The 57,671-nt window shown below is 39.2% G+C and carries 54 protein-coding genes (2 of these 54 cut by a window edge); 28 read left to right on the plus strand and 26 right to left on the minus strand.

What is annotated here, in order from left to right; translation table 11 throughout:
- The 8 genes from pgi to uvrC form a co-directional block, all read right to left on the minus strand.
- Window positions 1-188: the 5' end (the start) of a glucose-6-phosphate isomerase gene (gene pgi, locus WAO84_RS12810; RefSeq protein WP_340066254.1), read on the minus strand. 1,459 nt of this gene lie to the left of the window's left edge; only the first 188 of its 1,647 coding nucleotides appear in the window; its start codon is at window positions 186-188; its stop codon lies off the left edge, out of view.
- Between the two features lie 11 nt (window positions 189-199).
- On the minus strand, window positions 200-1,468 hold the full coding sequence (locus WAO84_RS12815; RefSeq protein ID WP_340066255.1) for a M23 family metallopeptidase: 1,269 nt from the start codon (window positions 1,466-1,468) through the stop codon (window positions 200-202).
- Window positions 1,468-2,436 carry a tryptophan 2,3-dioxygenase family protein gene (locus WAO84_RS12820; RefSeq protein WP_340066256.1) on the minus strand — a complete coding sequence of 323 codons (969 nt, stop codon included), beginning with the start codon at window positions 2,434-2,436 and terminating at the stop codon, window positions 1,468-1,470. Before WAO84_RS12820 ends, WAO84_RS12815 begins: the two co-directional genes overlap by 1 nt.
- 9 nt (window positions 2,437-2,445) lie before the next feature.
- Window positions 2,446-3,228 (minus strand): DUF3108 domain-containing protein, encoded by a 783-nt coding sequence (locus WAO84_RS12825; protein WP_422614489.1) that lies wholly within the window; start codon window positions 3,226-3,228, stop codon window positions 2,446-2,448.
- A 298-nt stretch (window positions 3,229-3,526) separates the two neighbouring features.
- Entirely contained in the window at window positions 3,527-4,666 is a 1,140-nt protein-coding gene (hppD, locus tag WAO84_RS12830) for a 4-hydroxyphenylpyruvate dioxygenase (protein ID WP_340066258.1), read from the minus strand.
- 40 nt (window positions 4,667-4,706) lie between these two features.
- The gene (locus WAO84_RS12835) at window positions 4,707-5,864 is read right to left on the minus strand and encodes a homogentisate 1,2-dioxygenase (protein WP_340066259.1); all 1,158 of its coding nucleotides are present in this window, start codon (window positions 5,862-5,864) and stop codon (window positions 4,707-4,709) included.
- Between the two features lie 187 nt (window positions 5,865-6,051).
- Window positions 6,052-8,295, minus strand: a complete 2,244-nt coding sequence (locus tag WAO84_RS12840) for a patatin-like phospholipase family protein (protein ID WP_340066261.1) — start codon at window positions 8,293-8,295, stop codon at window positions 6,052-6,054.
- Window positions 8,285-10,078: an excinuclease ABC subunit UvrC gene (uvrC, locus tag WAO84_RS12845; RefSeq protein WP_340066263.1), complete on the minus strand. Its 1,794-nt coding sequence runs from the start codon at window positions 10,076-10,078 to the stop codon at window positions 8,285-8,287. The genes WAO84_RS12840 and uvrC overlap by 11 nt, the downstream gene beginning before the upstream one ends.
- Before the next feature lie 128 nt (window positions 10,079-10,206).
- Here uvrC and WAO84_RS12850 point away from each other — a divergent pair, with 128 nt between their 5' ends.
- The 3 genes from WAO84_RS12850 to WAO84_RS12860 all read left to right on the plus strand — a co-directional run bounded on the left by WAO84_RS12850 (window position 10,207) and on the right by WAO84_RS12860 (window position 12,665).
- Window positions 10,207-11,316: a sensor histidine kinase gene (locus tag WAO84_RS12850; RefSeq protein WP_340066265.1), complete on the plus strand. Its 1,110-nt coding sequence runs from the start codon at window positions 10,207-10,209 to the stop codon at window positions 11,314-11,316.
- Window positions 11,303-11,716 carry a response regulator gene (locus tag WAO84_RS12855; RefSeq protein WP_340066266.1) on the plus strand — a complete coding sequence of 138 codons (414 nt, stop codon included), beginning with the start codon at window positions 11,303-11,305 and terminating at the stop codon, window positions 11,714-11,716. Before WAO84_RS12850 ends, WAO84_RS12855 begins: the two co-directional genes overlap by 14 nt.
- A 385-nt stretch (window positions 11,717-12,101) precedes the next feature.
- Window positions 12,102-12,665 (plus strand): 5-formyltetrahydrofolate cyclo-ligase, encoded by a 564-nt coding sequence (locus WAO84_RS12860; RefSeq protein WP_340066268.1) that lies wholly within the window; start codon window positions 12,102-12,104, stop codon window positions 12,663-12,665.
- Between the two features lie 65 nt (window positions 12,666-12,730).
- On the opposite strand, the gene WAO84_RS12865 is transcribed toward WAO84_RS12860, so the two are convergent.
- Entirely contained in the window at window positions 12,731-14,374 is a 1,644-nt protein-coding gene (locus WAO84_RS12865; protein WP_340066270.1) for a S8 family peptidase, read from the minus strand.
- 331 nt (window positions 14,375-14,705) lie between these two features.
- On the opposite strand from WAO84_RS12865, the gene WAO84_RS12870 reads away from it, so the two are divergent.
- Both WAO84_RS12870 and WAO84_RS12875 read left to right on the plus strand, forming a co-directional pair.
- The gene (locus WAO84_RS12870) at window positions 14,706-16,154 is read left to right on the plus strand and encodes an ATP-binding protein (RefSeq protein WP_340066271.1); all 1,449 of its coding nucleotides are present in this window, start codon (window positions 14,706-14,708) and stop codon (window positions 16,152-16,154) included.
- A 12-nt stretch (window positions 16,155-16,166) separates the two neighbouring features.
- Window positions 16,167-16,586 carry a response regulator gene (locus tag WAO84_RS12875; protein ID WP_340066272.1) on the plus strand — a complete coding sequence of 140 codons (420 nt, stop codon included), beginning with the start codon at window positions 16,167-16,169 and terminating at the stop codon, window positions 16,584-16,586.
- Here the strand turns inward: WAO84_RS12875 and WAO84_RS12880 are convergent.
- The 7 genes from WAO84_RS12880 to gdhA all read right to left on the minus strand — a co-directional run bounded on the left by WAO84_RS12880 (window position 16,567) and on the right by gdhA (window position 26,680).
- Window positions 16,567-17,211 (minus strand): lipoprotein signal peptidase, encoded by a 645-nt coding sequence (locus WAO84_RS12880; protein ID WP_340066274.1) that lies wholly within the window; start codon window positions 17,209-17,211, stop codon window positions 16,567-16,569. The genes WAO84_RS12875 and WAO84_RS12880 overlap by 20 nt on opposite strands.
- A 68-nt stretch (window positions 17,212-17,279) precedes the next feature.
- Window positions 17,280-17,873, minus strand: a complete 594-nt coding sequence (locus WAO84_RS12885) for a hypothetical protein (protein ID WP_340066276.1) — start codon at window positions 17,871-17,873, stop codon at window positions 17,280-17,282.
- An 82-nt stretch (window positions 17,874-17,955) separates the two neighbouring features.
- Window positions 17,956-18,339, minus strand: a complete 384-nt coding sequence (locus WAO84_RS12890) for a TraR/DksA family transcriptional regulator (protein ID WP_340066277.1) — start codon at window positions 18,337-18,339, stop codon at window positions 17,956-17,958.
- Window positions 18,340-18,343: 4 nt separating this feature from the next.
- Entirely contained in the window at window positions 18,344-21,769 is a 3,426-nt protein-coding gene (gene ileS / locus WAO84_RS12895; protein ID WP_340066279.1) for an isoleucine--tRNA ligase, read from the minus strand.
- Between the two features lie 235 nt (window positions 21,770-22,004).
- Window positions 22,005-24,419 (minus strand): TonB-dependent receptor, encoded by a 2,415-nt coding sequence (locus WAO84_RS12900; protein WP_340066281.1) that lies wholly within the window; start codon window positions 24,417-24,419, stop codon window positions 22,005-22,007.
- A 1-nt stretch (window position 24,420) separates the two neighbouring features.
- Window positions 24,421-25,137: a DNA repair protein RecO gene (gene recO, locus WAO84_RS12905; RefSeq protein ID WP_340066282.1), complete on the minus strand. Its 717-nt coding sequence runs from the start codon at window positions 25,135-25,137 to the stop codon at window positions 24,421-24,423.
- 202 nt (window positions 25,138-25,339) lie between these two features.
- The gene (gdhA, locus tag WAO84_RS12910; protein ID WP_340066283.1) at window positions 25,340-26,680 is read right to left on the minus strand and encodes an NADP-specific glutamate dehydrogenase; all 1,341 of its coding nucleotides are present in this window, start codon (window positions 26,678-26,680) and stop codon (window positions 25,340-25,342) included.
- 237 nt (window positions 26,681-26,917) lie between these two features.
- On the opposite strand from gdhA, the gene WAO84_RS12915 reads away from it, so the two are divergent.
- Complete coding sequence (locus tag WAO84_RS12915; protein ID WP_340066284.1) at window positions 26,918-27,700, plus strand: THC0290_0291 family protein; 783 nt, start codon at window positions 26,918-26,920, stop codon at window positions 27,698-27,700.
- Between the two features lie 51 nt (window positions 27,701-27,751).
- On the opposite strand, the gene WAO84_RS12920 is transcribed toward WAO84_RS12915, so the two are convergent.
- Window positions 27,752-28,891 (minus strand): cystathionine gamma-synthase, encoded by a 1,140-nt coding sequence (locus WAO84_RS12920; protein WP_340066286.1) that lies wholly within the window; start codon window positions 28,889-28,891, stop codon window positions 27,752-27,754.
- Window positions 28,892-28,991: 100 nt separating this feature from the next.
- On the opposite strand from WAO84_RS12920, the gene WAO84_RS12925 reads away from it, so the two are divergent.
- Entirely contained in the window at window positions 28,992-29,723 is a 732-nt protein-coding gene (locus WAO84_RS12925) for a DUF3298 and DUF4163 domain-containing protein (RefSeq protein ID WP_340066287.1), read from the plus strand.
- Here the strand turns inward: WAO84_RS12925 and WAO84_RS12930 are convergent.
- Window positions 29,707-30,171: a DinB family protein gene (locus WAO84_RS12930; protein WP_340066288.1), complete on the minus strand. Its 465-nt coding sequence runs from the start codon at window positions 30,169-30,171 to the stop codon at window positions 29,707-29,709. The genes WAO84_RS12925 and WAO84_RS12930 overlap by 17 nt on opposite strands.
- Before the next feature lie 135 nt (window positions 30,172-30,306).
- Here WAO84_RS12930 and WAO84_RS12935 point away from each other — a divergent pair, with 135 nt between their 5' ends.
- Window positions 30,307-30,660, plus strand: a complete 354-nt coding sequence (locus WAO84_RS12935; RefSeq protein WP_340066290.1) for an arsenate reductase family protein — start codon at window positions 30,307-30,309, stop codon at window positions 30,658-30,660.
- Window positions 30,653-31,546 carry a DMT family transporter gene (locus tag WAO84_RS12940; protein ID WP_340066292.1) on the plus strand — a complete coding sequence of 298 codons (894 nt, stop codon included), beginning with the start codon at window positions 30,653-30,655 and terminating at the stop codon, window positions 31,544-31,546. The genes WAO84_RS12935 and WAO84_RS12940 overlap by 8 nt, the downstream gene beginning before the upstream one ends.
- 88 nt (window positions 31,547-31,634) lie before the next feature.
- On the opposite strand, the gene WAO84_RS12945 is transcribed toward WAO84_RS12940, so the two are convergent.
- Entirely contained in the window at window positions 31,635-32,126 is a 492-nt protein-coding gene (locus tag WAO84_RS12945; RefSeq protein ID WP_340066293.1) for an acyl-CoA thioesterase, read from the minus strand.
- A 101-nt stretch (window positions 32,127-32,227) separates the two neighbouring features.
- A complete protein-coding gene (locus tag WAO84_RS12950) occupies window positions 32,228-32,455 on the minus strand; it encodes a hypothetical protein (protein WP_340066295.1) in 228 nt (75 codons plus the stop codon).
- A gap of 224 nt (window positions 32,456-32,679) precedes the next feature.
- Here WAO84_RS12950 and WAO84_RS12955 point away from each other — a divergent pair, with 224 nt between their 5' ends.
- Genes WAO84_RS12955 through WAO84_RS12965 form a run of 3 tightly spaced genes read left to right on the plus strand, consistent with a single transcriptional unit; the run spans window position 32,680 to window position 34,762 of the window.
- A complete protein-coding gene (locus tag WAO84_RS12955) occupies window positions 32,680-33,225 on the plus strand; it encodes a DUF1543 domain-containing protein (RefSeq protein ID WP_340066297.1) in 546 nt (181 codons plus the stop codon).
- A gap of 51 nt (window positions 33,226-33,276) precedes the next feature.
- Window positions 33,277-34,242 carry a YheT family hydrolase gene (locus WAO84_RS12960; protein ID WP_340066299.1) on the plus strand — a complete coding sequence of 322 codons (966 nt, stop codon included), beginning with the start codon at window positions 33,277-33,279 and terminating at the stop codon, window positions 34,240-34,242.
- Between the two features lie 37 nt (window positions 34,243-34,279).
- Window positions 34,280-34,762, plus strand: coding sequence for a c-type cytochrome (locus WAO84_RS12965; RefSeq protein ID WP_340066300.1), 483 nt, complete (start codon window positions 34,280-34,282; stop codon window positions 34,760-34,762).
- Between the two features lie 275 nt (window positions 34,763-35,037).
- Here WAO84_RS12965 and WAO84_RS12970 read toward each other — a convergent pair whose 3' ends face one another.
- Window positions 35,038-35,685: a gluconate 2-dehydrogenase subunit 3 family protein gene (locus WAO84_RS12970; protein ID WP_340066301.1), complete on the minus strand. Its 648-nt coding sequence runs from the start codon at window positions 35,683-35,685 to the stop codon at window positions 35,038-35,040.
- 11 nt (window positions 35,686-35,696) lie between these two features.
- Window positions 35,697-37,406: a GMC oxidoreductase gene (locus WAO84_RS12975; protein WP_340066303.1), complete on the minus strand. Its 1,710-nt coding sequence runs from the start codon at window positions 37,404-37,406 to the stop codon at window positions 35,697-35,699.
- Window positions 37,407-37,554: 148 nt separating this feature from the next.
- On the opposite strand from WAO84_RS12975, the gene WAO84_RS12980 reads away from it, so the two are divergent.
- The 10 genes from WAO84_RS12980 (at window position 37,555) to WAO84_RS13025 (ending at window position 47,066) form a co-directional block, all read left to right on the plus strand.
- Window positions 37,555-38,556 (plus strand): sugar phosphate isomerase/epimerase family protein, encoded by a 1,002-nt coding sequence (locus WAO84_RS12980; protein WP_340066305.1) that lies wholly within the window; start codon window positions 37,555-37,557, stop codon window positions 38,554-38,556.
- Between the two features lie 30 nt (window positions 38,557-38,586).
- Window positions 38,587-39,030, plus strand: a complete 444-nt coding sequence (locus WAO84_RS12985) for a DinB family protein (RefSeq protein WP_340066306.1) — start codon at window positions 38,587-38,589, stop codon at window positions 39,028-39,030.
- A 14-nt stretch (window positions 39,031-39,044) separates the two neighbouring features.
- Window positions 39,045-40,277 (plus strand): nucleoside permease, encoded by a 1,233-nt coding sequence (locus WAO84_RS12990; RefSeq protein ID WP_340066307.1) that lies wholly within the window; start codon window positions 39,045-39,047, stop codon window positions 40,275-40,277.
- Between the two features lies 1 nt (window position 40,278).
- Window positions 40,279-41,421 (plus strand): Gfo/Idh/MocA family protein, encoded by a 1,143-nt coding sequence (locus WAO84_RS12995; RefSeq protein WP_340066309.1) that lies wholly within the window; start codon window positions 40,279-40,281, stop codon window positions 41,419-41,421.
- 84 nt (window positions 41,422-41,505) lie between these two features.
- Window positions 41,506-42,558, plus strand: a complete 1,053-nt coding sequence (locus WAO84_RS13000) for a sugar phosphate isomerase/epimerase family protein (RefSeq protein WP_340066311.1) — start codon at window positions 41,506-41,508, stop codon at window positions 42,556-42,558.
- A 48-nt stretch (window positions 42,559-42,606) separates the two neighbouring features.
- Window positions 42,607-43,404 carry a 3-keto-disaccharide hydrolase gene (locus tag WAO84_RS13005; RefSeq protein ID WP_340066313.1) on the plus strand — a complete coding sequence of 266 codons (798 nt, stop codon included), beginning with the start codon at window positions 42,607-42,609 and terminating at the stop codon, window positions 43,402-43,404.
- Between the two features lie 325 nt (window positions 43,405-43,729).
- Window positions 43,730-44,587 carry a YicC/YloC family endoribonuclease gene (locus tag WAO84_RS13010; RefSeq protein WP_340066314.1) on the plus strand — a complete coding sequence of 286 codons (858 nt, stop codon included), beginning with the start codon at window positions 43,730-43,732 and terminating at the stop codon, window positions 44,585-44,587.
- A gap of 22 nt (window positions 44,588-44,609) precedes the next feature.
- Complete coding sequence (gmk, locus tag WAO84_RS13015; RefSeq protein ID WP_340066315.1) at window positions 44,610-45,212, plus strand: guanylate kinase; 603 nt, start codon at window positions 44,610-44,612, stop codon at window positions 45,210-45,212.
- Between the two features lie 7 nt (window positions 45,213-45,219).
- Window positions 45,220-45,807, plus strand: coding sequence for a nicotinate (nicotinamide) nucleotide adenylyltransferase (gene nadD, locus WAO84_RS13020; protein ID WP_340066316.1), 588 nt, complete (start codon window positions 45,220-45,222; stop codon window positions 45,805-45,807).
- Between the two features lie 98 nt (window positions 45,808-45,905).
- Window positions 45,906-47,066 carry an iron-containing alcohol dehydrogenase gene (locus WAO84_RS13025; protein ID WP_340066317.1) on the plus strand — a complete coding sequence of 387 codons (1,161 nt, stop codon included), beginning with the start codon at window positions 45,906-45,908 and terminating at the stop codon, window positions 47,064-47,066.
- A gap of 128 nt (window positions 47,067-47,194) precedes the next feature.
- On the opposite strand, the gene WAO84_RS13030 is transcribed toward WAO84_RS13025, so the two are convergent.
- Window positions 47,195-48,139, minus strand: coding sequence for a nicotinic acid mononucleotide adenyltransferase (locus WAO84_RS13030; protein WP_340066318.1), 945 nt, complete (start codon window positions 48,137-48,139; stop codon window positions 47,195-47,197).
- A 126-nt stretch (window positions 48,140-48,265) separates the two neighbouring features.
- On the opposite strand from WAO84_RS13030, the gene WAO84_RS13035 reads away from it, so the two are divergent.
- A complete protein-coding gene (locus WAO84_RS13035) occupies window positions 48,266-49,267 on the plus strand; it encodes an NAD(P)H-dependent glycerol-3-phosphate dehydrogenase (RefSeq protein WP_340066319.1) in 1,002 nt (333 codons plus the stop codon).
- A gap of 5 nt (window positions 49,268-49,272) precedes the next feature.
- On the opposite strand, the gene WAO84_RS13040 is transcribed toward WAO84_RS13035, so the two are convergent.
- Entirely contained in the window at window positions 49,273-50,409 is a 1,137-nt protein-coding gene (locus tag WAO84_RS13040; protein ID WP_340066320.1) for an ATP-binding protein, read from the minus strand.
- A gap of 179 nt (window positions 50,410-50,588) precedes the next feature.
- On the opposite strand from WAO84_RS13040, the gene recJ reads away from it, so the two are divergent.
- Entirely contained in the window at window positions 50,589-52,283 is a 1,695-nt protein-coding gene (recJ, locus tag WAO84_RS13045) for a single-stranded-DNA-specific exonuclease RecJ (protein WP_340066321.1), read from the plus strand.
- A gap of 96 nt (window positions 52,284-52,379) precedes the next feature.
- The gene (locus WAO84_RS13050; protein ID WP_340066322.1) at window positions 52,380-52,739 is read left to right on the plus strand and encodes a hypothetical protein; all 360 of its coding nucleotides are present in this window, start codon (window positions 52,380-52,382) and stop codon (window positions 52,737-52,739) included.
- Window positions 52,740-52,753: 14 nt separating this feature from the next.
- On the opposite strand, the gene WAO84_RS13055 is transcribed toward WAO84_RS13050, so the two are convergent.
- Entirely contained in the window at window positions 52,754-53,512 is a 759-nt protein-coding gene (locus WAO84_RS13055) for a UDP-2,3-diacylglucosamine diphosphatase (protein WP_340066323.1), read from the minus strand.
- 75 nt (window positions 53,513-53,587) lie between these two features.
- Entirely contained in the window at window positions 53,588-54,916 is a 1,329-nt protein-coding gene (locus WAO84_RS13060; RefSeq protein WP_340066324.1) for an MATE family efflux transporter, read from the minus strand.
- 178 nt (window positions 54,917-55,094) lie between these two features.
- Here WAO84_RS13060 and WAO84_RS13065 point away from each other — a divergent pair, with 178 nt between their 5' ends.
- From WAO84_RS13065 to WAO84_RS13075, 3 genes are all read left to right on the plus strand, one after another.
- Window positions 55,095-55,409, plus strand: a complete 315-nt coding sequence (locus tag WAO84_RS13065; protein ID WP_340066326.1) for an antibiotic biosynthesis monooxygenase family protein — start codon at window positions 55,095-55,097, stop codon at window positions 55,407-55,409.
- A gap of 106 nt (window positions 55,410-55,515) precedes the next feature.
- Entirely contained in the window at window positions 55,516-57,003 is a 1,488-nt protein-coding gene (gene glpK, locus WAO84_RS13070; protein WP_340066328.1) for a glycerol kinase GlpK, read from the plus strand.
- A protein-coding gene (locus WAO84_RS13075) for a glycerol-3-phosphate dehydrogenase/oxidase (protein WP_340066329.1) crosses the window boundary here: on the plus strand, window positions 56,993-57,671 show its beginning. Its footprint extends 986 nt past the window's final position; the window shows 679 of its 1,665 coding nt (coding positions 1-679); the start codon lies at window positions 56,993-56,995; its stop codon lies off the right edge, out of view. Before glpK ends, WAO84_RS13075 begins: the two co-directional genes overlap by 11 nt.

A 57,671-nucleotide genomic window follows, 5' to 3' on the forward strand; every position in this document is an offset into this window, starting at 1 on the left:
GTTTTGTCTGTAACACGGTTTTTGGAGTAATCTACCAGAAAATCATTCCAGCCAGTGGTAAGGCGATGGGCTCTTTCGGGATCTTTAGCAAACGTTTCTTTAATTGAAAGGTTCTTAATTTCTTCAAAATGAGCACAAAGCTCTTGCCAGACCTGAGTATCTGTAGGATTCACATTACGTAGAGCCATGGAGGTTGGGTTTAGTTTAGTTCGGTTAGAAATTCTTCCTGCTCTTCATAAATAGGAATGCAATCTAGTTGATCAAGTAAAGGCTGAATAAATTCTAAATACTTTTGCTTTAATTCCGGTTTTATAGGCTCTGCAGAAGGGAGATCTTGCTTGTAAGGATCAACCTGACGACCGTTTTTCCAAAACCGATAGCAAACATGAGGGCCACTGGCTAAGCCGGTACTTCCCACGTACCCAATAACATCTCCCTGCTTTACAAATTGCCCTACTTTGGCGGCACGTTTTGACATATGCAGGTATTGGGTTTCATAGGTGCCGTTATGTCTAATTTTTACATAATTCCCATTTCCTGCGGTATATCCTGATTTGGTTATATAACCGTTGGCGGTAGCCATGATAGGCGTACCCCGGGGTGCTGCATAATCTGTACCTTTATGGGCTTTCCATCGTTTTTGTACCGGATGAAATCTGCGGGGTGAATACCGCGATGAAATACGGCTAAATTTTAACGGAGCTCTTAAAAAAGCCCTTCGCAATGTGTTCGCTTCATCATCATAGTAATCAGAGATCCCTTTTATGGAGTCTGTTTGAAAATTAAAAGCATAAAAAGGTTTTCCATTATGCTCAAAATAGGCCGATTTAATGCGTCCGGCTCCTGCATAAATACTGTCGTCTATATAGAGCTCATCATAAATCACTTTAAAACGGTCTCCGGACTGAAGCCTGAAAAAATCGACCGTCCATGCATAAATACTGGAAAGCTCATTAATTACATTATAATCTATTCCCTGCTCTAAAATAGCCTCAGAAAGTGTGCTGGTTATCACACCGGAAGCTTCTCTTTCTAAAAATTTCACAGGTTTTTGGTGTTTGTATGCCTGGATCACAGAGTCTCTGAAATCTACCACCGTAAAATTAACCTTATCATGCTGGTAGATAAAAACCTGTGCCTGTGCCGAGGTGTCTTTTGATTTGAGTATGGTATAGGGTTTTCCGGCACGTATTCTCCTAACATCAAAAGTATCCTGAACGGTAGAGGTGATCTGTGCTATTTTTGGATAATCTACTTTATGGTTCAACAGAATTTTACCAAAGCTGTCTCCTGATTTAATGGTATCTTTTTCAACCTGATAGTTGTTGAGATTAAAACCGAATTCAACAATTTCCTGTACTGCCTTTTTCACTACCTTTACCGGAGGTGCTTTTTCTATTTCATGCTCTTTTTTGCAAGCGGTAACGGCCAGCAATGCACACCATAAAACTAATCCCTTTCTGATCATTAAAAATTCGTTTTTTCAGGGTTAAATTGATGATCTACCCATTGTTTCCCCCATTCTTCTTTTTCTTTATAAGTCCAAATTTCAGGAAAAAAGATGATTTTTTGAAAACTTGGAGGCAAATATTCTTTCCAGTTGGTGCCTCCGGTAGCCTCTAGCTTTCCTTTTTCTTTCCTCAAATATCTGTATGCAGAACCCATATGCATTAGAGGCCAGAGTATGTTGGCACTTACATCAAATTTCCTTAACGCTTTGATAAGCTCTGCAGATCGTTTTTCTTTTTCGGGAAGTTGAAGGTATTTATGATAAATAGTAGATAACTTAACTTCTTTCGCAATCCGCATAAACCGTGGCGTATATCTATATTCAAACTGTTTAAGGGTTAACGTTTTTTCACCTGTTTTCGTATTGGTAGCCCCTTTTTTCCAATAAATATTTTCATAGAGCTCTTCGAGCGAGTTTTTTTCTGAAAATGTATCCCTGGCAGCGGGATGTAGCAAATTCTGCATAGGGGTTGCATAAAACTCGATCATACGATATTGAGCAGACTGAAAACCACTGGCCGGAAGCAAAGACATACGGTATAGCAAAAACTGTTCCTTCTCCATGCCATTGATCATGATCTCAAAAGAAGAAATAAGTGCTTTGTAGTAATTATTTATACGACTGATGCGGCTTTCAAAAAAGGAAGCGTCCTGAAGTTTATCATCTATGATCTGTTTTTGTTCATGAATAATAAGCTTGAAATACAACTCCGTGATCTGATGATACATTATAAAGATCTCCTCATCAGGGAAATAGGTTCTGGGTATTTGAAGACTTAACAGGGTATCGAGGTGTATATAATCCCAATACGTAAGATACCTTTGATGCAACAGGCCTTCCAGATAAGAACCCAGATCCTGACCTGAGTTCTTATATTTATCAGCAAGTTTATTTATTTTTTGGGCAATGCCTGGATCTATATCCATTTTACAGGGTTACATTTTTATTCTAAACTGGTGTTTGAGCCCTTTAAAGGCATCCAGATCTGCCTTAAGGGAACCAATCGCGAGGTCTGCTTTAACTCTTATGGGAATAAGGTTCATATCGTCTGAAACCCAAAGCGTAAGGCTTTCCTGTTCCTTAAAAACTCTTCCAGATTGTACATAGGGCCTAAATTTAAGACATTTTACTTTACCAAACTTTGAACGAACGGTTTCTCTGCCTATAAATTTAAGCTTGAATACAAATGTTTCATCATCATCATACAACATATTCAGGCTAACCGATTCTCCTACTTTAAGATCTCTGGGGCTGTAATAGTTTCTAAGATAGTAAAATGCAGAAAGGAGATCCTGCACATCTTCGGGAGTTGAAAGTGTGGTTACTTTATTTTTTTTACGATCAAAAACCACTGCTTTTCGTTCTTCGTGATTAAAATTGATCTCCAGGTCTTTTGTATATCCGCCTTCGTCAATCTGCCTTATAAATTTATAGGGTTTTCCATCCTGTTTATCAAAGTAGCTTTCGTAGTTATCATCTACTTTAAAAAAGAGTCTCGCGAGCCCTGTGGTTTTTCCTTGTCCTATAACATGGTAAATAGGTTTTCCGTTCAAGTAATCCTCCCTAAGCTCCAGGGTAGCATAGCTTGCATTCAATATCCCGTAATGCACTCTGAATTTAAACCATTCGCCAGCCTGAAAACGAGAGGTACTGCCTGCATTGTAAGTAGTAAAGGCCGTACTAAATAAAAACGCGATTATGGCCAGTATCTTTTTCATCATTCGTCATAATTGGTGTAAAAATAAGAAAATCAAATACATTATTCTTTGAGAATTTGTTAAAGGGATATTATTAAAATGAAAAAAGCCCGGATTTTACACCGGGCTTTATTAACCAACCAAAACTTTAAATTATGAAAACTTTACTTAAAACTAAAGGGCACCACCCCTTTAGTTGATACAAATTTACTTCACAAACCTATAATTTCCATAGGTTTTCACACACTTTAACACAAAGGGGTCTGAGTTCTTAATAAGAAGGCTCATTTTTTAACATCCTTTAGTATTTCCATAAGTTTTACAGGGTTCCACGCAATTGTTGTTCCCTTTCAATAGCCTCAAAAAGGGCCTTAAAATTGCCCTTTCCAAAGGACTGCGCTCCCTTTCTTTGAATAATCTCAAAAAACATGGTAGGACGATCAAGTACAGGTTTGGTAAAAAGTTGAAGCAGGTAGCCTTCATCATCTCTGTCAATCAATATACCGAGTTCTTTAAGTGGCTCGAGGTCTTCATCTATTTCTCCCACCCGATCCAGCACAGTTTCATAATAATTATCAGGCACATATAAAAACTCTACACCTCGTGCTTTTAATTGGGAAACGGTTTCAATAATGTTATCGGTGGCCAGCGCTATATGCTGAACTCCGGCACCATTGTAAAACTCTATATACTCCTCGATCTGGGATTTTTTACGCCCCTCTGCAGGTTCATTTATAGGGAATTTAATGCGTCCGTTCCCATTGCTCATCACTTTACTCATGAGCGCTGTATATTCGGTTGAAATATCTTTATCATCAAATGAAACCAACTGTGCAAAACCCATTACGTTTGCATAGAATTCGCACCATTTGTTCATTTCATCCCAACCTACGTTACCTACCATATGGTCTATGTATTTTAAACCAACTTCAGCAGGTTTGTATTCGGGGTTCCAGGGTTTATAGCCCGGCATAAAAACACCTTTATAATTTTTACGTTCTACAAAGATATGAATGGTCTCTCCATAGGTATGAATACCAGATAATACTACTTCACCATTCTCATCTTCAAGCCGTTTTGGTTCCATATAGCCAACGGCACCGCGTTTTGTGGTTTCTTCATAGCTTTTGGCAGCGTCATCTACCCAGAGAGCTATAAACTTCACACCATCTCCATGTGCTTCTATATGCCGGTTGATATCTCCCCCCGATTGCAATGGCGATGTAAGTATGAGTCGTATTTTATCTTGTTGTAATACATACGATACCCTATCTTTCCGGCCGGTTTCCATACCGGCATAAGCAAGGGGCTGAAACCCCCATGCGGTTTGGTAATAATGGGCCGCCTGTTTAGCGTTCCCCACGTAAAGCTCTACATAATCTGTTCCCAGTAAAGGAAGGAAATCTTCTGCCTGAGGGACTATTTTTTCAAGATGTAAAGAGGTTTTATCAGTTTCCATGTTGTTTTATTTTTTAAATCTTACTCTATGAATTTTTTGTTTATTCCAGCCACGATTTGTGGTACGTTTCATCTGCTATTTTCATAGCTTCTTCGGTAACCATAAGTGGTTTAAAAGTATCTACCATAACAGCAAGTTCATCTGTTTTGGTCTGGCCAATACTTCTTTCTACGGCACCGGGGTGTGGCCCGTGTGGTATTCCTGCCGGGTGTAAGGAAATATGTCCTGCAGCGATATCATTTCTACTCATGAAGTCGCCATCTACATAATACAATACTTCATCACTGTCTATATTACTGTGGTTATAAGGTGCCGGAATACTTTCGGGGTGGTAATCATACAACCTCGGCACAAAGCTACATACTACAAAAGCGTCTGTTTCAAAAGTTTGATGCACCGGTGGCGGCTGATGTATGCGCCCGGTAATAGGCTCAAAATTATGAATGGAAAAAGCATAAGGATAATTATAGCCATCGTACCCTACCACATCAAAAGGATGAGTGGCATATACCATGTCAAAAATCGTATCCTGCTTTTTTACTTTCATCAAAAAGTCTCCTTTCTCATCATGTGACTCCAACTCATTGGGTTTACGGATATCGCGCTCACAAAAGGGAGAATGCTCCAGTAGCTGTCCAAACCAGTTTCTATAGCGTTTAGGAGTATAAATAGGGCGTCTGGATTCTACTATAAACAAACGGTTATCTTCCGTATCAAAGTCTATTTGGTAAATGACACCTCTGGGTACAAGCAGATAATCTCCGTATGAAAAATCAAGATTTCCCAGATGTGTTCTCAGCTTTCCGGAACCTTTGTGAATGAATATGAGTTCATCGGCATCGGCATTCTTGTAAAAATAATCAGTTATTGATTTTTTGGGTGAAGCCAGAATAATGGTACAATCTGCATTTGTGAGTACCGGTTTTCTGCTTTCCAGATAGTCATTTTCGGCAGGTACTTTAAACCCGTGAAATCTATAGGATTTCATATTGTTTATTATGGCTACGGAAGGTGCTGCGTTATACGAACCTTTTATTTCCTTAACCTGTGTGGGCCTGTGTTCATGATACAGATTTGAATACATCCCGTCAAAACCAATGGTACCAAATAATTGTTCATAGTACAAACTTCCATCTGGTTTTCGAAATATGGTATGCCGCTTCTGCGGAATTTTTCCTAGTTGATGATAAAAAGGCATTACAAAGAGTTTATGTTTAACGTATTTGTATAATATGATATGAAAGCGTATGCATTACAATGCATATCGGGTTTACTCATTCAGGATTTCTCTTAATGAGATAATGTAAGTGTTCCAGCAATGATGCCCAAAAGAGTGTCATATCACAAATATCGTAAATATTTACGTTTTTTTTGTAAAAGAAGCCTTAAAACCAGAAACCTACATTAAAAAACCATCGGGCTCTGTTCTCCGGAGACCAGGTATATTTAATCTCCACAGGGCCTAAAAAGGTTTCCAGACTGTACCCTATGGCATAGCCTGTATAGTCTGGTGTGGTAAACCATTCTCCGCTTTTAAAAAGGTCGTCCTGAGCATTGGCAAAATTGGCCGAAAAATTAAGGTGGTTCTTTCGAATGAACTCATAGTCTATTGTAGCGGTGGCTTTTACATAACTATCACCACCAAAACTTATAAAGTCGTATCCGTAAAAAGGAATAAAATTATTTATAAGGTCATTGCCATACCCTCCCAGAAGAAAATCGAGTGAATTATATTCTGTACCACCCAGCGTAAACCCGCCTTCTGTACTAAAGTTTAGTGCTACTTTTCTAAAAGGGGTAGTAGCTACTCCAAACTTGGCTTTCCCTATGGAAAACTGATCAAAATTTCCGGGAAAATCGGTAGAATAAAGATACAAGTGAAAATCCCCATCAATAAAAACTCCTTTTTTGGGAAAGTACCGGTTGTCATACGTATCCAGTTTCAAAAAACCAAAAGCACTGTAAATATCGCTATCTTCAAAAACGGCAGGCCCCGAACCTTCACTAATGGTCTCAGACTCATATCGCAAATGTTTATGCTCCAGGCCCATACCAAACGCAAATTGTTGTTTGATTACGGTTTGCACATAGATTTGATTAGTAAAATCACTCACTTCCACATTAATACGGTTTACCTCGGCATCTGGCAACCCTGCTTCCTGTTGGATCAATCGAAAATCCAGGCTTTTTTCAAAACCGTTATACCGGGAGCTAACTCCAAAGCTCCAATAAAAACCTTTATCAATATAATATTCAAAATTATACCTTACATTATCTCCCAGAATAACATCTAAAGAGGCAACATCATCATTGAAAAAAAGTCGTTTCTTGGTAACATTGATCAATGCACCGCTTTTATAAAGATCATCATAGTGTACCCCCATTTTCAAAAAAGTAGTTGATGTATTCTCTCTTAGGCTCATTTCCAGGTGTTTTCCACCTTCAAAAGGTGTTAACTGGTACCGTATGGCATAAAAATTGTTGGTGGCGGAAAGGTTATTTATACCCTGATCAAACTTTTCATAACTTATATACTCATCAAGTTTTAATCGCAACTTTCCTTTAATGTAAGCCCTGGTATAATCATCATTCCCTTGCATCGTTATTTTCTTAATAAGAATACTATCTGCTTTTTCAAATGCGGGTGCAACTCTGTAAGGTTTTGTTTTTTGTTTCCCGGCAAGCGCTACCAGGTCATCCCATTTTTGAAGGGCCCCTTCTTCGCCGGATTTGATAATTTGTTCACCTTCTTCAAATGAAATTACGGTAAATGCACTTATATCAGGCTTAATGTACACATCTGTTTTTCCTGATTTTAGTTTCATATCATTTACCGTTCTGTAATTGTTTATTTGAAGTAGAATGTTAGTAGCCGATGTAAGTGTTTCTCTTTTGGCAAGTGCATCCTGAACATCAACCCCTACGATCACATCGGCTCCCATGGCTTTTACTTCATCTATGGGATAATTGTTTACCACTCCTCCATCAATTAGCAGTTTATTGTCCAGCTCTACCGGTTCAAACAGGGAAGGGAAAGCGCCACTGGCACTTATGGCCTCTGGTAAATACCCTTTGTTAAGTAACACCGCCTCTCCGGTCTCAATGTTTGTAGCTACGCAGAAAAAAGGAATGGGAAGTTCATTAAAATCCTTCACATGGCTTACATGTTGAAGCAATCTGGAAAGGAGATTATACACATTTTGCCCTCGTGATATGGCAGAAGGGAACTTTACTTTAAACCCGGTAAAGGGAAGGGTAAGTGCATAGCGTTCCTGATCATCCCGCTCGTAAAAGGTTTTGACGTTTCTGGGAAGCTGATCCTGGATAAGTTTTTCAAATTCTACCTGTCTGAAAATAGAATCTAATTGTTTGGCAGAATATCCGGAAGCATACAATGCTCCTATAATGGCACCCATACTGGTGCCACCAATATAATCAATACGAATACCGGCTTCTTCAATTACTTTTAAAGCCCCAATATGGGCAAACCCTTTGGCACCACCCCCACTTAATACCAAACCTACTTTTACATCTTCACTTTGGGTTTGCTGCCCATACAGTGGAAGAAGATTTCCCAGCACCAAAATCCACAACAGTTTTTTCATTACCTGAAAATAGTTATTTTTCATGTAAGCTTTCATAAATTTTATGGGCTTTTGAGGGGCCTATTACTATTGACAGTTTATCTATAGAAGCTTCTTTTATTCTCTTTACCGATCCAAACTGTCTAAGCAGTTTATTGGCAGTTTTTTGGCCTATTCCTTCTATCTCTTCCAATTCAGAATCGAGAGCAGCTTTGCTTCGCTTATTGCGATGAAAAGTTATCCCGAAACGATGTGCTTCATTACGAAGATACTGTATTACTTTCAGGGTTTCCGACTTTTTATCCAGGTACAGGGGTAATGAATCACCCGGATAATAGATTTCCTCCAGTTTTTTCGCGATCCCAATAATAGCTATACGCCCCCTGAGATCAAGTTTTTCAAGGCTTTTTAAGGCAGATGACAATTGTCCTTTTCCGCCATCAATAACAATGAGCTGAGGCAACGGCTCATCTTCTTCTACCATTCTTTTATAACGTCTGTACACTACTTCTTCCATCGATGCAAAATCATCCGGACCCGTTACGGTTTTAATATTAAAATGGCGATACTCTTTTTTACTGGGTTTTCCATCCCTAAATACTACACAGGCTGCTACGGGATTGCTTCCCTGAATATTGGAATTATCGAAACATTCTATATGGTAGGGTTCTGAAGACAGTCTCAGATCTTTTTTCATTTGTGTCATTATTCTTTTCACATGTCGGTCCGGGTCTATCACTTTTGCCTGCTTAAAACGTTCCTGCCTGAAATGCCTGGCATTACGTTCTGATAATTCTACGATACGCTTTTTATCTCCCAGTTTAGGAATTGTTATTTTTGCGTTACCTGCTACATGTACTTCAAATGGGAGAAATATCTCATCAGATTGTGAATGGAATCTTTGCCTTAACTCAGTAATGGCCAGTTCCAGTAACTCCTTATCGGTCTCATCCAGTTTTTTCTTTAACTCTACGGTATGTGACCTTATAATAGCACCATAAGAAAGCTGCAAAAAGTTTACATAAGCATAGGTTTCATCAGACACTATGGAAAAAACATCTACATTGTTAATACCCGGATTAACAATGGTAGATTTTACCTGATAGTTTTCGAGTATTTCTATTTTTTCTTTTACTTTCTGAGCTTCTTCATACGCCATGTTGGCTGCCAGTTCTTTCATTTGATCACGAAATGATGCCAATGAACCTTTGAAATCTCCTTTAATTATTTTTCGTATCTCAGAGACTTGAGCTTCATACGCATCTGCAGTCTGCAGGCCTTCACAGGGACCTTTACAATTCCCCAGGTGGTACTCAAGACAAACTTTGTACCTACCGGCCTCAATTTTTTCCTGAGAGAGGTCATAGTTACAGGTTCTAAGCGGGTAGAGCCCCCGTATAAGGTCAAGCAGGGTGCGTACTGTTTTCATGCTGGTATATGGCCCGTAATATTCCGAACCGTCTTTAATAAGTTTTCGGGTGGGAAAAACGCGCGGGAACCTTTCTTTTTTAATACATATCCAGGGATATGATTTATCATCTTTCAATAAAACATTATATCGAGGCCTGTATTTTTTTATGAGATTATTTTCAAGTAAAAGGGCATCTGTTTCTGTTTGCACCACAATATGTTTTACTGTTGTGATCTTACTTACCAGTACCCGGGTTTTTCCGGTATTGTGATTTTTTTGAAAGTATGAGGCAACCCTCTTCTTAAGGCTTTTAGCCTTTCCTACATAAATAATTTTATCATTTTTATCATAGAATTCATATACTCCCGGGCTGTCGGGAAGGGTTTGAATTTGTATTTGAACCGGAATCTTTGCCATGGCTTTCAAATATGAGTCTAAAGATATAAATGATAATAATTTTCAAACCTGTTTTAGTAAATTATATTTTTTTAATACCTTGCAGATACTTGTTGTACTGTTGCCCCTCTTTTTTCGAATCTTACAGCATGAACGAAATGTCAATACTTCCGCATAAAATCTTGAATGAAGAGTTTTTCTACAGGGAGACAGCAGAGATGACCCGTACAGGTGGCTGGTACGTTGATGCAAATACTATGATAGCCTATTGGGATGATATGGTAAGGGAAATTCATGAAGTTGAACCAGGATACGATCCTAATGTTAATAAGGGTATAAGCTTTTACATTGATGGAGATCGTGAAATCATCACAAAAACTTTTTTCAAATGTGTTAAGGAAGGAGAGGAATTCGATATGCAGTTGCGCATTAAAACCGCAAAAAACAACGTTATCTGGATACGAACCAAAGGGAAAGCAGTAAAGAAAAATGGTAAGATCATTGGTGTACGCGGTATTTTTCAGGATATTGACCTTCAAAAAAGGAAAGAGCTAAAACTGCAAAAAACACTTACCGTTATACAATCTCAAACAGAAAAACTACAGAGTTTTGCGCATATAGTATCTCATAACCTTCGTTCTCATTCCGGAAATCTTGAACTTATGTTTACGCTACTTGATGAGCTTAAAGATGAAAATGAAAAGAAGCATTATATCAAACAGTCCAGGCAAATATGTAATAGCTTGAATGAAACTATTGAGCAACTTAACGAAATTCTCATCACAAGAAAATGGAATGAAGAGCTTGTTGACGTAAACCTTAAAGATAGCCTGTACAGAGCAAAAAAGTTGTTATCAAAAAGCATTAAAGAGCAACAGGCCACCATTATAGAAAAGTTTGATGCTTTTGAGACTATAAAACATTTACATATATCAATAGACAGCATTTTGTTTAACCTATTATCAAACGCTTTAAAATTCAGCCATCCGGAAAGGCCTCCTGTAATTGAAATATCCACTCAAATAGAAAAAGGAGAGAAAATACTCATTTTTGCAGATAATGGTTTGGGTATTGATATGAAAAAGTACGGACATAAAATTTTTGGCTTGTATAAAACTTTTCACGACCATAAAGAGGCTCGTGGCCTGGGTCTTTTTACTGTTAAATATCATGTTGAGCAGCTAAACGGACAAATAGAAATTGACAGCCAGGTGAACCTGGGAACTCGTTTTACAATTATATTTAATGAAACCTGTTGATATCACTTGCATCATTGATGATGACCCTTTTTATACTGAAATGTTAAAAAGAATTATTGGTATTAAAAGATTCTCAGAGCAGGTACTGGTTTTTGAGAATGGGAAAGAAGCGCTTGACTTTTTTCAGGATACTATTCATGAAAAAGATGAAAGTAAACTACCAAAGCTTTTATTGCTGGATATAAATATGCCTGAAATGGACGGATGGGAGTTTTTAAACGCTTTTGAAACTTTTAAAGACAAATACCAAAAAGAGATCATCATTTATCTGGTTAGCTCTTCTATTAATCCCAAAGATATTATGAGAGCCAAAGAAATAGCACTGGTAACAGACTATTTTGTAAAGCCTATTTCCATAAGTCAGTTAGAGCATATTTTTAAGAGCGTATCCTGTAAGTAGTAAATTATGTTTACTAATTAAACTAATTCAAAAACGCGTTACGTACGAAAATTCGGTTTCTATATATCCAAAATTTGCAGGAAATCGTATTTTTTTCTTAATAAATAACCAATATGGTGTGTATTTTGTCGAAATTATATGCTTTTTATCGATTCCTTAACAAACGTTTTATTATATTAGCATAACCTAAAAAAAAGGTTATGGAAATGTATATTTTAGCCCTTGTTGTGTATCTTTCGTTATTTGTAACTGCTATTTTCGTTACGAGGTTCTTTAAGTCGAGAACCGTAGTTGCGCGGCAAAACTTTTCTGATAAGGTTAATGACCACGTTCGGGAAGGCTTTCTTACAGGGCCTGACATGATTACTTCGATTGATTAATTCCTATGGAAAAAAATGCTTTGCGTGAAAAATACCGTACCCTACGCAAAAGTATTGACACTAAGTCCCGAATTTCCCAAAGTATTGCAATTGCCAACCAGGCTTTAAAGCTTCCTGTCTGGAGTTTTCGTGTTTATCATGTTTTCTTGACTATAGAAGAACAAAAAGAAGTAGATACCAGTTTTCTTATTACCATACTTCAAGGCAAAGACAAAGAGATAGCCATATCAAGGTCGTGTTTTGAGAGCATGCAGATGCAACACTTTTTGCTTACCGATGGTACCCTCCTAAAAAAAAGCAAATATCATATTCCCGAACCGGTGTCAGGTATAGAAATCCCGGTTTCCAGTATAGATGTCGTTTATGTACCGCTGCTTGCCTATGATGTAAAGGGAAATCGTATAGGGTATGGAAAAGGTTTTTATGATCGTTTTCTTTCTTCCTGTAAAGCTTCAGTAATTAAAGTGGGGCTCTCTTTTTTTGAGCCGGAACCATCTATTACAGACGTAACTGATACTGATATGCGCTTAGACTACTGCGTGACTCCACATAAAATATACACCTTTTAAAGAAAAAAGAAAGTGCCCGGTATATTACCGGGCACCTGAAAAAGAGAAGTAATTCTGAGAATGGATTAATTAGACATTACATTCCATGCTGCTTGAGCATTAGCTTTTCCGTGCCCGAAAATAGGATTACTTCGGGATGGAAAGTCACTCGTAGCTTTTAATGCAGATACTACGTCTGCTCTGGGCCGGGTAGATGTCTTACCCCAAACTATGGCAGCTATGCCAGCCATGGTTGCAGTTGCTACCGAGGATCCTCCAATTGTGGTAGGCCAGTTGCTGGTCCTGGCCATAGCTAAAGGAGTAGTACCATTAGATTGTTGCATCACTACCGCAAAATCTACAGTGGGCCCCTGAACACAATCTACACATCTTTCATAAGTTGTTGTAATTCCGGTTACGCCCATTACTACTTCACCTCCGTATTCTGTCATATTTGCAGGGAATACTATGTTACTTAGATTGGCAAACGGCACAGAGAACCATGAAGCGTAAGCAGCTGTACCAGCCGCTGCAAAATTAAGTTTTCCTCTTTCGTACGCATACACAATGGCATCTGCTACTTCAGTAATACGCACAACATTACCCATGCTTAGGCTGGTAATACGAATGTTGGCAGTATTACCAGATACATAGTAAGCATCTGTTACTGCTCTAATAGCAGCACTTCCAAAAATAAGTACACCTTCAGCCACTTTGTAGCTATAAAGGTTACTTCCATAAGCAACCCCCACCATAGTACCTATACCTCTTCTGGGAGCTGCAATAGTACCGGCCAGAGCCGTACCATGCCCACAAAAATCATCTACTGACTGTGACCGGTCAAGTAAATTCCAGGTACTCAGGGTTCGCCCGGTAACATAACCCGCATTCAAACCACTGGTAGAAGACAGGCTTCCCTGGCTAAGCCCTAAGCCGGTATCAAGAATAGCCACACCAATACCTTTACCGGTACCTCTGCCGGAAACGCCTCCGGTCTCCCAGGCTTCTTTGATTTTGTGATAACGATAATTCCACGATATTTTCGCATCGGGTGCAATGGTAGCATAGTCAAAATTAGGTCGTAAACTAAAATTAGGTCCATAAGTACCACAACCTACGGTGTAAAGACCGCTTCCTTCCGGAGTGGTCTGCTCATAATTTTTAGTGATCTCTTCTACAAACGGATGATATGTAGGCTCTACATATCGTACATTTTCAGATTGACGTAAGGCTTTTAGCGTTTCAATACTGTTTATTTTAAGGTACAGGCTAAGAAACTTATCGTTCTCATATACGATCATCTCCGAACGATCGGTCTGGCCGCTCTCTGCCTCTTTCTCAGAAGCTATTTGTAAAAGCTCGCTTTTAATCTTCAGGATCTCTCCAGACAACCCTCTTTTTTCAATATCGTTATCCAACATGAACTGTCTGGATTGTTCTGTACTCCATCCAGAAACTTTGTAGCCCACTATAGCAATCTGTTCAGACAGTAACATGGCACTCCAAACTACATTATCAGGAGCAGAACTCCAGTCAAAAGAAGTACCGGTGCGATTAATAGTTTCTACAATGTAATCATCGAGTTGATTTTTACTCAAGATACCGGTCTGCTCTTCAGCTACCGCCGTGGGTTCTTCCACAGTAAACTCCTCATCCCTGCTACAGGACACGGCCAGTAACATAGCTGAAACACCTAATGTTACCAGTACTTTTCTAATCATTTTTTTCATAGTTAATAGATTAAGTAGTTAATAAACTTATGAGCAAAAATAATCATATATATTATTATTCCCAATTCTTTTGTAAGAATTTTACTATATTTAATGTTTTGCCAGAAAAGTCGGTTTTTTTGTAAAAAAACATCCAAATATTTTTCAAATAGTTAAAAATTACTATACTTTTATTTTATGGCAATTGTTAACTTACGTAATAACACTTAGTTAAAAACCTTTCAGCACCTTGTTAATTCACAATTATACATGTAGGAATTAGATATTTTTTTCTATATTAGTTACCTTATAAACGTATGATTTGTCCCATAAATCTCAAGGCATTTAGAAAATGTTTAAGGAGCTTACCTTAAAATCGCTTTCTGAAGTACTCGATTTCCATTACTGGACCCTGGATAAGTCTGATCTCCAGGAGTCATGGTCGGAAGGTTTTTTCAGTGTTTTCGGGTATGAAGAAATGAACCTGTCTTTAACAGATTTTGCCAAGAATTTTGTCCATGAGAATGATGTACAAATTATTTTGGAAAACTTTCGGGATTATATAAAATACGATCTTCCCTTTCAACTGGAGATACGGGTAAAAACTTTTAATAATCAATATCACTGGCTGCTCTGTAAAACAGATACTTCTACAGAACAATTGATCAATTCAGACTCTTTTTTCATTGTTTTTCAGGATATAAACGATAAAAAGAAGTACCAGATACGGTATGAAGAAAATAAGTTTTTTTATCAGGAAAGTGCTGAAATGACCAGAACAGGGGGTTGGTTCATAGACTTTGTTCATCAAAAAACATATTGGGACCGGGGTGTTCGTAAAATTCTTGAGTTAAAAAAAAGTACACCGCCTACCGTTAAAAAAGGTCTGGAACATATAACTAAAAACTATTACTTCTATACGTTGCGCCATTTTATCGCGTGCACTCTTGGCCATGCTTTCAGGATACAGATACGCATGAGCACTTCAAAAAACAGGCATTTCTGGGCGGTTATTATAGGAAAACCTGTTTTTAATGAGAAACAGCATCTTATTGGTATTAGAGGAGTTATACAGGATATTGACACTTTAAAGCTGAAAGAACTGCATTTACAGGACTCTATGGATATTATCGCCACTCAAAACGCACGGCTTTTTAATTTTGCCCATATTGTTTCTCATAACCTGAGGTCACATTCAAGTAACCTCCAACTGGTAACCGAGCTTATTAATCAAGCAACTGATGAAAAAGAAAAAAATGAACTCTTACATACGGTGACACAAATATCAAACAGTCTTAATATTACTATTGAACACCTTAACGAAGTTGCCGCTATACATACACAAATTAACAAAAAACCAAAAAAGATAAGTTTTGAAAAAACTTTACAAGTAGTAACTGCTTCCATAAACCAGATCATTACACAGGAAAAAGCAACTATTGAAGCTGATTTTTCCGAGGCGCGTACTATAAATTACATCCCTGCTTATCTTGAAAGTATATTGTTAAACCTGATCACCAATGCTATTAAATACAAACACCCTAAAAGAGATCCTATTATAAAAATACAAACCCGTAAAACAAAAGACAGAGTATCAATGACTATAACCGATAATGGTATAGGTATTGACCTTAAATTATTCGGGACAAAAATATTTGGAATGTACAAAACATTTCACAGTAAAAAAGACGCTGTTGGTATAGGTCTTTTTATCACTAAAAACCAAATTGAATCACTTAACGGTACTATTGAAGTTACCAGTGAGGTAAACCAGGGGTCCTGTTTTAAAATCAACTTTTAGTACAGATTATTAATGAATGACAACAAACCTATAGAGCTTGCCTGCATTATTGATGACGACAAAATATATGTAAGTCTGGTAAAGCGCATCATAGAATCAAAGAATCTTAGCCGGGAACTTTTAATTTTTAGCAACGGAAAAGAAGCACTTGACTATTTTGAAAAAGTTTTTAACGGGCCCAGGAATATCAGGGTTCCTAATATCATACTGCTGGATCTCAATATGCCGGTCATGGACGGGTGGCAGTTTCTTGAACACTTTATGAAGATAGAAAAACGACATCAAAAAGTTATTACCCTGTATATTGTAAGTTCATCTATTGACCCTAATGATGTAGCAAAAGCCCATGACCTGTCATCAGTTTCCGGCTATATCATTAAACCGGTAATGCCTAAGGAACTAGAAACCCTTTTTAAGCAGGAGGTTGATTAGTGGTTTCGGCAGGAGGAAATGCTTTTTTGTTAAAAACCAGCAGAATACCCACTCCTGTACTTATGGCTGTGTCTGCCAGATTAAAAACAGGTTCAAAAAAACGAAAGCTTTCACCTCCTAACCAGGGTACCCAGTCTGGCCAGGTAGTATCAACCATAGGAAAGTACAACATATCTACTACTTTTCCATGAAAAAGGGTTCCATAGGGATCCTTTGCAAATAAAGTAGCCGTTTTACCATAGCTTTCATCAAAAATGAGTCCGTAAAAAACAGAGTCTATAATATTTCCCAAAGCCCCTGCAAAAATAAGTGAAATGGAAAAAATCAGGATAGAAGGTCCTTTTCTTAAGATTGTTTTATAGAGCCAGTACCCAATTCCCACTATGGCAAAAAGCCTGAAAATAGTTAAAAACAATTTGGCAGAACGATCTGAAATGGGAACTATATCGCTTATTCGGGTACCCCAGGCGGCCCCTTCGTTTTCTATTAATAATATTTTGAACCAGTTGGTTACATGTATCATTCCCTCACTTCCATAAACGAAATGAGTTTTAATATAGATTTTTACAATCTGATCCAGTAATAATACAATGGCTATTACCAGAGTAGCTTTCTTCAATGACATAACAATAAAATAACGGGCAAAAAAGGATCATTTCCTTTTTTTTTCAACAAAGGCCAAAAATAAGAATATTATTCGGGTTTATTTATGTAAACGTTTCCTCGTTTTGACGTTGCATGAATATAGGTCTTATACGTTTTTTTTGCTTTGCCTTCTACCCTGCCATACAGAGAAGTAGCTTGCACATTGGCTTCGGGGCTAAGAATATGAATATTGCCTTTATTCACAGTAACTTCCAAAAATCCGGTAACTTCTTCCAGATAACAATGTGCATCATCGAGCTTTATCGCTATTTTCTCGTATTTGCCTTTAATTATGGAAAAAGCATCTCCTCCTTTTATACTAACTATCCTGCTTTCAGGAATACGCACTTCCAGCGAAACAGAAATCACTTTATGCGCACTCAGTTTATCATCTGGTAATGTGAATGCCGGGTTCCAAACCAATCTGATACTGAGTTCTCCCGGAGTGGGTTTTTGAATTACCGGAAATATCTCTTCTGTAAATTCGCCTTCTGTTTTGAGTGTAACGGTTATTTGTTGAGATGTATGGGTGGTTACTTTGAGTGCAGAAGCCATGCGGCTGTCTATTTGAATACGTGTTATCTTACTGCCGGAGATCTCTCTGGTAACCTGATGTTGTGCGTACGAAATACGCACTAACAAAAAAACAACAGTAAAAAAAGGAATACATTTCACAAATAAAAAGAAAGCGCCCCTGAAGGCGCTTTTTATAAAACTTTATACATTATTTCTGCATATTTTTTGCTTCTATGCTTAAGGTTGCATGCGGCACTAGTTTGAGGCGTTCCTTATTAATAAGTTTTCCGGTTACCCGGCAAATCCCATAAGTTTTATTCTCAATTCTTGCTAATGCATTTTTAAGATCGCGAATAAACTTTTCCTGACGAATAGCCAGTGCCGTATTCGCTTCTTTACTCATAGTCTCAGAACCTTCTTCAAAAGCTTTAAACGTGGGGGACGTATCATCTGTACCATTATTTCCATCATTCATATAAGAGCTTTTCAAGAGTTCCATATCTTGTTTGGCTTTTTCTATTTTGGCTTCTATTAAAGCCTTAAATTCTTCCAAATCTTTGTCTGAATACCTAACTTTAACATCTTCACTCATAATCTTAATGTTTTTGAATAAACAATCTGGTTTGTATATCGTCAAATACTACTTCTGTGCCATTTTCCATATGGTCTTCAAAATCTAACTCTGCGGTGAGGGTTTCTGCCTTGATGTAATCTAAATTACTTCGTACAGCTTGTTCAACGAGTCCGTTTTTCTGAAGTCTCACATGTATCCTGTCTGTTACTTCAAAGCCTGAATCTTTCCTGAGGTTTTGAATGCGGTTTACCAATTCTCTAGCTACCCCTTCTTCTCTGAGATCATCAGTAATGGTAACATCTAAGGCTACAGTAAGCGCACCTGAGTTGGCCACTAACCATCCTTCAATATCCTGAGATGAAATCTCTACTTCATCTAATTCTAAATTAATCTTTTTTCCGTTAATGTCAAGGGGTAAAATCCCTGATTGTTCCAGTTTTTGTATTTCAACAGTATTTATTTGCTGTATAGCACTGGAAATCAACTTCATGTCTTTCCCATATTTGGGTCCTAACACCTTAAAGTTAGGTTTTATATGTTTTACTAAAATGCCCGAAGCATCATCAAGCAACTCTATTTCCTTTACATTTACTTCAGCTTTTATAAGTGCTGATACTGCTTCTATCTCTTCCCGTTGCTCCTCATTGAGTACTGGTATCATAATACGTTGCAGTGGTTGACGCACACGTATCATTTCTTTTCTTCTAAGGGAAAGTACTAAAGACGAAATGGTTTGCGCCTTTTCCATCTTACTTTCCAGTTTTCGGTCAATGATCGCTTCGTTAAACGAAGGAAAATCAGCCAAATGTACACTTTCAAAGTTTTCTTTTTGTGTAGCTCCCGTTAAATCTCTATAAAGTCTGTCCATATAAAAAGGGGCAATAGGGGCTCCTAATTTAGCAATAGTAACCAGACAGGCATATAACGTTTGATATGCCGAAATCTTATCTTCTTCCTGCCCGTTCATACCATTTTTTATGTTCTGGGCGGGTTTCCAAAACCTTCTTCTGCTAAGTCTTACAAACCAGTTACTAAGATTTTCCTGCACAAACTCTGAAATGGCCCTTGCAGCTTTGGTAGGCTCATAATCTGTATAAAAAGTATCTACTTTTTTGATAAGCGAATGCAACTCGGAAAGAATCCAACGGTCTATTTCGGGACGTTTTTCTATAGGAACATCGGGTTCTTTATATTGAAATCTGTCAATATTGGCATAAAGACTGAAAAAGGAATATGTATTATAAAGGGTCCCAAAAAATTTACGCCGTACTTCGGCAATGCCCTCCAGGTCAAATTTTAGATTATCCCAGGGGTTGGCATTACTTATCATGTACCAGCGGGTAGCATCCGGCCCATACGCTTTAAGTGTTTCAAAGGGGTCTATGGCATTGCCTAAACGCTTAGACATTTTTTGTCCGTTTTTATCGAGCACTAATCCATTAGATACTACATTTTTATAGGCAACCGAATCAAAAACCATGGTAGCAATGGCATGCAATGTATAAAACCATCCCCGCGTTTGATCTACCCCTTCAGCTATATAATCAGCCGGGAAGGAGGTTTTTTCATCAATTTTTTCTCTGTTTTCAAAAGGATAATGCCATTGAGCATAGGGCATAGCACCCGAATCAAACCAAACATCAATAAGATCTGATTCTCTTCTCATAGGTTTCCCTGAAGGCGATGCCAAGACAATCTTGTCAACCACATTTTTATGAAGATCTACCTTTTCATAATTCTCTTCACTCATATCACCTGCCACAAAATCTTCAAAGATATCGTTTGACATAAATCCTGCGGTAACGGCTTTCTGCATTTCCGTTTTCAATTCTGCTACAGAGCCAATAACTATTTCCTCTTTTCCGTCTTCAGTGCGCCATACCGGTAAGGGTATTCCCCAAAAACGAGAACGGGAAAGGTTCCAGTCATTAGCATTGGCTAGCCAATTGCCAAAACGCCCTTCTCCTGTGGCCTGAGGTTTCCAGTTAATGGTCTGGTTAAGTGCAAACATACGGTCTTTAACCTCGGTTACTTTTATAAACCAGGAATCAAGCGGATAATAGAGTATGGGTTTATCAGTTCTCCAACAATTGGGATAACTGTGAATATATTTTTCTACCTTAAATGCCCTGTTGGCCTCTTTTAGAGCGATCGCGATCTCTACATCTACTGATCTTTCAGGGGCTTCACCTTCGTCATAGTATTCGTTTTTAACATATTTGCCTCCCAGATCTCCCAGTTCAGGGCGAAAACGACCCTGAAGATCTACCAGGGGTACGGGTACGTCATTTTCATCAAGCACCAGCATTGGAGGTACTTCGGGCACCGCTTCGCGGGCAACTTTTGCATCATCGGCACCAAAAGTAGGAGAGGTGTGCACAATCCCGGTACCGTCTTCGGTTGTCACAAAATCTCCGGTAATTACTCTAAAAGCATTTTCAGCATTACGATAGGGTAATGTATATGGTAAAAGCTGTTCATACCGTATCCCTTCCATTTCCTTTCCGGTAAACTCCTTAACCACCATATAAGGTATCTTCTTGGCTTTGCCTGTATAGGCAGCAAGATCTTCTTCTGTAGCTGCAGGTTGAAACTTTTCGCTAAACTGCTTTCCTACCAGCGATTTGGCAAGGATAACATTTACGGGCTGATGGGTGTATTGGTTATACGTTTTAACCAGTACATACTCTATAGCCGGCCCTACGGTAAGGGCTGTATTTGAAGGTAAGGTCCAGGGAGTAGTGGTCCAGGCTAGTATGTAAATATCTCCATAATGCCTTAAAAAATCAGGAAGGGTCTCTTCCTTTGTTTTAAATTGAGCCACTACTGTAGTATCGGTAACATCCTGATAGGTTCCCGGCTGATTGAGCTCATGTGAGCTGAGGCCTGTACCTGCTTTAGGAGAGTAGGGTTGTATAGTGTACCCTTTATACAGAAGTCCTTTATCGTAAATTTGCTTAAGCAGCCACCATACGGTCTCCATATACTTGGACTTATAGGTGATATAAGGATCCTGCATATCTACCCAATATCCTATTTTACGGGTCATGTCATTCCAGACATCTGTATATTTCATAACCGCTTCTCTACAGGCAGCATTATACTGCTCAACAGATATCTTTTTACCTATATCTTCTTTCGTTATTCCCAGGGCTTTTTCTACGCCCAACTCTACGGGTAAGCCATGTGTATCCCATCCTGCTTTTCGTTTTACCTGATATCCTTTTTGAGTTTTATACCGACAAAAAATATCTTTAATGGCCCGGGCCATAACATGATGAATACCCGGAAGCCCATTGGCCGAAGGAGGCCCTTCAAAAAACACAAAAGGCTCTTTGCCTTCACGGGTAGAAATACTTTTTTCAAAAATATCATGCGCTTCCCAGTAATTCAGTATTTCCTGAGCTACCTGAGGAAGGTCGAGTTCATTATATTCTGCAAACTTCATTATAAGACAGGTTCCATTGCTAAATTAGGTCTGCGAAATTACTAAATTTCAATGAATTGAACCTTTAAGAAACCGCAAAATGTATAGAATTTTCGCATCCTTAAGGCATTAATGAAAAGCTAACCCGTCTTCCCGGGTACCCATGAAAATAATTTCAAAAAATAAAACCGGGGGCGGCTCGGTAATTTTAGAAAAAGGCATACAATCAGTTAGAACTGACTTCTTGAACTGTTCTCTAAAACAAATATCGTACACTCATAATGAGATTACGCCCGGGTGCAGCAATTCCGGAAGAGTACATACGGTATCGCTGGTCTGTTATATTTTCCAATGCTATATTGGTTTCCAGTCTGGAAGATATTTTATATTGCGTACGCAGATTAAGGGTGTACCATGATGGAGAAAACGGGTTTCCATTCTCATCTATGGCATAAATAAAAGGTTTGTTCTGCTCAGAAGGTGCAAGGTCTTCAAAAGCGATCTCTCCATTAAAGTTGGCAAAAAGGCTTATTTTAAATTTCTGTCCGGTCCAGATAAGGTGTGCATCACCAAACAAGGGTGCCGCATGCCTCAAAGCAGCCGTTTCCCCATTTTCCAACTCTTCTTCTCCCCTGGTAAGTGTGACATGAGAAACAAAGGAGAGTGCCTGGGTTATATAGGCATCAAGGCCCAGTTCAAAACCATATGACCTTGCTTTGGCTGCATTTTGTATGGCCTGCACATTACTGGGCTCACCCTGATAATCTATAACCGACTCACCATTTAAGGAAAAATCACGCCTTACCAGTGCATCATCAAGAAGTGTGTAAAAGGCGGCTACTCCAATAATTAAACGATCATTAAAGTTTTTACGAATACCTAATTCTGCATTATATGCGTATTCAGGGTCCAGATTGGGGTTTGGTACAATAACCGAACCGGGCTCTGAGTCAAAAACCTTCCCGATATCGTCAATATTCGGCGCTCGAAAAGCTGTGGTTCCATTAAGGGTTATCTGCCAGCTTTCAGTGGGTAGCCAGCTTAATCCCAAACTACCGGTAAACGCCCCGGTATTGATATTGGCTTCTTCAAAAGGAAAATCAAAAAAACGATTGTTTTTGCTAAAAGAAGCATCCAGTAAAACCTGATTGTACCTAACTCCGGATAATAAGGTGAGCTTTGGATCTATCTTATATTCAACATTTGTGTACGCCGCAATAGATTGCCAGGTAGAACCATCCGGATATCTGGAAGGTGCTTCATTTCTTTCTCCCGTTTGAATATTAAATGTGTTTCCCCTGGAGTTTATAGCATTAAATACATATTCTAATCCGTAAAAAACCCCTAAACGTTCATGTACTCTTTTTTCAAAATCCAGATTCATTGAATAGGCATCTACATTTTCACGAGTAGTATTCCGTATGTCTGACTGGAAATTACGGTCATTACGGCTTTCCTGAAAGTTTTGATAGGCCAGAGTAGCCCTCACATTATCATAAAAATGACCATTACCTTTCTTCGACACTCTAAAATTGGTCATTAACCAGCGTTGAGGGCCATAAAACCATTCTGCTGACCGGGGCTGGCCATTTCTGGTACGTAAAAGACGGTCATATCTCGCATAATCTGAAGTAGAGGAGTAATACACACCCAAATCAAAGTTCCAGGTTTCATTAGGTTGAAATGCTATTTTTTGCATTAAGTTGATCTGATCGTATCCGGTAAACACCTGCTCTTTCGGGTTACTGTTAGTAATTATTTGGTCTTCGCCCTCCACACGTTTTACAAAACTGGGCCGTAAATACTCTTCAGGCCCGTGATTTCCCATTCTGAGATCATCAAAATCTGTATAGCTTACACTGCTGAGAAAACCCCACTTCCCTGCTGAAAGGTTAAGGTCTGCATGCACCGTACGCTCATTGTTAGCTGTAGAATAGCGTGTAAGAGCAGAACCTCTGACTTCAAATTCTTCATTTGCTGATAAACCGGGAGCTTTGGTATAAAAATTCATAACGCCGCCTACGGCATCACTCCCGTAAATTACCGAACCTGCTCCAAATATAATCTCTGTACGATCTACAGAAAACGGATCTATAGAGATCACATTTTGTACATTCCCTCCTCTAAAGATCGCTGTATTCATTCTTACGCCATCTACGGTTAGTAATAAACGATTGGTAGCAAAACCCCTTATCATGGGACTCCCTCCTCCCAACTGGCTTTTCTGAACAAAAACCTGCCCGCTGTTTTGAAGGAAATCTGCCGCTGTTTGTGGATTGGTAAATGTGACTACCTCAGACCTCAGTGTACTTATTTTTTGAGGAATATCTCTTCGTTGTTGTTCCCATTTTGAGATAGAAACTACAATTTCATCTAACAATTCAGATTTGGGATACATATAAACCACACCTCTGCCCATTACCGTCTTTTTAACCAGCCTTTCTTCATTGTACCCGTAAAGCCTGAAAAATATTTTTTCATTACGTTCAAAGACACTGATATCTACCTCACCTTTCTCATTGGTTAGGGCTGTTTTTGTTTTATCCTGATTGTACACCGCAACGTTAAAAAGAGGCTCTGAGGTTTCACGGTCAATTACACGAATGGTCTGACTGAATAAAAAACCTGAAAACAATAAAAAGAAAAGAGATACGTAAAAGTGTCTGTACATATTAGTTAAAGATTTCATTTAAAACAGTAATTGATCTTGGCTTTTTAAAGCCGTGTATGTGTAACTGGTAAAAGGTGAGTAACGTTTTTAACAGTGCAGAACGTTCTGCCTTACGAAGCGGTATTTGTACACCTTTGTCATAACTGGTTGCCAGAAACTGTTTAAAAACAACCAGCTCATTATCCCCAATACCCGTAGAGGTGGCCCTTCTGGTAAAAGCGCCTTCCTGTAAATCAAAAAAGGGCAGAGAACTCTCTGAATTATCAGGATAAAAACCCAGGTACCTGGTTAATTGAATTAAAAATATCATATGAAAATTTGCTGTCTCATCATGAGTGTCCAGCCATTGGAGAGATGTTTCTACAAATTGATACATAATTTTATTCGCTTCTTCTTCATGAATAGCATTGGCAAGGACTTCTGCAATAAAAAAAGCAATTGCTCCTTTCTTAATATCTGCGTACACACTCGTATAGGTATAGTACACCCGTGCTTCCCTTAAATGCTGGAGACTCGCCTTATTATTATGAGACGCTACGATTTCCAACTGGGTAAGTGGTTGAAAATACGCTGCCTTTAGTTTTCCTTTTTTGGATTTCAAAACCCCTTTAAGCAGGTATGAATGGATTCCTGAGGAAGCGGTCAAACATTTAACGATTAGACTGGTATCTCCATACTTAATGGCAGATAACACTATGGCCTTGGTAGAAACAATCATGCCTTTTAGCCCGTCAAAAACTCTGACAGCAATTTTACTATTCTTTTTTTACAAGTGGAAACTTTTATACGTTTTCTATACACATTTAACACTTATTCGCGTATTTTCCAATCATTCTTATTGTGCTTATGTAATGCAAAGCCTCTCATGTGTTACCATGAGAGGCTTTCTTAAAAACACTTGGAATATAAATAATTATTTTTTATACAACACCCTGTGCAAGCATGGCATCTGCCACTTTAACAAAACCGGCAATGTTAGCTCCTTTTACATAATTGGTAAAACCATTGGAGTGACCATATTGTAAACAGGATTTATGAATGTTATTCATAATTCCTTTAAGTCTTTCATCTACTTCTTCTCGTGTCCAGCTATAACGAAGGGAGTTTTGCGCCATTTCCAAACCGGAGACAGCTACCCCACCTGCATTAGATGCTTTTCCGGGTGCAAACAGAATCTGGGCTTCATGAAAAGCCTCAACAGCTTCAGGAGTGCAGGGCATATTAGCACCTTCGCTCACACAAATACATCCGTTTTTAATAAGTTGTTTGGCATCATCCCCATTTAACTCGTTCTGCGTTGCACAGGGCAAAGCTACGTCACAGGGTACTTCCCAGGGAGTTTTTCCTTCAAAGAACTCGGCAGACGGGTATTTTTCAACATATTCAGATATACGCCCCCGTTTCTCATTCTTAAGTTCCATGACAAAGTTAAGTTTTTCTTCATCTATACCGTCTTTGTCATAAATATACCCTCCGGAATCAGAAAGCGTGAGTACTTTTCCTTCCAAATGTAAGACTTTCTCAGCTGCATACTGTGCCACATTTCCCGAACCTGAAATTACCACATTTTTACCTTTTAGCCCATTTTCTTTGGTGCCTAACATATTGGCTGCGAAATATACATTTCCGTAACCAGTGGCTTCAGGCCTTATGAGAGAACCACCCCAGGAAATACCTTTACCGGTAAGCACCCCGGTGAATTCGTTTCTAAGACGTTTGTACTGCCCAAACATATAGCCAATTTCACGACTTCCTACGCCTATGTCTCCTGCGGGAATATCTGTGTTGGGGCCTATATGGCGAAAAAGCTCTGACATAAAGCTCTGGCAAAAACGCATTACCTCTTCATTGGATCTCCCTTTTGGATCAAAATCTGACCCCCCTTTACCGCCTCCCATAGGAAGAGTAGTAAGACTGTTTTTAAACACCTGTTCAAAAGCCAGGAACTTAAGAATACTCAGATTCACAGAAGGATGAAACCTAAGCCCTCCTTTATAAGGGCCAATGGCCGAGTTCATTTCAATACGGTACCCGCGATTTACCTTGATCTCACCTGAATCATCTACCCAGGGAACACGAAACATAATTACCCTTTCGGGCTCTACCATTCGCAATAGCACATTATTGCCATGATACATGTCACTTTCTACTATGTAAGGGATTACTGTTTCTGCTACTTCCCTTACCGCCTGAAGAAATTCGGGTTCATGATGATTTCTTATCATCACTAATTCCAGGAACTCATTTATTTTTTCTTCCATAAGGTATTCTAAATAAAGAATTGAAAAATATATAATAATACGTGGCAAATATACGTTTTATGCAAAAACAAGTTTGAGTTTTTCTCAAATTCATAATTAAAAGTTTGTTAATTGTAAAGCAACTGAACGTGAGTAATATAACAAACCCTTTATAATAAGACAGATATAGAAACATCTGTTTTTAGATTGTTAAGTTTTGTATATATTTGTTCATGGTATAGCCCCAAGAGCCGCTCTATGTCAAAAAAACTAGTCGTACTGATATTTGCACTTTTTCTTTTTTTACAAAAAGGAAAAGCGCAGTTCTTCTCAAATGAGATTGGAGTCTATGCGGGTCCGGCATTTTTCTTTTCAGATTATGGCCAACGTAATGACTTTGGCACCAATATCGGAAACACAGGTTTCAATATTGGGATCGTGCATTATATGAATTTCTCATATACCCGTAATTACAGTTTAAGGGAATCCCGATTTAAATATTTTAAAAACCATTTTAAAATACGGAATGAACTTTCCTATACAAAAGTGAATCTCCAGCATTACGGTGATTATGTGGATGAGAGCAAAACCTCTGTACTAGCACAACAATTAAGAGGTATGCGTGGGCAGAGTACTATTTTTAGTGTAGGTACCAATCTTGAGTATTACCCTTTTAGCCTGCGTGCTTTTGAATACGGATACCCCAGGCTGGCCCCTCATATTGGTATTGGGGTGGGCTTTAATTTCTACACTCCGGAAGCTACTTCAGAACTGGGTGTTATGGGAGATCCGCGTATTACCCCGCAAAAATATATTGATGCTTTTACTAATGAATCCGGTTCTGTACTTTCTGTGGTGGGTACCCTGGGGGCACGTTACAAGATCACCAGGTCTGAAGATTTATTATTGAACCTGACATGGCGCCATTTCTTCTCAGACTGGATAGACGGAATAAACCCAGACAAAAATTTATACCCCGAAAATAAGTCTAACGACTGGGTTTTTGGTATTAATGTGGGCTATATTTTTTATCTGGAATAAAAAAATCCGCTCTTTTCAAAGCGGATGTATTTGTTTTGTTATACTTGGTATCTATCCAATAGCCTGCTCGAGATCCTGTATCAAATCGTCAACATCTTCTATACCTACGCTTAAACGTATAAGCGAATCTACCACGCCTGATTTTTCACGCTCCTCTTTAGGGATACTCGCATGGGTCATGCTCGCAGGGTGCCCGGCCAAAGACTCTACCCCTCCCAAAGATTCTGCCAGTGTAAATACTTTAAGTTTTTCTACTATGGCAATGGCATCTTCATAACTACTGCCTTTAGGGATAAAAGAGATCATTCCGCCAAAACCTTTCATCTGCTTTTTAGCTATATCATGATTAGGGTGACTTTCAAAACCGGGCCAGAATACCTTTTCAATTTTTGGGTGATTTGCCAGATAATGCGCAACTGCCTCTCCATTCTCACAATGTCTTTGCATTCTTAAATGAAGGGTTTTAATACCCCTCAACGCCAAAAAACTATCCATCGGGCCACAAATAGCTCCGCTGGCATTTTGAATAAAATACAGTTTTTCAGCCAGATTTTCATCTTTTACTACTACAGCTCCCATAACCAGATCACTATGGCCGCCGAGATATTTTGTAGCAGAATGCATTACAATATCTGCTCCCAGATCCAGAGGTTGCTGAATATAGGGGGTTGCAAAGGTATTATCAACAGCTAATAAAAGTCCGTGTTTTTTGGCACATGCTGATACTGCTGCAATATCTATGATATGCATCATAGGGTTGGTAGGAGTCTCTACCCATATAAGTTTTGTATGAGGTGTAATAAGTGCCTCGATTTCTGAGGGATCTCCCATTCCGGTAAAATGAAACTTAATACCAAAGTCTTTAAAGATCCTGGTAAAAAGTCGATAGGAACCTCCGTAAAGGTCGTTAGTTGATATTACCTCATCTCCGGGTTTTAATAATTTTAGTATTGCATCAATCGCAGACAACCCACTTGCAAAAGCAAGGCCATACCGGCCATTTTCTATACTTGCCAGTGATTTTTCCAGAGCATTTCTGGTAGGATTATGCGTTCTTGAGTATTCGTATCCTTTGTGTCCGCCCGGAGTGGTTTGTGCGTATGTAGATGTTTGATAAATGGGAGGCATCACTGCTCCGTATGCTTTGTCAGGTTCCTGCCCGCCGTGAATAGTTTTCGTGTTGAACTTCATAAAGATCTCGATATCTAAAATTTATACAAATGTATTGTTTCCTTTTGGGGATTGCAATCAACCCCTTACCTTTATTAAAAGTTTAAGAAACCTTACATTTATGAAAAAATATGTAATCCTTATAGGCATCTGTACGCTCCTGTTTAGCTGTCAGGAAGAAAGTACTATTAGTTTTGTCAATAAAGAAGTATCTTCAGAAAAATGTGAAAACTGCGCTGAGGTTCAGATCTCTTATCCTGAAGCAGCCGCCGGCTCAGATGTGGCTACTGCCATTAACACCGCTATTGAAGAACACATTATTTTCCTGTTAAACTACACGGAAGAAAACACCCCTGACTCTGTTGAAAGGGCTATTTCTGATTTTACTTACTCTTATGAGGTTTTGCGATCAGAATTTCCTGAAACTCCAGCATGGGAAGCAGATATTGAAGGCCGTATATTATATAGAGACGACTTTATAATATGTATTCAGGTAGATAGTTACCTTTTTACAGGTGGTGCCCACGGTTATGGCGCTACCGCATTTATGAATTTTGATCCCGAAACGGGAATTCTGCTGCAGCCTGATGATATTTTTAGTGACTTACGGGGTTTTACAGAACTGGCAGAAAAAAAATTCAGACAACAGGAGAATATCCCTGATGGTGCCAATATTAACAGTACCGGCCTCATGTTTGAAGATGATGTTTTTGTGTTACCTGAAAATATTGGTTTCACCTCCGAAAGCATACTTCTGGTATATAATCAGTACGAGATAGCATCGTATGCTGATGGCCAAAAGAAGGTTGAGATCCCCCTGAATAAGGTTCGTTCTTTCATGAAGCGCGAATAGCAACCAGCAGTTTTTCTATGCGCTCCAGGTGTAAACGATCATGAAAGGCACTAAAATCTGAAGCTTCTTCTACATTATGGATAACTTTTTTTATAGCTGTTTCATAAGGCGTAAACTTTTTAAAAACTCCGTTTTTATAATCGCTTAAAGTTTTTTCCAACGGTTTTAGAATATTGTTTTTAATTTCAGTAACCTCTTCGGGAGTAGTTTCGGTATCCGGAAAGCTCCCTCTTCCATACTTCTTTATATAAGACATGGGTATGTTTAGTGGCAATCGCGATAAGCCATATACCAGTTGCTGTTGAACAGTGATCAGGTGGGCTGTGTTCCAGAGTATATTATTGTTAAACCCTTGTGGAATAGCAGTAAGCTGCTCCAGGGTCAAATCGTTAGTAATAGCGTAAACTTTTTTTCGGTTTTCAATAGTTTTATATATGATACTTTCCATTTTTCAAAAACTGGTTTTTTAAAGAAAAACGTTATAAAAAATTGTTTTACAGGTATTCGCTTTCTGTCTCTTTAAATTTATTCTCATTTTTGCAAAGCAATTTATTCAATCTATTTCCATAATAGCATTATTTCTATGAAAAAAATATATTATTTAACTACGTGTGACACTTGTAAACGTATTATAAATGATCTCAATTTACCTTCTGATTTTGATTTTCAGGATATAAAAAGTACTCCTCTTACTAAAGAGCAACTGGAAGCTTTACATCTGCTTACCGGAAGTTATGAAGCTCTGTTTAGTAAAAGAGCCAGACTTTATAAAGAGCGTAAACTCAATGAACAATCGTTGACAGAGACCGACTATAAAAATCTTATTCTTGAGCATTACACTTTTCTGAAAAGACCGGTGATTATTTTTAATGATACTGTTTTTATTGGAAACAGTAAAAAAACCGTAGCTCAGGCCTCATCAGCCATCCATGAATAGAAGAACCCTAGCCATACTGGCAGCGACAGGCGCAAGTTCTATTTACGGGCTCAACCATGTTATCGCCAAAGATGTCATGCCGCTGTACATAAAACCTTATGGCTTCATACTGCTTCGCGTGTTAGGAGCGGCGCTTCTTTTTTGGTTATTTTCTATTTGGGCCCCTAAAGAACGTATTGCCAGAAAGCACTGGCCCAGGCTTATTGCCTGTGCCCTTTTTGGTATGGTGATCAATATGTTAATGTTCTTTAAAGGGCTAAGTCTTTCTACGCCAATTAACAGTGCGGTCATCATTACCATTACACCAATTATTGTATTGCTCCTTTCCGCTATTTTTATCAGGGAAAAAGTTTCGTTTCTTAAAACAGCAGGAATATTCATTGGTCTCGCAGGAGCCCTCACCCTTATTCTTTTCGGGACCGAAGTACGCAACGATGCCCCTAACATACCTCTGGGTAATACCTTATTTTTAGTAAATGCCGTAGCATATGGTATTTACCTTATCATAGTGAGACCCCTTACAAGAAAATATCACCCTTTTACTTTAATGAAGTGGTTGTTCTTAATTGCTGTTGTGATCAACTTCCCCATTACCATTAAAGAATTTCAGGAAGTGGCCTGGAGCAAACTACCGGTACATGCTATATGGAAAATGGCTTTCGTAGTCATTGGTACTACTTTTTTAACGTATTTACTTAATTTATTTGCACTTAAAGAACTAAAAGCTTCTACTATTGGGGCTTTCATTTACCTGCAACCCCTTCTCACCATCATTTTTGCGGCATTATTAGGAGCCGATTCGCTGAATATTGTAAAAGGACTGGCTGCATTTCTTGTGTTTGCAGGGGTATATCTGGTTACTAAAAAACCGGCTACATCACAATAAAGAAATATCAGGTCTCTTTTTTTAACCAAACATTTCTTCATTAAGTACCCATACAAAACCTGATGCCTTTTGTTTCACATATAAAAAACTAGGCATTCTTCACATCTTCAAGATGTACGGGAGCTTTCTGATCCTTACGGGTATCTTCTTTAGTAAGTATTCTAAAATCTTCTGGCCTTTCTGCTTCATCAAAAAGGCGCATCATTTCTTCGTGAAGAGGAATAAGCTTTCGGGTACCCAGATCAATCCAGCCACCCAGTATCTCACAGTGGGCAAAATTTCGGCCTTTGTGATCATAGTAATTATGCCTGAATTCAAAGAACATACCATCCTCGCTTAATCCGGCAAGTTCCAGCGAAACACGAATGGGTTTTCCCGAAAAAACTTCTTTAAAATAATAGATATGTTCGTGAAATACCACCGGGCCAATATTGTATTTTGCCAGCATGGACTGGTCAAAACCACAATCCATTAAAAAAGACATACGGGTGTGAGCCGCAAAGCTTATATAAGAAGCATTGGCCAGATGCCTGTTGGCATCAAGGTCATTCCATCGAATCTCAAATTCTTTAAAATACATGATACATTATTTTCTACAAAAGTAAAAAACAATTATTATGCATGCATAATTTTTTATCTGTTATAATATGCAGTAATATTAACCCGGAATACTATAGACATTTATACGGCCGGTTTTCCTTTAAGGCGTTTTTCAACAGAACGTTTTTTCTCTGTAAGACGTTTCATTAGCTCCATAAGACTGGCATCTTTATTCCTTTTATAGATCTCATTGATATCTAAAATAAACTGTCTTAATTTTCTTGATGCCACTATTCTCTCATCAGTGGTCCTGAATCGCAGTTTTTTCTTTTCATAAGCAACTGCTTCTGATATGGTATCTTTTTTCATAGCAACTTTACTTTACATAGCGTAAAAATAATAGTCAGACTTACATCACTCCAAATAAAAATGCGTTAAAAATGGGTTAAAATCGCCTTCTTTTCACACACAGCATCCTGGAAATCAAGTAAAAATCATAAGAAACCTCATGCACCTTTCATTATAAATGTTTACGAAAAAGCTTTTATGTAATTGCGAAGGTTACTATTTTTATAGACCCAATATGTATGTTAATGAATGAAAAGTTATTTGCCTTATATTTAGGCGGCCGTGCTCCCGGAAGTAATATAGAGCTGCACGATGTCGTATTTGTAACGGGAAAGAAAATTGAAGACACTTATACACAAATTCTTGATAAATGGTTTGGACCAGCGGATAAAGTTCACATTGATTCATGGATGGAACTCGATGTGATAGACGGATATCGGGTTACTCTTTCACATAAACCGTATGAAGGACCGGAAAAACTTTATTTCATTAATCTGGGAGCCTATCGCCCCGGAGAGTTTACAGAGCATCATGCCATCACCTTCCTGGTTGCCAAAACTCCTGAAGAAGTAAAAAAAAGGGCCAAAGCACAATTGTTAAAAGGATATGATTCTGTACATAAAGATGATCTCTATGCTATTGATGACTGCCTGGAAATAAAAAAAACAAACTCGTATTATGTGCATCTGACACCCTGCGACCAAAAAGCCAACCTGGTCCCAAACAACGGGTATTATGTGCTTCCCAGAAAAATCGTAAAAGAATATATAGAAAATACAGTTTCACAATGATCACAATATTTTTGCCCTTTACATACCAAATATCTATTTAGTTAGAATACCATGCCTGTTTTAAGATCACATTACAACCCTCCTTTGCCGTTTAAAAACGGACATTTCTCTACTATTTATTCGGGATTGGTAAGGCGTGTAGAAGGGCTTCATCCTGAGCGGGAACGCATCCTGCTTTACGATGGGGATTTTCTTGATGTTGACTGGCACTATTCCGGGAAAAGAACGCACCGACTTGCCATTGTACTGCACGGACTTGAAGGCAATGCCTCCCGGCCATATGTGCAGGGTGCCGCCAGAGCTTTTAACCTTCATGGGTATGATGCTTTAAATATTAATTTTCGTAGTTGCAGCGATGAACCCAATAAACTGTATCGTTCGTACCATTCCGGTGCTACAGAAGATCTTCAACAGGTAATAGAGCATGTGTTAAACCATCACTCCTACCATACAATCATCATCAATGGTTTTAGCCTGGGAGGAAATATCACCCTTAAATACCTTGGAGAACGGGAGAACCTCCCACCTCAAATCAAAGCCGGGATCGCTGTGTCTGTACCCTGCGATCTATACAGTGCCATGCTGGAGATACATTCCTTTAAAAACACTCTGTACGCCAGAAGGTTTAAAAAGAACCTCCTTGGCAAGCTTAAAATAAAACAACAGCAATTTCCGGACAAAGTTTCTGATAAAGACCTTTTGTCTATAAAAACATTGAAAGACTTTGATGACTTCTATACTTCCAGAGCACACGGTTTTAAGAATGCATTAGATTATTATGAAAAAAGCAGTTCCTTACAGTTTCTAAAAAACATAAAAACCCCGGCATATATTTTGAATGCAAGAAATGATTCTTTTCTCTCAGATGCGTGTTTTCCTGTAGAAGATGCTAAAGAAAATGCCTTTTTGCATTTGGAAATTTCAAAGTATGGAGGCCATGTGGGATTCTTCGAAAAAAATAATATTTATTACAACGAAAAACGATCGGTTGATTTCTTAAAATCCTTGAACTTATGAGCCGCAATCCTTATCTTTATACGCAAATTCCTTTTCAATGAAAAAACTATATCTCCTGGGTATTTCCTGTTTTATTTTTACACTTACCGGCTGTGGTAAAAAAGAAGAAAAAAAGCCGGGTTTTGAGTACCAGCGTACCAAAGAAGAGACCCCTAAGAAAAAAGAAGTTGCCAAAACACCTGTAGATCTCAACAACAAGGGAATTGGCCCCATAAAAGAATTAACTTTTGACGAGGCCATAGATCAGGAAATGGCGGCAAAAGGCGGCGCTGCCTTCACTCAAAAATGCACACAATGTCATTTGGCTAATCAGCGACTTATTGGCCCTCCCGTTGCCGGTGTTTATGAGCGTAGAAGCCCGGAATGGGTAATGAATCTCATGCTTAATCCGGAAGAAATGCTTAAAAAAGATCCCATTGCCAAAGCATTAATGGCAGAATACAATAATGCTATCATGACCAATCAGAACCTTACACAAGAAGAGGCACGGGAAATTGCAGAGTACCTTCGTACATTATAAAAAATCACCGGTTGCTCTGTAAGCATTCATAACGGTCAGGTATCCTTTTTCTCTGAAGAGACATTTTCATACTGCATCTCCAGAATACTCTTGTATTTTCTGGAATGTATATGTTAAAGAACAAAATATCCCATCCTAATTGGATTGTATATCAGGTAATAGAATATCTCATATATCTGTTTGTTGATGATAAATGGTCTAAGGGAATTTTACAGACCCGTTTGTTACCCAAACCATTTTCAAAAGCTTAAAATTTCTTTTTCTGAACTATTAAACTAAAGAGAATAGGCTTTACCACCGGTAGCATCCTGCAGATCAACACAACCTTTCTGTTCATCCGGAACAGGTTTATACGCAAGTAGCTCTTCGCCTACATACTCATGTGCCTTATACCCCAAAATTGCCAAACCCCGTATTGTGTTAAGAAAGTTATATACAAGGTCCTCTTCTTCCAAAGGCTCAGGGGGTATGGGAAGTTTACTGTCTTCCATAGTGTGCATTCCTATTTTAATAGAAAGTTCACGCTCTTTCTCCTTCGTTATTTTAAGATATTTGTCAAGAAAGGGTATAAGGTCTTCTTCCTGAATAGTGGTGATTTCTTCCTGTTCAGTAGCTGCTCTTAGCTTTCCTATGAAAGTTTTTTTACTAGTATTAAACACGCTAAGGGTGTTTGTTCGGAATACTTCATGAACAAAGGCATCAATAAAATGGGGAACATCGAGTTCAACAGCTCCGGGCGTATCGGTTTTAGGAATGATGATATCTGTTAGTGCATAGATTACATGGCCCTCTTCCTGAGTAAAGTTTACAGGTATCCATTTGGGTTGTGAAGTACAGCTTTGCACTATATTTAAAAGAGTAGGGGTTGCTATTACATACCCCATAGACAAACCTATTTGTTTTAATGCATCTCTTCTTTCCATAGTTTAAAAAATCAGATATTCATTTTTTTAAGTTCTTCTACGGCATGGTGGGCCGCTCTGGCGGTAAGGGCCATATATGTAAGGGATGGATTCTGGCAGGCCGCAGACGTCATGGCGGCTCCATCGGTAACATACACATTAGGTACATCATGTACCTGATTATGGGCATTGAGTACTGATGTTTTAGGATCTCTTCCCATACGGGCCGTTCCCATTTCATGAATACCTAGTCCCGGGGCTCCTATATCGTCCCAGGGAACAATGTCATCAAAACCGGCTTTGTCCAGCATATCCATAGCCTGTGCCACCATATCACGGCGCATATTTAACTCGTTTTCTTTAAACCCGGCATCAAAAGTAACCGTGGGCAATCCCCATTTATCCTTTTTATCATAATTAAGATACATACGGTTTTCATGATAGGGAAGGGTCTCACCAAAGCCCATAAGGCCCATTTTCCAGGCTCCGGGCGCCATCATAGCTTCCTTCAATTCTCTTCCGTAACTCAACTCACGAACACTCTGGGTCCAGTCTTCCCGACTGGCTCCCCCCTGGTAGCCATACCCTCTTAAAAAATCTTTACTGTTGGTCTGCCCTCCCAGGTTCCTGAATCGGGGAATATATATGCCATTGGGCCTTCTCCCGGTGTAATATTTATCTTCAAACCCTTTAAATTTGGCAATGGCCCCTGCTTTAAAATGATGATCCATAAGGTTGTGTCCCAGTTCACCGGAATCGTTACCCAGACCGTCAGGAAAACGATCTGACCTGGATTGGAGCAATATTGACGTGGAAGCTATCGCAGAAGCACAGACAAAAATTACTTTGGCATTAAACTCAAACATTTCATTTGTTTCTGCATCTATCACTTTAACACCTGTGGCGCGCCTGGTATCTTTATTATATGCTATTTCATAAACCACTGAGTTTACCCGCATCGTCATGTTTCCTGTAGCCTCTGCAGCAGGTAATGTAGAAGAATTGCTGCTAAAATATGCACCAAACGGGCAACCGCGCATACAGCGGTTTCGGTATTTACAACTAGATCTCCCCAATCCCGGTTTGCTACCCTCGGTAATATGGGCGGTTCTCCCTATGGTGAGTACCCTGTCATTATAGTTTTTGGCAATAGACTGTTTTAAATAATCTTCTACGCAGTTCAACTCCATTGGTTTTAAAAACTTGCCATCCGGAAGATGTGAAAGCCCCAGTTTTTCGCCACTTACTCCTATATATTCTTCTACATAATCATACCACGGTGCCAGGTCTTTATACCGTATGGGCCAGTCCACAGCCACCCCTTCTTTCTGGTTCGCTTCAAAATCAATGTCTCCCAGGCGGTAACTTTGCCTGCCCCATACCAAAGATCTTCCCCCTACGTGGTAGCCTCTTATCCAGTCAAACCTTTTATCCTCATTGTAGGGGTGTTCCAGATCGTTTACAAAAAAATGATGATGTGCTTCATTAGTAGTATATCCCGTTCGGTTTTGTTTAAGTTGTTTGGCAAGTTCTTCTTTGGGAAGCTCTCCTTTAAATTTAAAGTCCCATGGGTCAAGATGAGCCGTAGGGTAATTCTCAATATGTTTTACCATTCTTCCTCTTTCCAGCACCAGTGTCTTGAGCCCTTTTTCACAAAGCTCCTTAGCAGCCCAGCCGCCACTAACTCCCGTACCAATTACAATTGCATCGTATTCTTCTCTGGGTTTGCTGTAATAAAACATCTGAGATTATTTGGGATTTTTAGTTAATATTTACTCAAATATAGAAATTAATTTTTTATAAATTTATAGCTTATTTATTGACAATACCGAATGACATTTGCTTTAAAACTATAAAAAACCCAACAAATTATAAATAAAACAGAAAAATATGCAAAGAAGGAATTTTATTCGGGATACGGCACAGGCAAGTATAGCTTTATCGGTATTGGGTTGGGCCTCCTGCAAACAAAACACAAAAAAAAGTATAAACATAGTACAGGAACCTGATCATGATATAAAAACGGCTCCTTTTTTTACACTTTCCCTGGCCCAATGGTCTATACATAAAATGATCCTGGAAGATGGAATGGATCCTTTTGAATTTGCAGCTAAAGCAAAAGGCTGGGGTTTTAAAGGTCTTGAATATGTAAATCATCTTTACGCTTCGGCACTGGAAAAAAATACGAGTATCGCTGTTTCCATAGATCATCTTGTAAAGGAACTCAATAAAAGAAGCGAAGCACAGGGGCTTGAAAATCTTATCATTATGATAGATGGTGAAGGAGACCTGGGTACTGCAAATACTTCAGAACGCACTAAGGCTATTGAGAACCATTATAAATGGGTAGATGCTGCTGCCGGTCTTGGATGCCATTCTATACGCGTTAACCTGTTCGGGGAAGATACCCCAGATATCTGGAAAAGTGCTTCTGTAGATGCTTTAGGGAAACTTTCAGAATACGGAAATCAAAACGGAATAAATATATTAGTGGAAAATCACGGCTGGTTATCGTCAAATGCAAAGCTCCTGGCCGAGATCATACAGGAAGTAAACATGAGTAATTGCGGTACACTTCCTGATTTTGGTAATTTTTGTTTAAAGCGTGAAAACGGAGAGCGTTGGGGCGCCTCCTGTATAGAAGAATACGATAAATACCAGGGTGTACGGGAGCTCATGCCTTTTGCCAAAGCTGTAAGTGCCAAATCGTATGATTTTGATAACAACGGCAACGAAACTACTATTGATTATGTACGCATGTTACAAATAGTAAAGGATGCGGGATATAGCGGTTTTATTGGGGTGGAATATGAAGGATCTCGTTTGAGTGAAGAAGAAGGAATTACTGCCACCCGGGATTTATTATTAAAAGCATCAGAAAAACTAAACTAACCGTTTCTCTGATCAAACTCTCTGTATATTATGAAATCCTTTTTCCATTCATTATTTGATTATAACTATCAGGCCAACAAACGTCTCATAGAAATAGCCGAAAATAATTCTTCTTTTTCAGAAAAAGGAGTCATCTGGCTAAGTCATATTTTTAACGCACATCATATCTGGAATGCCAGAATTACCCAAAGTCCCATTACTTTTAATGTATGGCAACAACATCTTCCGGGAACATGGAATGATATCCATTATGAAAATCAGCGAAACTCTTTTGAGATCATCTCTACCAAAGAAAACTTTTCAGAAAGAATTGAATATAAAACTACCAAAGGAGAATTCTTTACCAATACACTGGAAGATATTCTGTTCCATATTATAAATCATTCTACGCATCATCGCGGACAAATTTTTTCGGAAATGAGAGCACAGGGTCTGGAGCCGCCTTTAAGTGATTATATTTTGTACAAACGCTAAATACTCTTCGTACGATGAATAAAACCATACAATTTCAACTTTCATTAATGATGTTTCTTGAGTTCTTTATCTGGGGAGGGTGGTTTGTTACCCTGGGCATTTACCTTCCCAATACACTTAAAACCAGCGGGGCCGAGACCGCTATGGCCTACTCTACTCAATGCTGGGGAGCTATTATAGCTCCTTTTATAATAGGGCTCATTGCCGACCGTTTTTTTAATGCCGAAAAAATTCTGGGACTCCTTCATCTGGCAGGGGCCTTTTTAATGTATCAGTTGGCCCATGCCGAAGACTTTGCCTCGTTTTACCCTTATGTTCTAGGGTATATGATACTGTATATGCCCACACTGGCCCTGGTAAACTCCGTTTCCTTTAATCAGTTAAAAGATCCGGCAAAACAATTTTCATATATACGTGTATGGGGAACCCTGGGCTGGATTGCTGCCGGCCTGGCCATAAGCTACCTTTTTAAATGGGACTCTGATGAGGCCGTTGTTTCCGGAATGTTAAAAAACACCTTTTTAATGACCGCCGTTGCTTCTGCCTTTCTGGGATTGTTCAGTTTTACTTTACCCAAAACCCCACCTAAGATTGAAAAGGGCGAAAAAGTTACCCTTAGTGCTTTGTTGGGGCTAGACGCACTAAAGCTGTTAAAAAACCGAAACTTTCTCATTTTCTTCATCGCTTCTGTATTTATATGTATCCCCCTGGCATTTTACTATCAGCATGCAGGACAGTTCCTAAATGAAATGGGAGTAGCCAACCCTACAGGAAAAATGACCATTGGACAAGCCTCAGAAGTAATTTTTATGCTTTTACTACCCTGGTTTTTTAAAAAGTTTGGTTTTAAGAATACATTAATCATAGGTATGCTTGCATGGACCCTGCGCTACCTGCTATTTGCATATGGCAATGCCGGAGAACTTGCTTTTATGCTTATTCTGGGGATTGCACTTCATGGTATTTGTTATGATTTTTTCTTTGTTTCCGGGCAAATATATACAGATAACAAAGCAGGCGAAAAATATAAAAGTGCCGCACAGGGACTTATTACCCTTGCTACCTATGGCGTAGGTATGCTTATGGGCTTCTGGGTGGCCGGAAAGATCACAGACCAGTTTGCCAGGCCTGATGGTTCACATTTATGGAAAGGCATATGGGTATATCCTGCTGCTTTTGCACTGGTAGTCATGATTGTTTTCATTATCTTTTTCAAGAACGAGAAAGTAGAATATAAAGCATCTTAAAATGAGAAAACTCAGAATGGGTATGATAGGTGGTGGCATAGGCTCCTTTATTGGCGATGTACACCGAAAAGCAGCCTTTATTGACGGACAAATAGAACTGGTATGCGGAAGCTTTAGCAGTACACCCGAAAGATCAAAAAAGTCCGGACAACAACTGTTTGTGCACAAAGACCGGTGTTATGACAATTATAAAGAAATGTTTATACGCGAGCAAAAGTTACCTGAAAATGAACGAATGGACTTTGTAGCTATCGTTACCCCGAACCATATGCATTTTGAGCCCGCAAAAATGGCTTTGGAAAACGGCTTTCACGTAGTATGTGACAAACCTATGACCCTTACGGTAACCGAAGCTGAGACTCTTCAAAAACTGGTTCAAAAAACAGGACTGCTGTTTGCACTTACGCATAATTATACAGGATATCCCATGGTGAAACAGGCAAGGGCCATGATCGCCCATAATAACCTGGGAAACATACGTAAAGTACAGGTACAGTACCTGCAGGGATGGCTTGCTACCGAAGTAGAAAAAACTGGCCAAAAACAGGCAACCTGGCGGGTAGATCCCAAAAAATCAGGCCTGGGAGGGGCCCTGGGCGATATAGGTACACATGCCGAAAACCTGGTGGAGTACATCACCGGTCTTAAAATGTTAGAAATAGCCGCAGATCTGGGCAAATTTGGTAAAGGCCGTTTGCTGGATGACGATGGCAACCTTTTATTGAGATTGGAAAACGGGGCCAAAGGCACCATGTCCTTTTCCCAAATAGCTACCGGAGAAGAAAACAATCTCTCTATACGGGTATATGGTGAAAAAGGGAGCATAGAATGGCATCAGGAAAACCCCAACCAGTTAATAACACGGTGGCTGGATAAGCCCAAAAAGATTTTTACACCCAATGGGCACAACCTCTATCCAGAAGCTATGGCTGCTTCCCGTATTCCGGCGGGCCATCCCGAAGGATATCTGGAAGGTTTTGCCAACATTTATAAAAGCTTTGCCAACCATCTAACCGCTGTTCTTGAAGGAAAAACCATAGAAAATCCAGATTACCCTTCCGTATCAGAAGGGGTGCGGGGTGTAAAGTTCATCCATACCGCTGTAGCCAGTAGCAAAGAAAATGCCTCGTGGAAACGTTTATGAAAAATGAAAAACATGAACATTGTGTAATGAATAGAAAACTGACTATAAAGTAGTTATTTCTATAAAGCGATAAATTGTAAAACTATGAAAACAATAAAAGGGCCCGCTATATTCCTGGCACAATTTACAGATAAAAAAGCCCCTTATAACAGTCTCGACGGACTTTGCAAATGGGCATCCGGTCTTGGATATAAAGGTATTCAGATCCCTACCTGGGAACATTTCCTCATAGACCTTGATAAAGCTGCCGAAAGCCAGACCTATTGCGATGAACTTAAAGGAACCATTAATGCCTACGGGCTGGAGATCACAGAACTCTCTACCCACCTGCAGGGCCAATTAGTAGCCGTTCACCCTGCTTACGACCCTATGTTTGATAATTTTGCTCCGGGCGCTCTTAAGAATAATCCGAAGGCACGAACCGAATGGGCCGTAGAAACCCTTAAAAAAGCAGCAGTAGCCAGCAGGCGCTTAGGCCTCAATGTACACGCTACCTTTTCCGGGGCACTTTTATGGCACACCTTTCACCCCTGGCCTCAGCGGCCTGTTGGACTGGTTGAAATGGGGTTTCAGGAACTCGCCAGAAGGTGGCTGCCCATACTCAATGTTTTTGATGCCAATGGTGTAGATGTCTGTTATGAAGTGCATCCCGGGGAGGATATTCATGATGGAGTTACCTTTGAACGCTTTCTGGAAGCCACAGGTAACCACACAAGAGTGAATATTCTCTATGACCCTTCACATTTTGTATTACAACAACTCGATTACATTGAATATATAGATCATTACCACTCGTTTATTAAAGCATTTCATGTAAAAGATTCAGAATTCAATCCTACCGGAAAAAAAGGTGCATTTGGCGGGTATCTCGATTGGCGCGACCGTGCCGGGCGGTACCGTTCTCCGGGAGACGGGCAGATTGATTTTAAAACCATTTTTTCAAAACTTACCCAGTACGGTTGTGACGTGTGGGCTGTTATGGAATGGGAGTGTTGTATAAAGAGTCCCGAACAGGGCGCCAGAGAAGGAGCTCCTTTTATAAAAAAGCATATCATTGAAGCTACACAAAAAGCCTTCGATGACTTTTCAGGGGCATCTATAGACAAAGAAAATCTAAGAAAAATACTGGGCCTGTAACCTCCTTTTAAAAAGGGAGCAGTAATCACCAGCTAAAAATCAGAAAGAGTGAAATATTTAAGTGTACTTGTTATGTTAATATTCCTGCTATCAGGTTGCCGGCAAAAACAGCCTGCCAGGGAAGAAAAAGCAAAAAAAACAACAGAAAAAACTATGTCTAACGAACCTGTAAAACCCGAAGAGACCGAAATATGGGAACCCGTACCCCCCGTTGTTTCCTTTTCCAAAACCCATGTCCCGTCAGATGCTATTATATTATTTGACGGTAATGACCTGAGCGCCTGGGAATCGATTAAGAATCCGGGGCAACCTGCACCCTGGAATATTAATGACGATGGGAGCATGACGGTAAAGAACGGAAGCGGAGATATTCAAACCAAACAAAATTTTGGAAGTATTCAACTGCATATTGAATGGAGAAACCCCGAAAAGCCCAGAGCTAACGGACAAAATCGCGGCAATAGCGGTATTTTTTTTCAGGATCGCTATGAAGTTCAGGTTCTGGACAGCTATCAGAATGAAACCTATGTAAACGGGCAGGCGGCTTCTGTTTACAAACAACATATTCCTTTAGTGAATGCCTGCAAACCTTCCGGCGAGTGGCAGAGTTACGACATTGTGTTCCATGCTCCCGTATTTGACCCTGAAGGCCGTAAAACAAGATCCGGAACACTTACTGTTTTTCACAACGGTGTGTTAGTACAGGATCATGTGGAAATCCTTGGAACCACAGAGTACATTGGATGGCCCAAAAATAAAGCCCATGGCGAAGCTCCTTTAAAACTGCAGGACCATAATGATGAAAGTGGCGTTAGTTATCGTAATATCTGGCTCAGAAAACTATAAAACGAACTCCTTTTACAAATTCTATACTCTTGTCAGTGTATTTAGCTTTCAGTTACCTTTATAATGAGGCAAACCAGATATATACTTATCTTTTTGTAACTAATTTTATATATTTTTTGTAAGTAAATTATTTATTTTTTAATTTAGTGGGTAACTCTGTACAGAGATTATAAGGTTAAAATTTTTTGAGCTTCAAGAATTTGTTTTCTGTTTAAGTAAAACACATCTGCTTTCCTGTAACTTTTCAGGGCGGGTGTGTTTTTTCTATTCAAATTTTCTAAAGTTCACGTTTTGTTTACCTTTGTGCTTACCATAATCATAACTCATGATACTATCTATGACCGGTTTCGGGAAGAAAGTGCTACAGCTTCCTTCCAAGAAAATCACTCTTGAACTTAAATCTCTTAACAGCAAAAGCCTTGATCTCAATGTACGCATGCCCTCTTTGTACCGGGAAAAAGAACTTGAGCTTCGCAATCTCATTGCCAAATCACTCACCAGAGGTAAAATTGACTTCAATCTTTATATTGACCTTAACGGAGATGAAACCGTAAGCCAGCTTAATGAAGGGGTGGTAAAAAGCTATATGAAGCAATTAAGGCAAATTGTAGATGCAGATGATGTAGAGCTTCTAAAAATGGCTATACGTTTACCGGATACCATGCGTACCGAAAGAGATGAAATAGATGAGGAAGAATACCAGGTCATAAAACAAGGGTTAAATGATGCCCTTACTGAAATACACAACTTTCGTGAAGCAGAGGGAAAAGCCCTGGAAAAAGACATGGCCCTTCGTATTCACAACATAGGTGAGCTGCTTGAAAAAGTGAAAGAGATAGACCCGGAGCGAATGAAACACGTACGCGAACGTCTTGATAAAGCTGTTGCAGAGATCAAAGAAAGTATAGATGAAAACCGATTTGAGCAGGAACTCATTTACTACCTTGAAAGATTTGATGTTACCGAAGAAAAAGTGCGTTTGGATAACCACCTCACCTATTTCACGGAGACATTACAATCTGCCGACTCCAATGGCAAAAAATTAGGTTTTATTACTCAGGAAATAGGCCGGGAGATCAATACTCTGGGGTCAAAGGCCAATTATGCGCCCATGCAGCAACTGGTAGTTCAAATGAAAGACGAACTGGAAAAAATAAAAGAACAAAGTTTAAACGTTCTGTAAGTTTTTAATACCATTGTTTCTTATGATGCAAAACGCACCATCTTCCGGAGGCAAGCTCCTTATTTTTTCAGCGCCTTCCGGCAGCGGCAAAACAACTATTGTCAGGCATCTGCTGCAATATCCCGAATTAAACCTCGAATTTTCAGTTTCCTGTACCACCAGAGCTCCCAGAGGTGAGGAAAAACACGGCGAGCATTATTATTTTTTATCGCTCGAAAATTTTAAACAACATATTAAAAACGGTGATTTTGTAGAGTGGGAAGAAGTATATAGAGACAACTTTTACGGTACCCTGAAAACCGAGGTAGAACGCATATGGGCGAAAGGGAAAAATGTTATTTTTGACATAGATGTTGCCGGCGGATTACGCATCAAAAAAAAGTTTCCCCAACAAACACTGGCCGTTTTTGTAAAACCCCCCAGTGTTGACGAACTCAAAATACGCCTTAAACAACGCAAGACCGAAAGCGATGATAAAATAAACATGCGTATTGCAAAAGCTTCTGTAGAGCTCGCTACGGCTCCGCAATTTGACAAAATTATTAAAAACTATAACCTCGATACAGCCAAGCAGGAAGCGTATAATATGGTCGCTGCATTCATTGGCCTCAAAAACGAGCTATAATACTAATATGAAAAAGGTAGGGCTATATTTTGGCACGTTCAATCCTATTCATGTAGGGCACCTTATCATTGCCAATCACATGGTTGAATTTAGTGATCTGGAGGAGGTATGGCTCGTAGTTACCCCACACAACCCTGTCAAGAAAAAAAGTTCTTTACTCGAAGATCATCATCGCTATCAAATGGTTTGGGAAGCTACCAAAGAATATTCAAAACTCAAACCCAGTAATATTGAATTCAATCTTCCGCAACCCAACTATACGGTTAAAACCCTTCTCCACCTGCAGGAAAGATACCCGCATATAATATTTTCACTTATTATGGGAGAAGACAATCTCAAGAATTTTCACAAATGGAAAAACTATGAGGCAATTCTGGAGAATCATCATCTTTTTGTGTATCCGCGTATCTCGAAAAACCAGATAGACCCCCGGCTGGAAAATCATTCGCATATTCATTATATCAAAGCCCCGGTAATGGAGATCTCTTCTACCTTTATACGAAAAAGTATTGGTGATGGTAAAAACATACGGCCGCTGTTACCTGAAGCTGTTTGGAAGTATCTGGATGAAATGAATTTTTATAAGAAAAAGTAGTAATACTCCTGTTAAATATACTTGGTTTAATATTCACTTAACACACTAACCGTACTACTTTTTGTACTTTTGGTATATGTTAAAAGCAAATAAGTAAGATGAATAATTTTGAGTTATATAACCCTGTAAAACTGTTTTTTGGAAAGGGAGAGATTGCACGTATTGAAGCAGAGATTCCTGAAAAATCCAAAATACTCATTTGCTATGGAGGGGGCAGTATCAAGAAAAATGGAGTATATGATCAGGTAAAAAGCGCCCTTAAGAACTTCAAAGTATTTGAGTTTTCAGGAATAGAGCCCAACCCGCGTTATGAAACCCTTATGAAAGCGGTAATGCTCATTAAAGAAAAGAAAATTGATTTTTTACTGGCCGTTGGGGGCGGAAGTGTGATTGACGGTGTTAAATTTATAAGTGCTGCCGCCAACTACGAAGGTATTCCGCTTGAGATACTGCTCAAACGAAAACGCATACAGGCTAACACCATTCCTTTTGGTACCGTTTTAACCCTTCCGGCTACCGGAAGCGAAATGAATTCAGGTTCTGTTGTTACCATTGAAGCAACGCAGGAGAAATTACCTTTTGGCGGGCCCGCCCTGTTCCCCAAATTTTCCGTTTGCGACCCCACTGTAGTAAGTTCGCTTCCCAAAAGACAACTCCAAAATGGGGTGATCGATGCCTTTACACATGTTATGGAGCAATACCTTACCTATAAGCATCATGCCTATTTGCAAGATCGTTTTAGCGAAAGTATTTTAAAAACATTGATCCAGATAGGGCCGGATGTTATTTTAAAACCGCAGGATTATCATGCTGCTTCTAATTTTATGTGGTGTTGCACTATGGCACTTAACGGGCTTATTCAGAAAGGGGTACCCAGTGACTGGGCCACACATATGATAGGACACGAACTTACCGCACTTTATGAAATTGACCATGCGCGCACTCTCGCCATTATCGGGCCCAATCTATACAAGGTGATGTTTACCGAGAAAAAAGAAAAACTCGCACAATACGGCCGTGAAGTATGGAACCTCAACGAAAAAAATGACGAAGAAAACGCACGTAAGGCCATTGAAAAAACCATTGACTTTTTTCATTATCTGGGAGTAGATACCCGCCTGTCGGAATATACCGAAAATTATAAAGAAACCGGCGATTTTATCAAGAATCGCTTTGAAGAACGCGGATGGAATCACCTTGGCGAAAACCAAAGTGTTACCCCCGAAAAAGTTAAGGAAATCGTAGAGTTAAGTTACTAGTTTTCAAATAATATAAAACAGAAGATCGGCCGTTTGCCGATCTTTTTTATACAGGCTTAAAAGAAAAACCACCCTCATGCTTTAGCAATAAGGGTGGCTTCCCAAACTAAATAACCAACCAAAAAAAATCAACTAACCTTTATCTTAATATTTTTTCTTTCACTTTTTCTTTCAACGTTCATTGTTCGTAATGAAGTTGCTTTTCGCTTCCTGGGAGTTCCGTTTTTAAGGTAGGTAATAAACCCTCTTCCTGTAAACTCATATAACGTACCCGAAGCCGGGTGCAACAATTCAATCGTTCTGTCATCTATAACGACCAGTTCAAAGAAATCATTGTTCAAAAAATCATAATCTAGTGTTAAAGTCTTTACGTAAGGGTCTCCCTGCACATGGAACACTTCATAGAACCCTTCATAATCCCAAAATATAGTATCAATTCTCGTGCCATTTTGATCTATAGAAGACCTAAAAACATCTCCGTTCCCACCTTCTATTAAGAATTGAAGGAAGTTTTCAGCATCAAATTCGTTCAGGGCACCAAAATCGCTCGTAAATGTTTTTTCCCAAGCCGCATATTCCTGCAGGAAATAGTGAATATTATCATAGAACAACAAATCATAATCAAATTCATTTCGTTGATATCCTGTAAGGTAGTAAGACGTATTTGAGGGGCGGTGATATATTCTCAAACGATCGTGACCCAATTGAAATACTTCCAGTCGCCAAAAGCCATCTATATCATGCTGTACCTCCAGGGTTGTTCCCAAAGTATTGTATCCTCCTATATCAATCCCAAGCCCGTTTCCGGTACTTCCAATACCTACCAGGTTGTTATTGGCGAGGAGTACTCCAAAATCAAACGAAACAGTAAATGCAGTTTGCAAAAAAGGTATTTCGCCCGGTCCTGTAGTTTCGTTAATGTTTACGTACCAAAGGTCATACGAAGTAAGTAATTGGTTAAGCGTGATGGCAGGTTCAGGAATAGGACCTTCTTCTACAATTACTTCATTGTAACAGGAACTCACGCCTACACTTACTAAAAACAGTATCCATAAATGTTTAAATGTTTTCATAATCGTTTCGTTTAAAGTTCATTTTATACTAAACAAGCACTGTGCCAAAATACTTAACCATCTAATAATCAAACCGTAATGCCTTAGCTGTTTTTTTGATTACTTTTGAACCGCGAATCTTGTTTTATGGATGACTCAATTAAGTTTGCGGTTTTTGGCGGTGGAAGCTGGGCAACCGCTATTGTGAAAATGTTAACCTCCAATCTTGACCAGGTTGGATGGTACATGCGAAACGTATATGCTAAAGAACATATTCTTAATGCAAAGCACAACCCCAATTACCTCAGTTCGGTAGAATTTCATACGGAGCGGCTTTTTCTCAGTACCGATATAAATGAAGTAGCCAATTGGGCAGATTATCTCATTTTTGCCATCCCTTCTGCCTTCCTGCACGATGAACTTCAAAAGTTGAAAGTCCCCATTCAAAGTAAAGTGATTTTTTCAGCCATTAAGGGGATCGTCCCCCAAACGGGGCTTATTGTTGGTGAACACTTTCATAAAGAATATGGCATATCATATGAGAATATAGGGGTCATTACCGGGCCATGCCATGCCGAAGAAGTAGCTCTTGAAAGGCTTTCCTATCTTACTATTGCCTGTGCAAATGAGCAAAAAGCCGGTATTATGGCAGATAAATTAAAAAACCACTATATCAATACAAAAATCACCGATGATATTATAGGTACCGAATATGCTGCCGTTCTCAAGAACATATATGCTATTGCTGCCGGAATAGCGCACGGTCTGGGCTATGGCGATAACTTTCAAAGTGTTTTAATGAGCAATGCCATTAGAGAAATGCGTCGTTTTATAAAGCGTATTCATAAAATGAAACGCAATATTAATAACTCGGCTTATTTGGGAGATCTTCTGGTTACCGGCTATTCGGTTTTTAGCCGAAACCGCATGTTTGGAAATATGATAGGAAAAGGATATACCGTTAAAAGCGCTATGATGGAAATGAATATGGTTGCCGAAGGTTATTATGCCACAAAGAGTGCTCATCTCATCACAGAAAAGCAAAAACGGAAAACGAAAACCCCTATCATTGATGCCGTATATGCTATTCTTTACGAAGGGAAAGAAGCAAAACAGGTGTTTAAAAAGCTCACTGAAAAACTGGACTAAGCACCTCAGGTATATCGTACTTTACGAAGAATACGCAATGCTTCTTTTAACGAAGCATAAATGGTTTTATCATAATCCTTGACCAGCCAACGGTATTCTTCAAGCATGAACTTAGCGCCTTCAAAACCATTTAAGTAACAAATTAAATACGTATCAGGAATGTTTTTCATAAAGTCATGGTCTGATTTTGTGAAGGGTATTTTTTTTTGCAACTTTTCCATAAGTGCATTACTGGCATTAAAAAGATGATACAAGGTCTTTTTATCATACCGGGGAGGCTCAAAGATTAGTGTAGAATTAATTTTATAGGTGCCGTTATCATTAAAATCAATAACCACCATTTCCAGCGGATAATATCTTTGGTTTCCATCAAGTCCCAATCTTACATATTCTGTTGTAGTAAACGAATGGTCGTTAAATGTGATCTCTACCTCATCCAGTGCCGAATAGAACAACTGTACTCTTTCATTAATAAGTTCAATATCTACCCGTGAATAATATACGCTTTCTTTTTTGCTCTTTTTAACACCAGCCCAACACACCACAAACTGCTCTTTAAAAACTTTATAACTGGATTCCAGATCTTTATGCCGGTAATTAATAAAGTCAATAACACCGTCCAAAGTAAGTTCTATATTATTACGGGCATTTTGCTCAATTGCTTCCACAATTTTAGAATTGGTATCCTGTATTACAATATCAAATACCTTTGGCATACTCATACTACCATCTCTAAAAAAAACACTTCCTCCCCAGTATTTCCATATATTTTTGCGAAGAGCGCATAATTTCCCCGTAGAACGTATGGTTACCAAACCTACTACTTTCCCCTCAGGCAAATCGGGAAAAGGAATGTTCTCATAACTAATAATGGGAGCATTTTCAAGATAGGCATTTACCAGGTTCTGTATTTTACTGTCATCAAAGAAATCTACCCCAACAATTTCATTGTCTTCATCTTCTACACCTACTACAATATATGAGTTGTTTTTCGGGTTTGAATTGGCAAGTGCACAAATGTGTTTAAGAAACTTTGCTTTCCCTTCTTTTTCACTAATGTTTATAAACCTCTTTTTGTCGTAAAAACTGTTCTCATCATTATGAGCCAAAAGGTATTTTACCAAAAGACGTTTATTGATCATGATACGGGACAAAATTGAACCTGTAGAAATATCGGTTGAGGGTTTCCCAACCGAGTACCTAAATTACAAAACTATTTGCAAGGAGAAGGTGTTTTTAACCAGAGATGTTAACAAACAGTTTTTGAAAAGAAGCGGGAAATATCTATAAAAATGTAAATTTGAATAAATGCCAATGAACAATGCGATGGACTCTGAAAGCTGCCCCTGATACTGAAAAAGTACAAACGCTTGCAAAGGCTCTGGGAACCGATACAATTATAGCCTCACTTCTGGTACAAAGGGGTATAGAAACCTTTGAACAGGCCCGAAAATTCTTTAGGCCTTCCCTGGACGATCTACACGATCCTTTTCTTATGAAAGATATGGATAAAGCAGTAGAGCGCCTGCAGGAAGCATTTCAAAACGGGGAAAACATACTGGTATTTGGCGACTATGATGTTGATGGTACAACAGCAGTCTCATTACTGTATTCATATATACGGGAGTATCATGAAAATGTAGCTACTTATATTCCCGACCGATATGATGAAGGCTATGGAATTTCCATTAAAGGAATTGATTTTGCCAGCGACAATGATATTTCATTAATCATTGCGCTGGATTGTGGTATAAAAGCTATAGATAAAATAGAATATGCTACACAAAAAGGCATCGATTTTATTATATGCGATCACCACAGGCCTGGGGAACGTATTCCTGATGCAGTTGCTGTTCTCGACCCTAAACGCGAAGACTGTGACTATCCTTATGATGAACTTTGCGGCTGTGGAATAGCATTCAAACTTGTACAGGCCCTGGCCCTCACTAACGGAGAAGAATTTACCGGTCTTACCCCCTACCTGGACCTGGTAGCCACAGCCATTGCAGCAGATATCGTACCTATTACCGGCGAGAACAGAGTCCTTACACATTTTGGGTTACAGGTGCTCAATCAAACACCCAGAGCAGGGATCGCAGCGCTGGTCACTCCGGCAAAAAAGAAAAAGCTTTCTGTAACTGACCTCGTTTTTATAATTGCTCCCCGTATAAATGCAGCCGGGCGCATGAAACATGGGCAGCACGCGGTTAATTTACTTACTTCAACCGATTTTGCCGTGGCGGCTCAATATGCCCTGGAAATAGAAGAGTATAACCAGGATCGCAAAGATAAAGACCGGCAAATAACACGGGAAGCACTTGAGCAAATTGAAACCAACAATGAGCAGGAGCGGTTTACCACGGTAGTATATAATGAAGAATGGCACAAAGGTGTAATTGGGATCGTAGCTTCCAGATTAACCGAAACCTATTACCGCCCCACACTGGTGTTTACCCGCTCCGGTGAAAAACTAGCCGCTTCGGCGCGATCTGTAAAAGGTTTTGATGTATATAGTGCCATTGAAGCCTGTGAAGATGTACTTGAACAGTTTGGCGGACATAAATACGCAGCAGGCCTTACACTAACAGAAAACCAATACCTGGCTTTTAAAGAAAAGTTTGAGCAAACCGTTTCACAAACCATTAATCCTCAACTACTTGTTCCTGAAATTACTATAGATGCTATTTTGCAACTAAAGCAAATAACTCCAAAATTTTATCGCATCCTCAAACAATTTGGTCCTTTTGGGCCCGGAAATATGACCCCCGTATTTCTCGGTGAAAATTTACAGGATACCGGCTTCGGCAAGACCGTTGGCGAAGAAGGAAAACACCTTAGAGTAACCGTAACCCAAACAGGATACGGAGGAGCTCCCCTGGGAGGTATTGGTTTTAATTTGGGAGAAAAACTAGGGCAAATTAGCAACAAAAAGCCTTTTTCTGCCATTTTTTCAATAGATGAAAATGAATGGAACGGCCATACTTCGTTACAACTCAAAATAAGGGACCTGCGATGAGTGAAAATGAGAATTATTAAGTCGTGTTCAAAAAAATAAAATGATTCTATTTAGAATTGTTCTAAACTATTGTATATTTGAAGGTCTAAAAGCCAAATGATGAACGATATTATTCCCATTTATCACAATAAATATGGAATTTCATTCCGATGGAAACGAACCATAGGCTATAAAGATCCTGATAAAGTTCAATTGGTATTCAGAGAAATGGGTTTTTACTTTTCGGTAAATCAGTTAAAAGATTTTTTGTACTTCACTCAACAATCCCGAAAACATACGGATTATTGCAACTGTGACGTAAAAGAGCAGGCCCGATGCATTTTACTTAAAACACCTTCATCGCACATTGAACTTGCTGTAAATAGCGTAGAACTAGACCAAATTGAAGACCTTTTGCAGGGTACCCTATTCCATCTTTCACTTAATAACCTGTTGGTAGAAAAAGGATTGTTTTAGGAAGCTCCAAAAACCTAAAATTTTTTGAGTTCTAAATTTTCTCCATCAAAAACACCGTAGGTGTAATACCCTATCCAGTCTCCCAGATTAACATATAGACTGTTTTTTCCCAGGTCTATTTCCATGGGAAGGTGGCGATGTCCAAACACAAAAAAATCATAGGGTTTTTGCTGTAGTTTACGCTTGCAATACAAAATGAGCCATTCGTTTTCTTCACCCATAAATTTCACATCTTCTTCTCCGGAGATCAATTTGTTTTTCACCGAAAGGTATTGTGCCATTCGCACGCCAATATCTGGATGTAACCATCTGAAAAGCCATTTCGCAACAGAGTTGGTAAACACTTTTTTCATGCGTTTGTACCCTTTATCTCCGGGGCCGAGTCCGTCACCATGGCCCACCAAAAATTTTTTATTGTTAAAGGTAAATTCCTGAGGTTGATGAAATACCGGGATGTTTAGCTCCTGCTCAAAGTATCCGTTCATCCAAAGATCATGATTCCCCACAAAATAGTACACGGGAATACCACTATCGGTTATCTCAGCCAGTTTTCCCAGAGTTCTGGTAAAGCCCTTGGGCACAACGTATTTGTATTCAAACCAAAAATCAAACAGGTCTCCCAGTAAAAAAATAGCTGCTGCATCTTCTTTCACTGTATCCAGCCAGTTTACAAATTTGTGCTCTCTGGGTAAACTCTTTTCAAAGGTTGGGGCCCCAAGATGATTATCTGAAGCGAAGTATATTTTTTTACCCAAAGGAACTGTAAACTCCATATGCAAACATTAATGGTGTAAAGATATAAGAATTGCTATACATACCGGGCCTAAAACCAAGATTAACATGTGTATTCAGTGAGCATTTTTCAAATACTTATTCCGAAATTTCAACACCAGTGCACCGGCCCGAATAAGCATCCAAACGGCAAACGCTATCCAGATACCATGTAACTTCAGGTTCATAGCATCTGTTATCAGTAACGCCGGGGTAAACCCTAAAAAGGTAGCTGCCAGTAAAACATTACGCAAATATTTTGCCTCTCCCAACCCTTTAAATATTCCGTCAAACATAAAAGCAATGGCATTTAGGGGCTGCATGACCAGTACAATCCAGAAAACAGAAGTAAACAGTACCAGTACCGTAACTTCTTTTGTAAATATAGTTCCTATTTCATTATAAAAAACACCGCATATACTCATAAGCAGCAGGGCGATGACCACTGCGTATTTTGAAATGTCAATACTAAGGAGCCAGAGCCTTCGATAGTCTTTTGCTCCCAGTAATCGCCCGGAAATGGCGTTTCCCGCATTGGCATATCCATCTACAAAAAATGAAAAGAACAACCATATATTCATCAAAATACTTTGTGCGGCAATATAGGATTTTCCATAACCGGTGGCATACGCATTGGCAAGGTAAATAGCAAAATTGAGTGCGGCAGTACGAATAAAGAGATTAAGGCTCATAAGCAGTAATACTTTCATTTGAGGATTGATCTTCATACGTAACCGCAATGAAAGATCGGTTTTTCTGAAAAAGAACCCAAATGCCATTATGAGCATAATGAACTGAGATACAACACTGGCCCATGCGGCTCCTTTAAGATGCATAGACGGAATAAAGCCTTCTATTCCATATACAAGCATATAAGTGAGAACAACATTGATCATGGCGCCGGTTAGGCTGCATTTCATGGCCCATAGTGTATTTTGCAAACCTCTGAAGATCCCGAACAGGGCAAAAGTTACCAGGGTAAGCGGATATCCTAACGCTCGAATACGATAGTAATCTGTTGCATATTCAAGAATAAGCCCTTCTGCATTATAAGCACGAAAAATAGCCTGTGCCATAAAAGCAGTAGTTATATAAATTACCAGACTGAAAAGAAAATTAAACATAATGGCCTGCGGGATCAAAGTTCTTACCGCATGAAGCCGTTGTGCTCCCATATGCTGGGAGACAATGGCCGAAATGGCCGTTTTGGTCTGGGCAACAATCCATATAATAGCCGAAAGGAATGAACCTACAATGCCCGCTGCGGCAAGGGCTTCTACAGGGTGCTGTTCTACATTACCTATTATTGCAATATCTGTAAGTGAGATAAGTGGCTCTGCCACTCCGGATACAATGGCAGGTAAGGCCAGACGATTGATCTCTTTAAAACTTATTTTATGTTTCAAAAACCACAGGTTTTAAATATATGGCAAAGGTACTAAGGCTGTACAGCATATAAAATTTAAGTTCTCATAATTTGTTTAAAGGAATATCTTCTGGCGTTCTATTGTTTTAAGCTGTCAGACTTCCGTCATGATATAGAAACACCTTAAATTCGTATTTTAAAACCTGATGTACACTATTATGATAAATACCAAACCCTATTACGCTGTTATCTTCACTTCTTTGTTACATAAAAATGATCCTGATTACAATGTGATGGCCCAAAAAATGATGGCGTTAGCAGGTGAGCAACCCGGCTTTCTTGGTGTGGAAAGCGCCCGTAACGACATTGGTATTACGGTAAGCTACTGGAAAGACCTCGCTTCTATTGTAAACTGGAAGCGGCATACCGAACATATAGCCGCTCAACAAAAAGGTATAAAAGACTGGTATAAATGGTATAAAGTACGTATTTGTAAGGTAGAACGGGAATATGAGTTTTCAAAAAAAGAATAAAATCTTCATACTCTAACGTTTTAGTTACCCTACATTCTCTGTCAGGCTTGCTGCCCTGCTTTTAATGATTTAAATTTAAACACGTAAACACAGATAAAAAGGTATTATGGCTGGAGAATATATAGTTTCATTTGATCAGGGTACCACCAGTTGCCGGGCCCTGTTAATTACCAGAAAAGGTACGGTTGCAGGAATGGCACAACAAGAATTCAATCAGATCTTTCCCCGGCCGGGTTGGATAGAGCACGATCCGTTGGAGATCCTGGATGTACAGTTACGTGTATTTAAAGAAGTACTCGAGAAGAATAAGCTATCAGGTAACGAAGTAAAGGCTATTGGTATTACCAATCAAAGAGAGACTACGGTAATTTGGGATCGCCATACGGGAAAGCCTGTTTACAATGCCATTGTCTGGCAGGATACACGTACGGCTTCTATTTGTGAAGTACTTAAAAAGGAAGGGCTTACTGAATATGTGCGTAATCAAACCGGTTTGGTGATAGATTCTTATTTTTCGGCAACCAAAATAAAGTGGATACTTGACCATGTAGAAGGAGCCCGCGAGAAAGCCGAAAATGGTGATCTCCTGTTTGGTACTATCGATTCCTGGCTGGTATGGTGCTTAACGAAAGGGAATGCCCATATTACAGATTATTCAAATGCATCGCGTACCATGCTTTACAATATAAATACTCTGGAATGGGATAAAGAGCTCCTAAACATACTTGATATTCCTAAGGCCCTGCTTCCTGAAGTAAAGCCCTCTGCATATTTGTACGGTCATTACGAAATGGGAGGAGAATCTATCCCTATTACAGGAATAGCGGGAGATCAACAGGCCGCTCTTTTCGGGCAGGCATGCTTTGAAAAAGGAACTGCTAAAAATACTTATGGTACCGGGTGTTTTATGTTGATGAATACCGGTAAAAAACCTCAGTACTCTAAAAACGGGTTGCTCACCACTATTGCGTGGGGACTGGATGAAGAAGTAACCTATGCTCTGGAAGGAAGTGTTTTTATGGCCGGAGCAGCAGTACAGTGGTTGCGTGACGGGCTTGAAATTATAGATTCTGCTCCTGATTCTGAAGATCTTGCAATATCAATACCGGGTGATAACCCTGTTTATGTAGTGCCTGCATTTGCCGGTCTGGGAGCTCCTTACTGGGATATGTATGCCCGCGGTGCCATTTTCGGGCTTACACGAGATACCGGGAAGGCCCATATAGCCAAAGCAACCTTAGAGAGTCTTGCTTATCAAACCAAAGATATTCTCGATGCCATGCAGCAGGATTCCGGGATCAGGCTTACCAGCCTGAAAGTTGACGGGGGAGCAGCCACCAATAATTATTTAATGCAGTTTCAGGCAAATATTCTGGGGGTGGAAGTATATCGCCCGCAAATGATAGAATCTACGGCCATTGGAGCAGCGTATCTGGCCGGAATAACACTTGGATGGTGGACACAGGAAGAGATTCATCGTGAACGCGAATTACAACGTGTTTTTGTTCCTGCTTTTAGTAAAGAAAAAAGAGAGCACCTTTATAACAAATGGTTAAAAGCCATAGAACGCACAAAAAACTGGCATGAAGAATAAGTTTTCCAATCTGGATCGCCATCATATGGTTAATACTCTGAAAGAAACTCCCTTTGATCTGGTGGTCATTGGAGGAGGTATTACAGGGGCCGGTATCCTGCTCGATGCTGCTTCACGCGGTATGAAGGTGGCACTTATAGAGAAAAATGACTTTGCCTCAGGTACCAGCAGCAAGTCCACCAAGCTCATTCATGGGGGACTGCGTTATCTGAAACAGTTTGATTTCTGGCTCGTTAAAGAAGTAGGTTCTGAAAGGGCCATTGTACACAAACTTGCACCGCATCTGGTAATTCCTGAAAAAATGTTACTTCCGCTTATAGAAAATGGCTCTTATGGCAAATGGCTCACCTCTATCGGTCTTAAAGTGTACGATATTCTAGCGCAGGTAGAGGGTGACGACCAGCGTAAAATGCTGGAAAAGAAAGAAGCCATAAAACTGGAACCGCTCCTTCCCAAAAAAATACTAAAGGGAGCCGGTTTCTATGCAGAATACCGCACGGATGATGCCCGCCTTACAACCGAAAATATTAAAACGGCTCTGCAATTTGGCGGTATGGCAATAAACTATACCCGCGTTACCAACTTTCTGTATGATAATAAAGCCGTATCAGGTTTGGAAGTAAAAGATGAGGTAACCGGAATATCTTATGAAATTCAAAGTAAATATG

Origin of the sequence: Ascidiimonas aurantiaca, assembly GCF_037646345.1 — a bacterium.
GTDB classification, from domain to species: Bacteria; Bacteroidota; Bacteroidia; order Flavobacteriales; family Flavobacteriaceae; genus Ascidiimonas; species Ascidiimonas aurantiaca.

Coding starts and splice junctions, on each gene's coding strand:
- WAO84_RS12965 (WP_340066300.1), top strand. CDS start 34,280: ATGAAAAAACTATATCTCCTGGGTATTTCCTGTTTTATTTTTACACTT.
- WAO84_RS12880 (WP_340066274.1), bottom strand. CDS start 17,211: ATGTCATTGAAGAAAGCTACTCTGGTAATAGCCATTGTATTATTACTG.
- WAO84_RS13055 (WP_340066323.1), bottom strand. CDS start 53,512: ATGGAGTTTACAGTTCCTTTGGGTAAAAAAATATACTTCGCTTCAGAT.
- gmk (WP_340066315.1), top strand. CDS start 44,610: ATGATGCAAAACGCACCATCTTCCGGAGGCAAGCTCCTTATTTTTTCA.
- WAO84_RS13025 (WP_340066317.1), top strand. CDS start 45,906: ATGAATAATTTTGAGTTATATAACCCTGTAAAACTGTTTTTTGGAAAG.
- recO (WP_340066282.1), bottom strand. CDS start 25,137: ATGATTGTTTCTACCAAGGCCATAGTGTTATCTGCCATTAAGTATGGA.
- WAO84_RS12855 (WP_340066266.1), top strand. CDS start 11,303: ATGAAACCTGTTGATATCACTTGCATCATTGATGATGACCCTTTTTAT.
- glpK (WP_340066328.1), top strand. CDS start 55,516: ATGGCTGGAGAATATATAGTTTCATTTGATCAGGGTACCACCAGTTGC.
- WAO84_RS12840 (WP_340066261.1), bottom strand. CDS start 8,295: ATGAAAAATAACTATTTTCAGGTAATGAAAAAACTGTTGTGGATTTTG.
- recJ (WP_340066321.1), top strand. CDS start 50,589: ATGCGATGGACTCTGAAAGCTGCCCCTGATACTGAAAAAGTACAAACG.
- WAO84_RS12990 (WP_340066307.1), top strand. CDS start 39,045: ATGAATAAAACCATACAATTTCAACTTTCATTAATGATGTTTCTTGAG.
- WAO84_RS12875 (WP_340066272.1), top strand. CDS start 16,167: ATGAATGACAACAAACCTATAGAGCTTGCCTGCATTATTGATGACGAC.
- WAO84_RS13000 (WP_340066311.1), top strand. CDS start 41,506: ATGAAAACAATAAAAGGGCCCGCTATATTCCTGGCACAATTTACAGAT.
- WAO84_RS12870 (WP_340066271.1), top strand. CDS start 14,706: ATGTTTAAGGAGCTTACCTTAAAATCGCTTTCTGAAGTACTCGATTTC.
- WAO84_RS12955 (WP_340066297.1), top strand. CDS start 32,680: ATGAATGAAAAGTTATTTGCCTTATATTTAGGCGGCCGTGCTCCCGGA.
- WAO84_RS13035 (WP_340066319.1), top strand. CDS start 48,266: ATGGATGACTCAATTAAGTTTGCGGTTTTTGGCGGTGGAAGCTGGGCA.
- WAO84_RS12825 (WP_422614489.1), bottom strand. CDS start 3,228: ATGAAAAAGATACTGGCCATAATCGCGTTTTTATTTAGTACGGCCTTT.
- WAO84_RS12940 (WP_340066292.1), top strand. CDS start 30,653: ATGAATAGAAGAACCCTAGCCATACTGGCAGCGACAGGCGCAAGTTCT.
- WAO84_RS12890 (WP_340066277.1), bottom strand. CDS start 18,339: ATGAGTGAAGATGTTAAAGTTAGGTATTCAGACAAAGATTTGGAAGAA.
- WAO84_RS13050 (WP_340066322.1), top strand. CDS start 52,380: ATGATGAACGATATTATTCCCATTTATCACAATAAATATGGAATTTCA.
- WAO84_RS12925 (WP_340066287.1), top strand. CDS start 28,992: ATGAAAAAATATGTAATCCTTATAGGCATCTGTACGCTCCTGTTTAGC.
- WAO84_RS12850 (WP_340066265.1), top strand. CDS start 10,207: ATGAACGAAATGTCAATACTTCCGCATAAAATCTTGAATGAAGAGTTT.
- WAO84_RS12985 (WP_340066306.1), top strand. CDS start 38,587: ATGAAATCCTTTTTCCATTCATTATTTGATTATAACTATCAGGCCAAC.
- WAO84_RS12960 (WP_340066299.1), top strand. CDS start 33,277: ATGCCTGTTTTAAGATCACATTACAACCCTCCTTTGCCGTTTAAAAAC.
- WAO84_RS12945 (WP_340066293.1), bottom strand. CDS start 32,126: ATGTATTTTAAAGAATTTGAGATTCGATGGAATGACCTTGATGCCAAC.
- nadD (WP_340066316.1), top strand. CDS start 45,220: ATGAAAAAGGTAGGGCTATATTTTGGCACGTTCAATCCTATTCATGTA.
- WAO84_RS13010 (WP_340066314.1), top strand. CDS start 43,730: ATGATACTATCTATGACCGGTTTCGGGAAGAAAGTGCTACAGCTTCCT.
- WAO84_RS12860 (WP_340066268.1), top strand. CDS start 12,102: ATGGAAAAAAATGCTTTGCGTGAAAAATACCGTACCCTACGCAAAAGT.
- WAO84_RS12950 (WP_340066295.1), bottom strand. CDS start 32,455: ATGAAAAAAGATACCATATCAGAAGCAGTTGCTTATGAAAAGAAAAAA.
- hppD (WP_340066258.1), bottom strand. CDS start 4,666: ATGGAAACTGATAAAACCTCTTTACATCTTGAAAAAATAGTCCCTCAG.
- WAO84_RS13030 (WP_340066318.1), bottom strand. CDS start 48,139: ATGAAAACATTTAAACATTTATGGATACTGTTTTTAGTAAGTGTAGGC.
- WAO84_RS12975 (WP_340066303.1), bottom strand. CDS start 37,406: ATGTTTTATTACAGCAAACCCAGAGAAGAATACGATGCAATTGTAATT.
- WAO84_RS12900 (WP_340066281.1), bottom strand. CDS start 24,419: ATGTACAGACACTTTTACGTATCTCTTTTCTTTTTATTGTTTTCAGGT.
- WAO84_RS13065 (WP_340066326.1), top strand. CDS start 55,095: ATGATAAATACCAAACCCTATTACGCTGTTATCTTCACTTCTTTGTTA.
- WAO84_RS12835 (WP_340066259.1), bottom strand. CDS start 5,864: ATGCCTTTTTATCATCAACTAGGAAAAATTCCGCAGAAGCGGCATACC.
- gdhA (WP_340066283.1), bottom strand. CDS start 26,680: ATGGAAGAAAAAATAAATGAGTTCCTGGAATTAGTGATGATAAGAAAT.
- WAO84_RS12980 (WP_340066305.1), top strand. CDS start 37,555: ATGCAAAGAAGGAATTTTATTCGGGATACGGCACAGGCAAGTATAGCT.
- WAO84_RS12970 (WP_340066301.1), bottom strand. CDS start 35,685: ATGGAAAGAAGAGATGCATTAAAACAAATAGGTTTGTCTATGGGGTAT.
- WAO84_RS12930 (WP_340066288.1), bottom strand. CDS start 30,171: ATGGAAAGTATCATATATAAAACTATTGAAAACCGAAAAAAAGTTTAC.
- WAO84_RS12815 (WP_340066255.1), bottom strand. CDS start 1,468: ATGATCAGAAAGGGATTAGTTTTATGGTGTGCATTGCTGGCCGTTACC.
- WAO84_RS12995 (WP_340066309.1), top strand. CDS start 40,279: ATGAGAAAACTCAGAATGGGTATGATAGGTGGTGGCATAGGCTCCTTT.
- WAO84_RS12915 (WP_340066284.1), top strand. CDS start 26,918: ATGTCAAAAAAACTAGTCGTACTGATATTTGCACTTTTTCTTTTTTTA.
- WAO84_RS12935 (WP_340066290.1), top strand. CDS start 30,307: ATGAAAAAAATATATTATTTAACTACGTGTGACACTTGTAAACGTATT.
- WAO84_RS13040 (WP_340066320.1), bottom strand. CDS start 50,409: ATGATCAATAAACGTCTTTTGGTAAAATACCTTTTGGCTCATAATGAT.
- uvrC (WP_340066263.1), bottom strand. CDS start 10,078: ATGGCAAAGATTCCGGTTCAAATACAAATTCAAACCCTTCCCGACAGC.
- WAO84_RS12865 (WP_340066270.1), bottom strand. CDS start 14,374: ATGAAAAAAATGATTAGAAAAGTACTGGTAACATTAGGTGTTTCAGCT.
- WAO84_RS12920 (WP_340066286.1), bottom strand. CDS start 28,891: ATGAAGTTCAACACGAAAACTATTCACGGCGGGCAGGAACCTGACAAA.
- WAO84_RS12820 (WP_340066256.1), bottom strand. CDS start 2,436: ATGGATATAGATCCAGGCATTGCCCAAAAAATAAATAAACTTGCTGAT.
- ileS (WP_340066279.1), bottom strand. CDS start 21,769: ATGAAGTTTGCAGAATATAATGAACTCGACCTTCCTCAGGTAGCTCAG.